Annotated in this window: 35 protein-coding genes and 1 pseudogene (2 of these 36 cut by a window edge); 31 read left to right on the plus strand and 5 right to left on the minus strand. The window is 51.6% G+C overall.

Annotation, left to right across the window (positions count from 1 at the left end; translation table 11 throughout):
- Window positions 1-355, minus strand: the 5' portion of a protein-coding gene (locus H7F31_RS11165) for a glycosyltransferase (protein WP_187104237.1). 293 nt of this gene lie to the left of the window's left edge; the window shows 355 of its 648 coding nt (coding positions 1-355); its start codon is at window positions 353-355; its stop codon lies off the left edge, out of view.
- Window positions 356-436: 81 nt separating this feature from the next.
- Window positions 437-676, minus strand: coding sequence for a translation initiation factor 2 (locus H7F31_RS11170; RefSeq protein ID WP_246608510.1), 240 nt, complete (start codon window positions 674-676; stop codon window positions 437-439).
- Between the two features lie 395 nt (window positions 677-1,071).
- On the opposite strand from H7F31_RS11170, the gene H7F31_RS11175 reads away from it, so the two are divergent.
- Window positions 1,072-2,175, plus strand: coding sequence for a hypothetical protein (locus tag H7F31_RS11175; protein WP_187104238.1), 1,104 nt, complete (start codon window positions 1,072-1,074; stop codon window positions 2,173-2,175).
- Here H7F31_RS11175 and H7F31_RS11180 read toward each other — a convergent pair.
- A complete protein-coding gene (locus tag H7F31_RS11180; RefSeq protein ID WP_187104239.1) occupies window positions 2,164-3,027 on the minus strand; it encodes an AraC family transcriptional regulator in 864 nt (287 codons plus the stop codon). The genes H7F31_RS11175 and H7F31_RS11180 overlap by 12 nt on opposite strands.
- Before the next feature lie 160 nt (window positions 3,028-3,187).
- On the opposite strand from H7F31_RS11180, the gene H7F31_RS11185 reads away from it, so the two are divergent.
- On the plus strand, window positions 3,188-5,656 hold the full coding sequence (locus H7F31_RS11185) for a glycosylhydrolase-like jelly roll fold domain-containing protein (RefSeq protein ID WP_187104240.1): 2,469 nt from the start codon (window positions 3,188-3,190) through the stop codon (window positions 5,654-5,656).
- A gap of 177 nt (window positions 5,657-5,833) precedes the next feature.
- Here the strand turns inward: H7F31_RS11185 and H7F31_RS11190 are convergent, their stop codons facing one another.
- Entirely contained in the window at window positions 5,834-6,703 is an 870-nt protein-coding gene (locus H7F31_RS11190; protein ID WP_187104241.1) for an AraC family transcriptional regulator, read from the minus strand.
- A gap of 200 nt (window positions 6,704-6,903) precedes the next feature.
- Here H7F31_RS11190 and H7F31_RS11195 point away from each other — a divergent pair, with 200 nt between their 5' ends.
- From H7F31_RS11195 to H7F31_RS11250, 12 genes are all read left to right on the plus strand, one after another.
- On the plus strand, window positions 6,904-8,061 hold the full coding sequence (locus tag H7F31_RS11195; protein ID WP_187104242.1) for a Gfo/Idh/MocA family protein: 1,158 nt from the start codon (window positions 6,904-6,906) through the stop codon (window positions 8,059-8,061).
- 251 nt (window positions 8,062-8,312) lie between these two features.
- Window positions 8,313-10,067, plus strand: a complete 1,755-nt coding sequence (locus tag H7F31_RS11200; RefSeq protein WP_187104243.1) for a sensor histidine kinase — start codon at window positions 8,313-8,315, stop codon at window positions 10,065-10,067.
- A 2-nt stretch (window positions 10,068-10,069) separates the two neighbouring features.
- Window positions 10,070-11,752 (plus strand): response regulator transcription factor, encoded by a 1,683-nt coding sequence (locus H7F31_RS11205; RefSeq protein ID WP_187104244.1) that lies wholly within the window; start codon window positions 10,070-10,072, stop codon window positions 11,750-11,752.
- 128 nt (window positions 11,753-11,880) lie between these two features.
- Window positions 11,881-13,650, plus strand: a complete 1,770-nt coding sequence (locus H7F31_RS11210) for an extracellular solute-binding protein (protein WP_187104245.1) — start codon at window positions 11,881-11,883, stop codon at window positions 13,648-13,650.
- A gap of 56 nt (window positions 13,651-13,706) precedes the next feature.
- The gene (locus H7F31_RS11215) at window positions 13,707-14,618 is read left to right on the plus strand and encodes an ABC transporter permease (RefSeq protein WP_261800379.1); all 912 of its coding nucleotides are present in this window, start codon (window positions 13,707-13,709) and stop codon (window positions 14,616-14,618) included.
- Window positions 14,619-14,637: 19 nt separating this feature from the next.
- Window positions 14,638-15,528, plus strand: coding sequence for a carbohydrate ABC transporter permease (locus H7F31_RS11220; RefSeq protein ID WP_187104246.1), 891 nt, complete (start codon window positions 14,638-14,640; stop codon window positions 15,526-15,528).
- Entirely contained in the window at window positions 15,525-17,201 is a 1,677-nt protein-coding gene (locus H7F31_RS11225) for a right-handed parallel beta-helix repeat-containing protein (protein ID WP_187104247.1), read from the plus strand. Before H7F31_RS11220 ends, H7F31_RS11225 begins: the two co-directional genes overlap by 4 nt.
- Window positions 17,198-18,376 carry an SGNH/GDSL hydrolase family protein gene (locus tag H7F31_RS11230; protein WP_187104248.1) on the plus strand — a complete coding sequence of 393 codons (1,179 nt, stop codon included), beginning with the start codon at window positions 17,198-17,200 and terminating at the stop codon, window positions 18,374-18,376. The genes H7F31_RS11225 and H7F31_RS11230 overlap by 4 nt, the downstream gene beginning before the upstream one ends.
- An 8-nt stretch (window positions 18,377-18,384) precedes the next feature.
- The gene (locus tag H7F31_RS11235; RefSeq protein WP_187104249.1) at window positions 18,385-20,805 is read left to right on the plus strand and encodes a GH116 family glycosyl hydrolase; all 2,421 of its coding nucleotides are present in this window, start codon (window positions 18,385-18,387) and stop codon (window positions 20,803-20,805) included.
- A 23-nt stretch (window positions 20,806-20,828) separates the two neighbouring features.
- Window positions 20,829-24,203, plus strand: coding sequence for an alpha-galactosidase (locus tag H7F31_RS11240; protein WP_187104250.1), 3,375 nt, complete (start codon window positions 20,829-20,831; stop codon window positions 24,201-24,203).
- A gap of 54 nt (window positions 24,204-24,257) precedes the next feature.
- Window positions 24,258-27,221 carry a discoidin domain-containing protein gene (locus H7F31_RS11245; protein WP_187104251.1) on the plus strand — a complete coding sequence of 988 codons (2,964 nt, stop codon included), beginning with the start codon at window positions 24,258-24,260 and terminating at the stop codon, window positions 27,219-27,221.
- A gap of 38 nt (window positions 27,222-27,259) precedes the next feature.
- Window positions 27,260-29,140, plus strand: a complete 1,881-nt coding sequence (locus tag H7F31_RS11250) for a glycoside hydrolase family 15 protein (protein ID WP_187104252.1) — start codon at window positions 27,260-27,262, stop codon at window positions 29,138-29,140.
- Between the two features lie 99 nt (window positions 29,141-29,239).
- Here the strand turns inward: H7F31_RS11250 and catA are convergent.
- Window positions 29,240-29,891: pseudogene (gene catA / locus H7F31_RS11255) on the minus strand (type A chloramphenicol O-acetyltransferase); the annotation flags it as partial.
- A 236-nt stretch (window positions 29,892-30,127) separates the two neighbouring features.
- Here catA and H7F31_RS11260 point away from each other — a divergent pair.
- From H7F31_RS11260 to H7F31_RS11340, 17 genes are all read left to right on the plus strand, one after another.
- Window positions 30,128-30,727: a TetR/AcrR family transcriptional regulator gene (locus H7F31_RS11260; protein WP_108995982.1), complete on the plus strand. Its 600-nt coding sequence runs from the start codon at window positions 30,128-30,130 to the stop codon at window positions 30,725-30,727.
- A 71-nt stretch (window positions 30,728-30,798) separates the two neighbouring features.
- The gene (locus H7F31_RS11265) at window positions 30,799-32,016 is read left to right on the plus strand and encodes an MFS transporter (RefSeq protein WP_187104254.1); all 1,218 of its coding nucleotides are present in this window, start codon (window positions 30,799-30,801) and stop codon (window positions 32,014-32,016) included.
- 278 nt (window positions 32,017-32,294) lie between these two features.
- Window positions 32,295-32,660, plus strand: a complete 366-nt coding sequence (locus H7F31_RS11270; RefSeq protein ID WP_187104255.1) for a hypothetical protein — start codon at window positions 32,295-32,297, stop codon at window positions 32,658-32,660.
- Window positions 32,661-33,445: 785 nt separating this feature from the next.
- Window positions 33,446-34,429 (plus strand): ABC transporter permease, encoded by a 984-nt coding sequence (locus H7F31_RS11275; RefSeq protein ID WP_261800380.1) that lies wholly within the window; start codon window positions 33,446-33,448, stop codon window positions 34,427-34,429.
- Window positions 34,423-35,301 carry a carbohydrate ABC transporter permease gene (locus tag H7F31_RS11280; RefSeq protein WP_187104256.1) on the plus strand — a complete coding sequence of 293 codons (879 nt, stop codon included), beginning with the start codon at window positions 34,423-34,425 and terminating at the stop codon, window positions 35,299-35,301. The genes H7F31_RS11275 and H7F31_RS11280 overlap by 7 nt, the downstream gene beginning before the upstream one ends.
- A gap of 62 nt (window positions 35,302-35,363) precedes the next feature.
- Window positions 35,364-36,959: an extracellular solute-binding protein gene (locus H7F31_RS11285; RefSeq protein ID WP_187104257.1), complete on the plus strand. Its 1,596-nt coding sequence runs from the start codon at window positions 35,364-35,366 to the stop codon at window positions 36,957-36,959.
- Between the two features lie 85 nt (window positions 36,960-37,044).
- A complete protein-coding gene (locus tag H7F31_RS11290; RefSeq protein ID WP_187104258.1) occupies window positions 37,045-37,968 on the plus strand; it encodes a glycoside hydrolase family protein in 924 nt (307 codons plus the stop codon).
- Between the two features lie 6 nt (window positions 37,969-37,974).
- On the plus strand, window positions 37,975-42,408 hold the full coding sequence (locus H7F31_RS11295) for an S-layer homology domain-containing protein (protein ID WP_187104259.1): 4,434 nt from the start codon (window positions 37,975-37,977) through the stop codon (window positions 42,406-42,408).
- Window positions 42,409-42,449: 41 nt separating this feature from the next.
- Window positions 42,450-44,840: a helix-turn-helix domain-containing protein gene (locus tag H7F31_RS11300; RefSeq protein ID WP_187104260.1), complete on the plus strand. Its 2,391-nt coding sequence runs from the start codon at window positions 42,450-42,452 to the stop codon at window positions 44,838-44,840.
- 427 nt (window positions 44,841-45,267) lie between these two features.
- Window positions 45,268-46,146, plus strand: a complete 879-nt coding sequence (locus tag H7F31_RS11305) for an ABC transporter permease (protein WP_246608942.1) — start codon at window positions 45,268-45,270, stop codon at window positions 46,144-46,146.
- Window positions 46,146-47,015: a carbohydrate ABC transporter permease gene (locus tag H7F31_RS11310; protein ID WP_108995979.1), complete on the plus strand. Its 870-nt coding sequence runs from the start codon at window positions 46,146-46,148 to the stop codon at window positions 47,013-47,015. The genes H7F31_RS11305 and H7F31_RS11310 overlap by 1 nt, the downstream gene beginning before the upstream one ends.
- Window positions 47,016-47,060: 45 nt before the next feature.
- The gene (locus H7F31_RS11315; protein WP_187104262.1) at window positions 47,061-48,602 is read left to right on the plus strand and encodes an extracellular solute-binding protein; all 1,542 of its coding nucleotides are present in this window, start codon (window positions 47,061-47,063) and stop codon (window positions 48,600-48,602) included.
- Between the two features lie 102 nt (window positions 48,603-48,704).
- Window positions 48,705-50,036: a Gfo/Idh/MocA family protein gene (locus H7F31_RS11320; RefSeq protein WP_187104263.1), complete on the plus strand. Its 1,332-nt coding sequence runs from the start codon at window positions 48,705-48,707 to the stop codon at window positions 50,034-50,036.
- Entirely contained in the window at window positions 50,033-52,303 is a 2,271-nt protein-coding gene (locus H7F31_RS11325) for a glycoside hydrolase family 88/105 protein (RefSeq protein WP_187104264.1), read from the plus strand. The genes H7F31_RS11320 and H7F31_RS11325 overlap by 4 nt, the downstream gene beginning before the upstream one ends.
- 84 nt (window positions 52,304-52,387) lie before the next feature.
- A complete protein-coding gene (locus H7F31_RS11330; RefSeq protein ID WP_187104265.1) occupies window positions 52,388-54,670 on the plus strand; it encodes an AraC family transcriptional regulator in 2,283 nt (760 codons plus the stop codon).
- Window positions 54,671-54,738: 68 nt separating this feature from the next.
- On the plus strand, window positions 54,739-56,793 hold the full coding sequence (locus H7F31_RS11335; RefSeq protein WP_187105303.1) for a glycoside hydrolase family 65: 2,055 nt from the start codon (window positions 54,739-54,741) through the stop codon (window positions 56,791-56,793).
- A gap of 54 nt (window positions 56,794-56,847) precedes the next feature.
- Window positions 56,848-57,671 carry the 5' portion of an oligogalacturonate lyase family protein gene (locus H7F31_RS11340; protein WP_187104266.1) on the plus strand. It continues 334 nt past the right edge of the window, so 824 of the gene's 1,158 nt are visible here — the first part of the coding sequence; the start codon lies at window positions 56,848-56,850; the stop codon falls past the right edge of the window.

The following is a 57,671-nucleotide window of genomic DNA, read 5'->3' on the forward strand; positions in this document are numbered from 1 at the left end:
TAATTATTTTTCCGGCGATAAGAATATGTTCCCGGAGAAGCTCTGCCAATTTATTGCCAGCAGCGTTACCGTAATAAGGCTTAATAAGATCGCCTATGTCTTGTTGGTTCCGCAGGAGCCGTTCCAAAACATCCGCTTGATCTTTTAGACCGGATATTGCGCTGACAATATAACTTTTCGTCCAGATGGTATGATTGATCCATACTTTCTGCATATCGCTCTTCAGCTTCATGATCTCCGGGCTCATGCATTCCGCTTTCGTTTCCTCACTAGCATAAACAGAATGTACTACCGGCGTTATTGTTAAAACAAGCGCAGCGCTCAACACTAAAGCAACAATCCGTCTTAATATCATGATTATGGGCTCCTTTTACGTTTTTACTATTATGTGACTGGAAGCCCAATTTATACAGATGGATTTAGCGTTCTGATCCGCTTATCCCACTGTATTCCTGATTTTAATCAGCTCGTTAATAAAGTGATCAAGCTGTCGTTGCGTTGATCCGCCATCCAGAAGATTACGACTACGATTCTGGCCTTGTAAATCTTGCTCTAATGCATCTAACGCCAATCCGGCAGCAAGAGCTGCGATCCCATCGCCCAATGTGGCTATGGAGGCCCCTAAAAATGCAATTTTGGCAATTTCGATATCCCGGAGCGCCTTTTCGGTATCCAAATAGATCCCCTCCTCAGTTCACACATTATCAATGTATGTGCGCTAAGACTGAGGTGACACTTTGATGAGGGGGATTTAGGTAACAGACGCTCGTTGATGTTTACCTGTACAACTTACTTCGCTTATCCACTCTAACGATTGAGCAAACGTAGCATTTATGATTTTTCCCTTTAACCTGCTGCACATTTTCGCAATAGACGCATCTCATCACGGATTCACCTCCGAGGATATTGTATCCAGAGGAGGTGCCTGGCTATGCAATCGTGCAATGGGAGTACTATGCACAACATGCCCGTCGATGATGGGCTCAATAATGAAAGTGTTGAATAGCCATTTCATGTTGTCACCATACTAAAACCCAAGGTTCGATTTTTCTTCCATAAGGAGAATAAAACATGTGCTATAACAAGTTGTCCCAAAAAAAGCTCCCCTGTTTTCTTATCTTTGCTGTATCCGTATTGATTTTTACATATCAGCCCAGTATGGCGCATGCTGATAAACCGGAAATACAAATATCCGTTAAATCGTCACCTGATGCCCAATATTCGTCTAGTCGTAAGCTGTCTTGCGTTTTGCTAAATGGTACAAAGGACTACGAAGAAAAATATGCTTATCAGGCCACTGACGTTATTCTTCATGCGAGCTGCCATGGGGAAAGTACGGAATTCATCTTGGATACCTCCGGAAATCTCCATAGGAGCAACGGAAAAATGGTCGAGCTTAAACCAAAAGCTCGTACGGAACTGCTTAATCAAGCCCGGTTGCTTCGAAGCCAACATTATGGCGAGCCTCTCCACTGGAGTGAAGTAAATGAGCTGCTGCCTCGCCTGGCAACATTTACGATTATCGACCTTGAAACAGGGCTGAGGTTCCAAGGTCAACGGAGAGCGGGAAGTAGTCATGCCGATGTCCAACCTCTGACGAAATCAGATTCGGAAACGATGAAAAAAATCTATGGAGGAAAATGGAGTTGGAGTCGGAGGGCGATCCTCGTAGAATCGAATGGTCGATCATTTGCGGCGTCAATGAACGGGATGCCTCACGGAGGCGACGGTATTCCGGACAACGATTTCAAGGGCCATTTTTGCATTCATTTTATCGGAAGCACAACACATTCCAAAAACAATGTCGACTTGGGTCATCAAATAATGGCAACCAAGGCTTCAGGAACTTTAAGTGCATTGATGATGAGATTGACCCCTTATCAAATCATTGATGCGTATTTTCTTGCCGGCCATTATCGGGATCAAGGACTGATGTCTGCGCTCATGCTTGTCTCAAGCACTAATGCAACCCCTATTTTTTCGGGAGATAAAATAGTTAAACATCGTATCTTAGAGCCGGCCCCCGAACACGTATCTGAGCTTGCGGTAGATATTCCCGTCGAGAGTTGTGAAGTTCATTCGGGAACTTGCATAAATAAATCAACAAAAGTTTTCCACCTTAGAAGACTCACCTTTGTGGAAGCCTGGCAGATCGAAAGCATCTCACAACTGTAGTTCTTTCCGATACTCCCTCGGTGAAATGCCCGTTTTTTTTCGGAACAGCTTGTTGAAGAAAGTAATGTCCTGGTAGCCGACGGAAGAAGCGATGTCGGCTACTTTGCGATCGGTTGAACGGAGCAGGCGGCATGCTTCGTCGATACGGACCGATTGGACATAATCGATAAACGTCATGCCGGTTCGGCTCTTGAATTTTCGATGGAATTGTCGCTCTCCAAGTCCAGACAGCTCAGCCGCTTCTATTAATGTAAGGGGAGAATGGAAGCGGTTATGGATAAAATGGAGCGCCGCCTCCATAGTTGGTAAACCGGCTTGCTGCGTAGTTGCAAACTGCCCGTCCTGGTAACTATGCAGAAACATAAGCAGCTCGATGACGGCCAAGTGCAGTCCGGTGTTCCAGCCTGAACGCCTCGTTGCGTAGATATCATACAGCTTCAGAAACAACCTTCGGAATTCACCGAACGCATCGCGGTATTGTCTCCAATCGGGTTCATCGAGCAGTGTCGCAAGCGCAACTCCTCCCGGGAAGCTCTGCAGCAGCAGTCGAATCGATTCTTGCGCCATCACGCAGTTGTAGACGATGAGCGGACGGCTGCTTGATGTGGTAGCAGGACGAAATACATGGGAGACCCCGACTGGTATCAGGAATATATCTCCTTGATGGACTTGCAACGACTGATCACCGATATAATGAGTGCCGGAACCTTCGGCGACATAGCTGATTTCAATAAAGTCATGTCGATGTTCGATTTTGTAAAAAGATTCAACCGCCCTGTTCACAAATATGGGAACTTCGGGTCGAAAATAGTTGTCGCCTTGAGACAAGTCGATTGTACGTTGAATAGTCATCGTGATCACTCCATATTTCGAATGTAAAATGTCCGAAATGTCATGTATAAAAGTCAGTATAACCCGAAATTCCAAGTGCAACGTCATCTTATAATGAAAAAAACGGATAGGCAAGTGTCCATCAGTGTATATTTCGTAAATAAGGATCGGAGTGAGCCGTTTGCATCAGCTACATGTTTTGAAAAAGCAATTTGATAACCCGCCGACAGAATTTAGTCCGCTTCCGTTCTGGTTCTGGAATGACGAGCTGTCAGCAGAGGGGATCATCGGACAAATTCACGACTTTCATGCAAAGGAAGTGGACGGTTTCGTTATTCATCCACGGATGGGGCTGCCAAGTTCGATGCCTTATCTGTCGGAGCCTTATATGGAGCTTGTCGAATTGGCGGTGACCGAAGCGGATAAGCTGGGTATGAAGGTTATTCTTTATGACGAAGGCATGTATCCTTCCGGCTCTGCCTGCGGGATGGTCGTAAAAGAGAACTCGGATTACGCCAGCCGGGGTCTGCAAGTAACGGAATGTCCTTGCAAGGGGAGCGGAGAACCTGTTGTAGTCCCGATTGAACTGCTGCCGGAGCAAAATCTGGTTTCCGCGCTCGCGGTTCGCAAACTTTCCGGAGCGGAGATTGATGCGAGCAGCACGATTGTCCTTCATGCCGAACAGGACAACATCCGGTTTACCCCTCCTGCCGCAGGGAACTGGTCGGTTTTAATATTTATCGAGACCCCTTCCAAGGGAACCATTCGGGGCGTTCATCCTGGCCAGGATGACGGCGAGTCCGACGCTCCTTTGGCCGCTGACTTATTAAATCCCGATGCGATCCAGACCTTTATCAGGTTGACGCATGAAGCCTATTACAGGAGGTTGAGCCGCTATTTCGGAAACACGGTTATGGCCATGTTTACGGATGAGCCGAATTTACTCGGGCGCTGTCGTGTGAAGGGGATAAAGCCTTGGACTCGGGGTTTCCTGAATGAATATCTGGAGAGCGGGAGCCGGGAACAGGATCTGGCTGTGCTTTGGTTTGAAGCCGGAGAGACAACGACAGAGATCCGCGAAGCTTACGAGACGGTTATCCGGAATCGGCTGGCCCGGACGTATTATAAAGCATTGGCCGATTGGTGCGAAGCCCATGGCATAGGGTTGACCGGTCACCCGTCGGAGAGCAACGATATCGGGCTGTTGGAACATTTCCATATTCCCGGACAAGACGTGGTCTGGCGCTATATTGCGCCGGAAGCAGGCAAAGCAGTGACAGGCACGCATAGTACCATGGGCAAATGTTCGTCGGATTCGGCGCGCCACCGTGGCAAACGAAGAAATTTAAATGAAAGTTTCGGCGTCTGCGGCATTGAAGGCGGTTGGTCGCTCAGCGCCGACAATATGAAGTGGTATTTGGATTGGCTGTTCGTCAGAGGCGTCAATCTGATCGTTCCGCATGCGTTCTATTACTCCATTCGCGGGGAACGCAGGGATGAGCGGCCGCCGGATGTAGGACCAAATAATATATGGTGGCAGGATTATGCCCAATTCGCGAGATATATCAAGCGGATGAGCTGGCTGATGACCGATGGGCGAAACGGAGCGGAAACGGCAGTACTCGCCGGTTCTGCCGAGCTGCCTTGGAGAATCGTCAAGCCGCTGTACGAAGAGCAAGTCGAGTTTAATTATTTGGAAGAAAGCCTGCTAGGCAGCGCCACCAAATGTAAGGATGGGGTATTGTCGATTGCGGGTTATCGCTACAAGGCGGTTTTGGTGGAGGATGGCAAGCGGCTGTCGCCGGACAGTCGGCGGATTCTGCAAACCTTTGCCGAACAAGGCGGATTGGTCATTGAGCTTTCCGATGATGTTCAAACAACGAAGAGCATCGGTCAGGTTCGGGTAAAGCACGAGGATGAAATACCGGCGCTGCTGACACGCACGCTCGGTCAAGATGCCCGTCTTGAGCCTGCGTCTGCTTCTATTCGAATCAGTCGGATTACGAAAGACGGCATCCTGTTCTATGTTATCGTTAATGAAGGCGAAGCTGGGTACGAAGGAACGCTTGAGATAAGTCACTCCGGTTATACGGAATGTTGGTTGCCGTGGACAGGTGCAGTTCAACAGACAAAAGTCGAACAGGCTGCGGAAGGCCAGAAACTGCATGTAAGCATCGAGCGCCGGGAATGTCTGATTATCGCCGTAGATCCGAATATGGAGCAGGGCGAAATGAAGGATGAACCTGGAGAAGTTGATGTTACCGAGTTGTCAGCCGATTGGCGAGTGGCGGAAGGTCCGGTGAGCGGGGAAATTCCGGCTCTCTCTTCTTGGACGGAATGGGATGGCTTAAAACATTACTCCGGCACGGTTACGTATGAGAGAAGCTTCGAGCTTGACGATCCATGCGCTTGGTCCGGTGCCAAACTTGATCTTGGCGCGGCTCATGAACTGGCACGGCTATGGGTCAACGGTCGGGAAGCGGGAGTGCGCATGTGGAATCCTTATGTGTTCGACATTGGAGCCTACCTAAAGCCAGGGACGAACGTGTTAAAGGTGGCGGTAACGAACAGCTTGGCCAACCTTTACGATGGCAAGTCATATACATCCGGGCTAATTGGGCCGGTGCGGCTTAACGGCGAGCGAAAGTAACGATATTTAACAAGGAGCATTTCATTCGGCACGAGCATCAAACAGTCCCCATCTTGAAAAACTAGATGAGGGCTGTTTGCCGTCCTTAACAACAGGGCAATATAATCACAACATAGAGATACAAATCGCAATATATCTTCATTGCTAGATAGGTTGTCCCTATTGCGCAAGGGGTTGTTAGTGTCGAGTCCATTTCTTGCGGTATTGATGCGGCGTAATCCCCATATGGGATTTGAACAATTTGCAGAAGTAAGAGCTATTCGTAAGTCCGATCTCCTCGGCGATGAGAGAGACGGGCTTATTAGTCGCGATCAGCAGCAGCACAGACTGATGGACTCTCCGGGTCGCCATGTATTCCGAGATGTTGATGCCCGTAGCCTCCTTAAACAAGTGGGACAGATAAAACGGAGACAGGTGCAGCGCCCGAGCCATGCGGTCCAGGGAATACGGTTCCGAATAATGGGTCTCGACCCAGTTCAGGATATGCTCCACCTGATGGTTTTTGCGGCGCGTCCGATAGGCCGGGGCATGCTCATTCCACTGCTCCCACTCTTGTTTAAGCCAGCGATATAAAGGGATCAGGAAAAGAGAGCTTTCTTCGTGCCTGTCCGTATCCCTCTGCGTGTGCAATTGATTATGCATGTTTCTGAACAGACCGTCGAGCAGATCGGCATCATGAAACTCGTATAAGCACGGGGAAGGCAGCTTCTCCAAATGAATATAGCGATAGAAGGAATGCAGCCGCGGCCATTTCTCGAAATAAGCTTCGAACATGGTCGGTTCGAAAATTGCCAACGACCGTTCGAAGCATTGGCCGTCCGTATAATCGAGCGTTAAATGATGGAGCTGGTTCGGCTGAAAGATACAGAGCATGCCCGACTTGATGTCGTAGCTGTTATTGTCAACGATCATCGTTCCTCTCCCCTGATGGATATACAATATCTCTACGCCCAGATGGGAATGGAAGGTTTCCAAATGCTCGTTATTCACGCTCTTGCGTTTGTAGGCAAAATATAACGGCTCCTCGCTAAAATTGCTTGTCGACATTGGCAAGAGACTCACCCTTTCCGTCCAAAAATAAACGATCAACTCTACCTTCAATATAGCAAGTCGTCCTATCAGGTTCAAGCCGGATCATGAGATAAAACCGCAATCTAGCGTCATTTTTCCAACTATGCCATATCACAATTGGGCGTCCGGCTACGTTAAGATACTCGTAGGATATCAATTCCCAGGAGGACAGAGCCATGATCAAAGTAGCCATTATCGGCGCAGGAGCAATATCGTCCGCTCATATCGAAGGATATCTGCAATTCAAGGAGCGTTGTCGGATCGTCGCCTTGTGCGACCTTTATCCCGAGAAAGCGGAAGCGAAGCGGGAGCAATACGGCTTGGATGCCAAAGTCGTAAAGGATTATAAGGAACTGCTTGGGGACGGGATCGAGCTGGTATCCGTATGCATGCCTCCGTTCGTGCACGCCCCCGTTACGATCGACTTCCTGAACGCGGGCAGCCATGTCATCGTGGAGAAACCGATGGCGGCTTCCCTCGAAGAATGCGACGCGATGATCGCGGCGGCCGAACGGAGCGGAAAAGTATTGTCCGTTATCGCACAGAACCGGTTCAGAAATCCCGTCATGAAGCTCAAGAGCGTGCTGGACAGCGGCTTGGCCGGAAACATTCTTCATGCCCAGGTCGACTCGTTCTGGTGGCGGGGTCACTGCTATTACGACTTATGGTGGCGCGGCACTTGGGAGAAGGAAGGCGGCGGACCTACGCTGAACCATGCGGTGCATCATATGGACGCCATGTTGTGGATGCTGGGGCAGCCAAGCGAGATTCAGGCCATTATGAGCAACGTCGCGCATGACAATGCGGAGGTGGAGGATCTCTCCATCGCGATGCTCCGGTATCCGAACGGATCGCTCGGTCAGATTACGAGCTCCGTCGTGCATCATGGCGAAGAACAGCAATTTATATTCCAGGGGCAGAACGCGCGGATCTCGGCGCCATGGAAGGTAACGGCGTCGGTATCGAGGCCGAACGGCTTCCCCGAACGGAACGCGGAGCTGGAGGAGCAGATCCAGGATCTATATAACAAGCTGCCGGACCTCCCCTATGAGGGGCATACCGCGCAGATTGACAACGTGCTTGGCGCAATCGAGACCGGAACGCCGGTATTGATAGACGGAGTTAGCGGCCGCAGTACGCTCGAGCTCATCATGAGCATCTACAAATCGGCGAGCACGGGCATGAAGGTTCAGCTCCCCCTGCAGCCGGACGATCCCTTTTACACGCAGGAAGGCGTCAAGGCGAACGTGCCTTACTTCTACCAAAAGGGCGAGAGCGTCGAGAACTTCTCGGATCAAAACATTACGACGGGCAGCTTTGCCAACAAAAAATAAAGCGGGGGTTAAGCTCAGGAGCAAGCGATACGAATTACGAGAAGTCTGCAAGCGATTTATCCATATAATTAAAGATTATCCATAAAAAGAGAGTCGCTCACTTTTGCGGCTCTTTTTATATTCCATGCAAGATATGAAACGTAAATCAATTATCATGGTGTCAATAAAATATAAGAGATTATCCAGGGTACTTTCGCTATAATGGAAAAAAAGTAAGCATACATCTGTGTGCAGCAAAGGGAGTCCCGAAAATGAAAAGCGCTTTCATTCTTTGGAGGAAATCGATTTTTACCCGGCTTATCGTTACCTTCCTTTTAATTGTCTCGCCTATATATCTTGTTGCTTTTCTTATCTACAATTGGGGCATTAACAGCGTTAAGGAAGAACTGGAAGGCACGATGAAGTCTCAGCTAAGTTTTTACTCCAGCAATCTCGACACGGAAATACAGCGTGTCAACTCCCTCCTTTTTAATACTCTATATGACAGCAACCTTACAGACCTCGCAAATTTGATTTCCAAATTGTCGGATTACGACACTTACCAATCGATCAACAATTTGCAACAACGGCTGCTTGTGCTGCAAAACAGCAATATATATGTGAGTAACGTGACCGCGCACATTCCGTCGGCGGATATGATCGTCACCTCCAATGATGGACGTGGCCCGCTTGAACAGGAACCGCTGCACTACTTTAATAGTGCAAAATCAAATTCTAAATCCCAACTCCTTCTTTACAAGGGAGACATTTATTTACGCGCATTGCTTCCCCTGGACATAAATTACAGGATTGAGAAAAAGGTTCATCTGTTGACAGTGAAGCTTTCAATAGAGCGAATCCGTGCTGCGCTTGGACAATTGGAAACCCGCAGGGATAGCGGCGCGGTTTTGCTGCTGCCTGACAATAAGATGATCTTGAGCGATGCAGTGGATATTGAGTTTGCAAGCAGTCTCAAAAATGTCTTAATCTCGCGGCTGAAAGAAGCTCCCAGCGGAACCATCGTACTAGAAAACGATAAGCTGCAATATTTTGCGGTTTATATGAAATCGGACTATCTTAATACGGCATTAGTCCAATATGTTCCAATGGAGGCGCTGACGGAGAAGGCGGAACAATTCAAAACCTTGTTTTTATTTTTCTCGTTGTCTGCCGTACTGGTCATCGCTTTGTACATGCTATCCGCCTTTAAGTTTATCCAGCAACCGATGCTTAAGCTGATAAGGGTGCTCAGACAAATGGAGATGGGGAATTTGAACGTAGAGATCACTCACCGGCGTACAGATGAATTCGGGTTCCTGTTTCAGCGATTTAACGGGATGATGAAAAATCTTAATCAATTGATCGATCAAGTATACAAGCAGCAAATATTAACTCAGCAGGCCGAGCTCAGACAGCTTCAATCGCAGATTAATCCGCATTTTCTCTACAACACCTACTTTGTACTGTATAACATGGCCATGAGCGAGGATTATGATAATGTCAAACTGTTTACACACCAGCTTGGTTCGTACCTTAAATACATTACTCGGAACGCCGCAGAAGATGTTCCGCTGCATATTGAAGTCGATCACGCTCGAACTTATTGCGATATTCAAAGCTTGCGATTCTACAATCGCATTGAAGTCGAATTTGGACATATCCCTCCAAGCTGCCGGGATAAGCTAGTGCCGCGGTTAATTTTGCAGCCGGTTATCGAGAATGCATTCGAGCACGGAATATCCGATATGAAGAGCGGAGGTTGGCTTGTTGTCCGATTCGAGAAGGAGAATGACGGATTCGTAATTATTGTAGAGGACAATGGGCCGTCCATATCGGAAGCAAGAGTGCATGAGCTGAACAGGTTGCTCACTCCTGGAAGGGACGACGTCAGTGAAATTACGGCGATTGTGAATATACATCGAAGATTAAGGCTCAAATTCGGAGAGGAAAGCGGTCTTAGTTTCGAGGTTGGCGATAAGGGTGGGCTCAGAGTTAACATTTTCGTACGAGAGCAGGGGGCAAATTGAAAATGAAAAGATTGCTGATCGTTGATGACGAGCCTTTTATCGTGAATGGAATGTATGAGTTTATGCTGCTCGGATCCGGTTTGGAGCTGGATGTTTACAAGGCGTTTTCCGGAGACGAAGCTTTGGAGTGGCTGCAGCGGACGAAGATGGATATCGTTATATCGGATATCCGCATGCCGTCGATGAGCGGACTGCAGCTGCTCGAAGTCATTCGGAAACGCTGGCCGTATTGTAAGGTTATTTTGCTGACCGGCTACAATGAATTCGATTATGTGTATCAAGCTATTAAACATGATGGCGTTCGCTATTTATTGAAAACGGAAGGCTACGATAAAATATTGGAGCTTGTTCGCGTTGCAATAGCAGAAATTGACGAAGCTCGTAAATCCGAGGACTTGATTGCTACAGCAAATCGCCAAATGAAGATGGCGCTCCCGATTTTGCAAAAGGATCTATTTACGGGGCTATTGCGTGGAGAGCGTCACACAACGGAGCAGCGAAACTATTTATTTCGACAGCTGGCGCTTTTGCTGGATGCGGAAAGCGAAGTGTTTTTGATTATCGGCAGGCTGGAAAATACAAATCGAGCAGAAAGTACGATTCGGGTCAAGATGGCCTTTGAGCGGTATATCGGAAATGAATACAAGTCAGTTTTCTTTACGATGGAAGACAATTTGCTCGTTTGGTTTGTTCAGCCGATGGAGAACGTGAGAGTAGAAAGTGCGCAAGAAGATCGTTTGGAAATAAAAGGTTCGGAAATCGGTCAAGGAATCGTGCCGCAGCTTAAAGGCATGCTCGAGCTCGTTTTAGAGATGTGTGAGGCTACGTTCGGCTTTACGGTTCATTTTATTATCGATGGTCAATCCGCACCTTGGGAACAAGTGGCTGATCGTTTTGCGATCCTTAGAGCAGGAAGCGGCAGCTTGCCGGCAATCGGAGGCGGAGGAAGTATTGTGGAATATCCTTACCCGAAGCCGAACACCTCCATCGCCATTGAGAACGAAACGCTTGACTTAGCTATGCGGCAAATGAAAAGGATGGATTTGCTCGCGAATTTTCTTGAATCGGGTCGCAGGGAGGAATTTCTCGAGCTGCTGAAGGAGCTTCTGTACAGCGCAGAAATCGCTATAGACCGCAAGATGGTTCATGCAGCTCTCGGTATTTATTACCCGCTGTCTTTGCTGCTTCTTTCCCATATCCATACATGGCAAATGGAGCAGCGTTTTAATGAAGTGAATGGGTTCGTCCCGCAAGTCATACTAGATCCGTCTGCATCTGTAAATCAGGCGGCTGAGGCGTTTCGCCATATTGCTCCGCTGCTTTTCGAATGGCGGCAGAACGCGCAGAACAGTCATGCCCATACTGCCATTTCCCACGTTCAAGATTATTTGCTGGCTAATCTTGACAAGGATTTGTCGCTCGTTCGCCTTGCGGAAGTAAGCCGATTGAATCCTTCTTATTTGTCGAGGCTGTTCAAGCAGGTGACAGGGGTCAATCTGAACGTCTTTATCCAAGAGGCGCGCTTGAATAAAGCGATGGAGCTGCTGCGCGACTCGGACTACAAGGTATACGAAATCGCCAGACTGGCAGGTTACGAGTACGCTCCTTATTTCACGAAAATTTTCAAAAAAAACGTTGGTGTGAGCCCCCAGGAATACCGCGATCATTTGAACAAAAGTCAATAAACTATAAGCGGGTAAAAAAGTTATGCGTTTTCAAAAGGAAACGCTTTCGTTTAAGATTCTGAGCAAGGAGCTAGTGCTTACGATCACGGTTTAACTAGCTTCAAACTAAAAGATTTGGGGGACTGAAGTTGAAAAATGTAAATTGGAAAAAGGCAGCAGGTATCATACTAGCAGTAATAATGCTAACGATATCGGCATGCAGCAGCGACAATAAGCCAAACGAAGGGGATTCCGGAACTGAGAGTCCATCTGCAAGCTCTGGTGCAGATACGACGCATGCGTCCGAGAAACCAGTAGAGAAAGCGGACCCGCTTGGCAAATTCGATCCGATGATCGAGGTAACCACGGTCAAGTCGCTAGATGATGGCTCCATGAATTTTCCGGAAGGCGAGTCTATTGACAATAACTTATGGACACAGGGCTTCGAGAAGGAGCTTGGCATAAAGCTTAAGGTAGAATGGCTTGTACCGGACAATCAGTATGATCAAAAGCTGAATGTAATGATCGCGTCCGACGATCTTCCAGATATCATGATGGTGAACGCCGTACAGCTCAAGCAATTGGTCGATAATGATATGGTTGCGGACTTGACCGAAGTATACGCTCAATACAAGTCCGAGCTTACGGATCAAATCATGACGTCTGATGGAGGAATTGGACTTAAGCAGGCCACGTTCGACGGCAAGCTGATGGCGCTTCCACAGATGAACGGGGCAGCGGATTCCGCGCCGATTTTATGGATTCGCAAAGACTGGCTCGATCATTTGGGTTTAGCTGTCCCAACCACGATGGAGGAGCTTATCAATGTCGCCAAAGCTTTCACGGAGAACGACCCTGACCAGAACGGCCAGAAGGATACTTATGGACTAGCGCTGGAAAAAGGATTGTTCGGCGGCGAATTCGTACTTAACGGCTTTTTCAATGGCTATCATGCGCTTACTGGTTCTCCGGGCAATCTGCTATGGAATAAAGGCAGTGATGGCAACCTTATCATGGGATATGTTCAGCCAGAGGCAAAAACGGCCTTGGGCAAGCTGGCGGGAATGTATAAAGCAGGGTATATCGAAAAAGATTTTGCCGTTAAAGATGTCGGCAAAGTTGGTGAGTCTGTTGTTTCAGAGAAGATCGGGATGTTCTATGGACTGCACTGGAACGTCTTCACTCCGCTGCCGAGCGCCGTGCAAAAAAATCCGGCAGCAGATTGGCGGCCTTATCCGATTCCGACAGTGGACGGTACCATTACAGCCGAAAATCTGCTGGGTGTATCCAATTTCTTTGTCGTAAAGAAAGGGGCAGTTAATCCCGAAGCTGCGGTCAAAATACTGAATTACTTCTTATTGAAGCAAAATCCGCTCAGTCCGGAGTTTGATGCGAGATTCCATAATGGTCCGCAATATCCGGATGCATCGCATAGCGAATACAAATATTCACCTATTTTCGTGTTCCACCCGCAGCAAAATATTTTAATCCATAGAGGTTTCGTCGAATATGGCAAGGCTCGCGATACCAATGTGCTAAGCGCCTGGAACCAAGGCAATCAAGCAGATATCGATTTATTGGAGAACGGGTATAACGGTACGGATGGGGAAGGCAAAGCAGCCGGCGTCAAAACGGAAGTATGGGCAGGCTGGATGTGGTCGGGGCCGATCGGTGCGTATAGCGTCGTAAATAGCTACTTGGAAAATAAGCAAATCGTAGAGCCTGTATTTTATGGAGCGCCTACTCCAACGATGACGGCGAAGCAGTCCACCTTAGAAAAGCTAATCTTGGAAAATTACACCAAATTTATAATGGGCGTACGTCCGATCGAAGAGTTCGATAAATTCGTGCAGGATTGGGATTCACTCGGCGGTGCGGATATTACGAAGGAAGTTAATGATTGGGCTATGTCAAAATAAGCTAACGAAGCAGGGGCGGATGTTAGTCCGCCCCGGCATGGAAAAGGATGTTGGTGATGAAAAAGCACAATTTCGGCAAAGGTTTGATGCGCGAGTGGCCCATGCATCTAATGATGCTTCCGGCTGTCCTTCTTGTCATACTGTTCAGCTATATTCCTTACGCGGGACTCGCGATTGCATTCGAACGATTTAACCCGAGTAAAGGCTTTTTCGGATCTCCGTTCGTAGGCTGGGATAATTTCGAATACATGATCAAGATGCCGGGAATAAGTCAGGTAATTTGGAACACGGTTTATATCGCTTGCATGAAAATGGTTGGCGGTCTTATCGTTCCGATCGTATTCGCACTCTTGCTGAATGAAGTCATTCACACAAAATTTAAACGAGCGGTACAGACGCTTATTTACCTGCCTCATTTTTTGTCTTGGGTTATTCTTGGCGGGGTGCTGACCGATATTTTATCTCCGTCAGGCGGGCTTGTGAACATCTTAATCGGCTGGTTCGGAGCAGAGCCTGTCTTTTTCCTCGGCAATGAAAAGTTGTTTCCTTACGTGCTAGTTGCTTCGGATATATGGAAGGAATTTGGATTTGGCACAATTATTTATTTAGCGGCAATTACATCGATAAATCCGGTCCTGTACGAGGCGGCGATCTGCGATGGTGCTAATCGCTGGCGTCAGGTTTGGCATATTACTCTTCCTGGAATGACGCCGATTATTGTACTGATGATGACGCTTAGCCTAGGCAATGTGCTGAACGCAGGCTTCGATCAAGTATTTAATCTGTACAGTCCGGTTGTTTATCGGACTGGCGACATTTTGGATACTTTAGTGTACCGGCTAGGACTTATTGACGCCCAATACGGTGTCGCAACCGCAGTCGGCTTATTCAAATCCGTCGTATCAACCATGTTTATCGTCATATCCTACATTTGCGCGTTTCGATTCGCGAATTACCGCATTTTCTAGAGAAAGGAAGTAGAACCGAATGATTCGAGCCGGCACGGGAAGAACTGTGTTTCAGCTTTTTAATTACTTGCTGCTTGCTTTTTTCGCCTTCATTTGCGTGGCGCCGCTTATAAACGTTCTATCCGTTTCTCTAAGTGAAAGCGCCTATGCAGCTGCCGGAAGCGTAAAGCTGTGGCCCGTTCATTTTACGATTGAATCTTATGTATTTGCTTTCAAAGACAAGCTGCTGCTCTCTTCCTATGGGGTATCAATCCAGCGTGTTATTATCGGGGTCGCAATCAATATGTTTCTTACCATTCTTGTAGCGTATCCGTTGTCGAAGGAAGTTCGAGAATTTCGTTTTCGTACCTTGTATGCATGGTTTTTGTTCATAACGATATTGTTTCATGGAGGTCTGATTCCTTGGTATGTAACGATTCGCCAATTGAATTTGATGGACTCGATATGGGCGCTTGTCCTACCGTCGGCAGTGCCGGTATTCAACTGTATACTGCTGCTGAATTTCTTCCGCCAGCTCCCGAAGGAGCTGCAGGAATCGGCTCATATGGACGGAGCGGGTCATTGGACGATTCTGTGGCGGATCATGGTTCCGTTGTCTAAGCCGGCACTGGCGACACTAGTCTTGTTTGCCTGTGTCAACCATTGGAATTCTTGGTTTGATGGACTAATTCTAATGAAGCGGCCGGAGCATTATCCACTGCAGACTTATTTGCAAACCAAGGTTATTAGTTTTGATGCAAGCGCGCTCGCAGGAGCCACGAAGCAAGAGCTGGAATCGCTGATGGCGGTATCCGACCGTACCCTTAAGGCGGCACAGATTTTTCTGTCTGCGCTGCCGATCATGTGCCTGTATCCGTTTCTGCAGAAGTATTTCGTGAAAGGAATTGTGATGGGGAGCGTGAAAGAATGAGCAATGGGGAGCTTATAACGTATTTACCTGGTGATAAAGGAGATTCCGGTAACGCGAAGCAGTTCTTTTATGTTAAGGATTTCGGTGCGAAGGCAGACGGCGTCTCCGACGCGGGCCCTGCCATACGCGCCGCAATCGCAGCCGCGATCTCATCAGGAAAAGATGCGGAGGTTAGATTTGAACGCGGACGTTATCGCGTGGAAGGCGGTCAAAATAATGAAGCGGCAGTCCGTATCGTCGGCGCTAGCAAGCTCGTACTGAAAGGTGAAGGCAGTGATACCGTTATTGTTGCGGGGAATCCGCTGGCGAGCGGCATAGAGGTGGTGGACTGTGATGATGTATTAATCCAAGCGCTCGCTGTTGATTACGATCCGCTTCCTTATACACAGGGTACAGTAGCAGAAGCAAGACCAGCCGAAGGTTGGTTTACGTTTCGAATTGACGATTCTTATCGACAGTTGGACGAAAGCTATTTCAAAGAAGTGGAAGCGCGTTGGGGCTTGGTCGTTCGAGGAGCAGGCGGACCAGAGCCGCGTTACGGTCCGCATCCTTTATTGGATCTAACCTGGGAGAAATCAGGGGATTCCGAATGGCGCGTGAAGGTTTCCAATCCAGAGATGCTCCAAGCCTCAGGCATGCAGCCTGGGGATCGGTATGTCCATATGGCGAGAAGGCATTACGAAAGTGCAATCATATTCTGGCGCACGAATCAGGCTGCTTTGCGCGACGTAACTGTATACGCTGGTCCTGCGCTCGCAACTATTTGGGGTCAGAACAAAAATGTGGAAATCGACGGCTTGCGTGTTGAAGTTCTTCCGGGCTCGAATCGGCTGCTGTCCGCCAACGGTGATGGCATTCACAATTTGAATACGCGGGGCAATCTGATCATTCAAAATTGTTCGTTCTCCGGTATGGCCGATGATGCGATAAATATTCACGTACGTGCAGGAACGATTTGCCGGGTTTTGTCCCCGGATATTCTGCATGTGCGAGGTGGCTTGTTCGAAGCACTTGCAGGAGACACGCTGCAAATCTATAGTCCGCAATTAGGACAGATCCGAGCCGAGGCACAGGTGCTGCATGCCGCCAAACTGCCGGATGAAACCTTGGAGATTAAGCTGGATCGCGAGATTTCTAACGCTCTCGCGGGCAATGGTTTGCACGATTCCGATCATGTCTACAATTTGTCTGCCTGCGGCAGAGGATTTGTCGTGAGAGGCAATCATTTCGGCAGACACCGGGGAAGAGGTATTCTCGTCCGCAGTCTGGACGGGACAATAGAGGGTAATACATTCACGAACGCGGAAGGCTGGGGAGTTGCCGTTCAGCATGAACCTGATTGGGAGGAAGGGCCGCTTACGAGGAATCTTTCAATCGTGAATAATACGTTCAAAGGAGATGAAGTGAACGTCATGGCGTCCATTCATATTGCCGCTGGAATTCCGGCAGGAGTTCAGGCTGCGGATTGGGGTCAGCCGATAACGGGAATTTCCATCAAGGATAACCAATTCCTTAATCCGCAGTACCCGCTTATTCATATACAATCCGCTGCGAATATCGTCATTTGCGATAATCATGTAAAGGAATTGCTGCCGGGAACAGGATCGGACATTAAAGCGATTGAGACCGAGAACGCTCAAGGAGTAGAGGCCGAGGAGGCGTGGAGCGGATGAATGATCGCGTATGGAGGCATCGCACACCGCTTGCAAGGCTTAAGCGGAAGCTGAGGCAGGGAGCGGCGACTATCGGTTTCCTCGGAGGCTCCATAACGGAAGCCGCCCCGGGACATAATTGGCCGGAGAAGGTGTTGTCCTGGCTGACGGAAAGTTACCCGGAGGTACGCTTCACGGTCGAAAATGCCGCAATCGGCGCGACGGGCAGCGATTTGGGCTGCTTTCGTGCTCGCAGGGACATCCTCGACCGGGGCTGCGATATCGTATTCATCGAGTATGCCGTTAACGATTATTACGGCGATAAGGAAATCCGCAAGCGCTCGCGCGAAGGATTAATTCGTCAATTGCTCGCAGGAGGCGCGACAGACGTCGTGCTTGTATACACCTTTTTGCAGGCGATGTACAAGGAAATGTACGAAGGCCGAATGCCGGATTCGATTGAAGAGCTGGAGACGTTGGCCGTTCATTACGGCATTGGTTCCGTCTGGGCGGGGCTGCATGCATTTGAAGAAGTTCGTCTCGGCCGCATGGATTGGGATGAATGGCTGCCCGACGGCTTGCATCCGACTCATCGGGGCAGCCTCAGCTATGCCCAAGCGGTAATTGCCTTTCTTGAGAAAGAGCTTCGGGCGGTAGAAGGGGAGGCTGGAGATTCTCCGGGAGCTTCTGGAGAACATGCGGCAGGTGAGGAAGCTGCTGGCCATCCGGGAGCTACCGGCGAGCACGCGGCAGCCAGCGTTTTGCCGGAGCCGTTGAACGTCTCTCATTGGGGCAGTGTTTCACGTCTCCCTTTTACAGAGGTTACGATGGAAGGACCTTGGCTCATCCGGCGAAGCAGCCGCCTTGTTTGGATTGATCAGATGCTCACGACGTCCGCAATCGGAGCAAAACTGGCCTTTTCATTCGAAGGCGCGGGGCTGGCGCTCGCCTTTGACTTCGGAAAGCGTTCGGCGAATTTCATTTATCGGATCGATGGGGGAGAGCAGGTCGAGCACGTCTTCGATCGTCAGGATTGGTGTCCGGAGGAAGGCATGTTCCAGCTTGCTCTCGTGGGACGCGACCTTCCACCCGGCCAACACCGGATGGAGTTGGAAGTCATACACGGTGACGGTCCGGGGTGTACTGGAACCCGGTTCAAACTGGCATTTATAGGTGTCATACATGAAACGAGGTGAGAGAAGGTTTGAAGTACGAAGGAAAGGTTTACGGTGAAGGTTTAAACGATAGAATTGCCTATCCGCTTGGCGGGCTAGGTGCGGGAATGATTGCACTCGAAGGAACTGGGGGGCTTTCCCACTTCTCTCTTCGGCATAAGCCGGAGCTGCTTAACAAGCCGATGTGTTTCTCCGCAGTTACGGTCTGCGGTGAAAATGCTATTGCTAAAGTGCTTGAAGGTCCAATGCCATCACGCTCGATCTACGATCTTCGGCACGGTCCTCATGGCGGTGCCGCAGGCGGCAACAACGGCAGAAATTACGGTCTGCCACGGATGGAAGAGAGCTCCTTCACTGCGAGTTTCCCATTTGCGGAAGTATCGATGAAGCACTCGCAATTGCCGGTGAATGTTGTATTGACAGGCTGGAGTCCATTCGTGCCTGGTCATGCCGATGATTCCTCATTACCGGTGGCAGGACTTGAATACAGGTTTCATAATCATTCGAGCGATCCTGTCCAGCTTGTCTATTCCTTTCACAGTACAAATTTTATGTCGTGCGGGGATGGCGAAGCGTCAGCCAAGCCCATTGTCGGGGGTTTTGTTCTTTCGCAGGAAGGTACCCCTGATATGCCTTGGACGGCAGGACAATTTTGTGCGGCGACCGATTACCCAGGAGCTGTGACGGATACGTCGTGGTTCCGCGGCGACTACTGGTTTGATACTCTTACGATGCTGTGGCGGAAGATCGAAGGAGCGAGTGCGGGCAGTCTGCCCCAAAATTATAATTCAGGAGAGAAGGGAGGCAGCTTGTACGTTCCAATGTCGCTGAAGCCGGGAGAAACCGCGACCGTGCGGCTCCGGTTAAGCTGGTTCGTTCCGGAATCCGATCAGCGTCATGGTTTTTTCGCCAATCCGGACGAATACGGCTATTACAAGCCATGGTATGCGGCAGCGTTCGAGAGCGGAGCAGATCTCGAAAGCTATTGGCGAAAGGAATATTTCCGTTTGCGGGATTTAACGGTGAAGTTCTCGGATCATCTGCATGCAAGCAATCTTCCCGAAGAAGTGATGGAAGCGGTTTCATATAATCTTGCTATTCTGAAATCGCCGACGATTATGCGTCAGCACGACGGCAGGCTGTGGGCGTGGGAAGGCTGCTTCGACGAAGAGGGAAGCTGCTACGGAACCTGTACCCACGTTTGGAATTACGCACAAGCATTAGCTCATCTGTTTCCTGGACTGGAGCGGGAAATTCGACGTACTGAATTTACGGAGGGGCAGGACGAGGAAGGGCATCAAAGCTTTCGTGTCCCGCTGCCGATTGCGCCATCAGCCCATCTTGAGCAAGCGGCGGCAGACGGGCAATTAGGCGGCATTATGAAAGTTTACCGGGAATGGAGAATTAGCGGCGATACCGGGTGGATGCTTTCTTTATGGCCCAAAGTGAAACAAAGCTTATCATTCGCGATTCGAACATGGGATCCCCGTCATACAGGAGTGCTGGAGGAGCCGCATCACAATACTTACGATATCGAGCTGTGGGGACCGAACGGGATGAGCGCAACGCTTTATTTGGGCGCTCTAAAAGCAGCGGCGATCATGGCGGAAGCGGCGGGAGAATCGTCAGAGCAATACGAAACCTTGTATGCAAAAGGAAGAGCGTATGCGGAATCGGATTTGTTCAACGGGGAATATTTTGTGCAGCATGTACGGTGGAAGGATCTTGACGCGCCGCTGCCTCAAAACGGACACAAGGCGAACAATGTCGATTATTCCGAGGATGCATACGCCTTGTTTCTGCAGGAAGGCCCCAAGTATCAATATGGCACTGGCTGCCTCGCGGATGGCGTGTTCGGCTGCTGGCTTGCCGCTGTGTGCGGACTTGGTGACATTCTCGATCCGAGCAAGGTTGCTAGTCATTTGCTTAGCGTATACCGCTACAATTTCAAAACCGATTTGTCTGAGCACGTAAATCCACAGCGTTCGGGCTTTGCGATTGGCAAGGAAAGCGGTCTGCTGCTTTGTACTTGGCCAAGAGGCGGAGAACCGACATTGCCGCTTCAGTACAGTAGAGAAGTATGGCCGGGGCTCGAGTACCAGGTTGCTTCTCATCTGATTTATATGGGATTCGAGCAAGAGGGGCTAACTATTGTAAGAGCATGCCGCGACCGGTTCGACGGACGAGTGCGCAATCCATTCTCTGAATACGAATGCGGCGAATGGTATGGCCGTTCACTGTCCTCTTACGCGCTTTTATGGGCATACGGGGGAATTCGCTACGACGCTCTCGATCAAACGTTATACGTGAAACGTACTGCAGCCAATCATGACTTTACTACTTTCATATCAGCAGCCACAGGTTATGGAATGGCTGGCGTGAAGGACGGAATGCCGTTCGTTAAGTGTCAATCAGGGGAAATTCAGGTGAATCAGATCGAATGGTATTAATTCAAACAGGGATGTGATAAAGAATGATAGCACGGAGTAACATCATAAATAAAAATAGGATAATCCTGCTGCTGTTTACTATACCATTCATGCTTTATCTGATTATGTATGAAGCCAAAACGGCCTATGCATCGATTTCGGGAGATGCTTATGTAACCTATGATTCAGGTACGAGAACATGGACGCTCGGTACGGATGATGTGGAAAAAAAAGTTCGCCTGAATGATCTCGGTCAATTTATGCAAACCAGCTTCAAGAATAAGCTGACAAACCGCGAGTATGTGCAGGGAACGCAGCAATCAGACGAGTTTCAAGTTAAGATCGGAAGCACGGTCTATAATGGTTCATCTACGAGCTGGATCTATGATACGCACGATGTAACGACGCTTTCTCAGGGGGAGCTGCAGCTTAAAATCACATTTCATAATAGTGTCGTGAAGGTGCATCGCTATTATGTTGTTTTCCCTGATACCGGTGCCATTCGCGAATGGTCGGAATTTCAGAACGTGTCGGGCAGCCCGCAAAGCTTCTCATCGCCCTATATGTTCAAGCAGCGGCTGATGCAAAATGACAGAGCCGATATCGATCTTCAATATATGACCGGAGGAGGCAACTTTACCGGCTCGGGCGTGCTCAAGACGGTATCTATGACCGGAAGCTATAATCGCACCTTCGACTCTTATGATGCTCCCGAGGTTATGATGGTTGACGGACACTACCAGAATGCGATAGGCACTTATGAGCAGGGAACTTCTGTATACGACGCTTTTTTCGTGCTTCGCAACCGATCCTTGTCCGAAGGCATCTGGCTGTCTTTTGATTTTAACGGGCATTGGCTGGCCCAAGTGAGTGAAACCGGTACCCCGATCAACTTAAGCGGCTATGTCAGCATGTCTGATTACGTGGTGGCAGACAACGCGTCGATTACGGGTGCCAAGAGCATCATCGGCGTCTTCAGCGGTGATTTGGATGATATGGGTAATACGATTTTAGATTACTCATACCGCTATCTATGGGATTATACCCGCGGCTCGGGTGGCGGCACATGGCAAAACCGGATCAGTCCGCAAATGCCGAGTGCTTGGGAGTCAACGAATTATGCACGATACGCCGGAGGCACGGTCGTTCATGTTGATGATAATTGGTATGACCGAAAAGGCGACTGGAATGAAGCGCTTGCGGACGAAAGCTTTGCCGATTTGAATGAATACGTGCAGAAAAGCGGAATCAAGATGAGGGTGTGGTCCCCTTTCTGGCATGTAGACTATGGATCCGAGGTAGCGAAGAGTCACCCTGAGTGGCTGGTAGAGGATGACGAAATGACTTTTTATGGTCTGCATCTGAATTTGGCGAATGAAGATGCTTATGACTGGATTGTGGACAAAGCTACTTCAAAACAGACGGAGTGGGGTGCTTATGATTGGCGCTATGACGGAGCGCCCGCGTGGAAATCAGGAGGAAGCGACAATGATATGCTTGCGCAGTCCCATAACTTCTTCCGGCTTCTGAAGGAGTTCAAGGATGCGAATCCGTATGCGACCATTCAAGGGTGCGCATCCGGCGGTGAGATTTTGTCGATGGAGGCATTGCGGTATGTTGACGCGCAGCAGTTGACGGATGGACTCGCCTATCATTACGCCGGCTACTATCAATCATTGAAAATTCCATTAGTGAAGCTTGGACACGGCTTTTACTCCGAGCCGGACATCGATGCGGATTTCACTACTCTGGAGCCTAAAAGCGCTGCAACTAAAGAGAAATATCGAGAATTTGTGGAGATGCAGCGATACATTGGCACTCAGGGAGTAAATGGCAGATGGAGTAAAGTATTTCGTCCGACAATGGCCTCTGGCGACGAGACGTACATGCTGCAAACGACAAATGGGGATCAGACCAAAGCTATGATCATGTTCAATGGATCAGCTCCGTATTTTAACACGAATATTACGGTATATCCGAAGGGTTTGCTTGATGCGACCGATTATACATTAAGCTGTCCTAAAGGGAGCTGCACATCGCAAACGCGTACGGGAGCTTACTGGAAATCGAACGGAGTAACGCTGACAAACCTGCAGGCCGGGGAAATGATCTTTTTTAACATGACCGATTACCCTGGTTCGGGTTTAGATACGATTAATCCGTCCGCTCCAAGCCATGCGACCGTCCAGAAAGCGGAATACATGGGGCATTACGGTGCGGAATTAAACTGGAGCCCGGCGAGTGACGACCGCTTATTGTCTTATTACGAAATTGAACGTAACGGCACAGTCATCGACAAAGTATCGATCGGTACCTTTTACTTTTTGGAAAATGCTGATTCCGGTGATGTTTACCGAATTAGAAGCGTCGATGGCGACGGCAATGCTTCCACATTCGTGACGGCAGCGTTACTGTCTGGAGGCCCTACGCCGCCCGCCCCGCCAATTATTGCGAGCCGCTATGAATTTGCGGCGGATTTCAGCTCATCTCAAGGAGCTAATCAATGGGCGTATCAGCAGCAATACAATCCATTTCCTGGTTATAATTATTTAACGAATCTATTCTGGGACGCTTCGAACAACCGTTGGAAAGGAAATGATGATTATCCAATGGCAGCGCCAGGCTGGGTCCACCCTGGTAATGAATACAACCCCGTTATTAAGTGGATCGCTCCTAAGGACGGTACCGTCCGAGTTAGCGGTACGGTGTCTTTAAGTCAGGCGGGACAAGGAGGAGACGGGATCACAGCGCGTATTCAAGGGCCGACTAACTCGCCGTACACGAACGGTGATATTTGGGGACCGCATACGCTAGGCGGTAATGATACCGTTGGCATTAGTCACGATCTTATTATAGAAGTGAAAAGAGGGCAGGTACTCTTCTTTATTGTTAATAAAAACGGTAACGAATATTTTGACGGCACGCATTGGAATCCGGTAGTAACCTATGGTTCCTTCCATTCTGCTTCGGCTGGTTTTTCCTCAACACAGGGAGATGGAGGCTGGTATTACCAGCAGTGGGATGGAAGCACCTACTATGATTTATCTACCTACAATGCCGGATTGGCAGCTTGGCAGCAAAGCGGTACGGATTTAATAATCGGAGCTGCATTTCAGCATCCGGATACAAATGAGTCGGTGCGCAAATGGGTCGCTCCCTCAAGCGGCACAATCGATGTGACCGGAACCGTAAAGATGTATCAGACTGGCGGAGATGGAGTAGTCGTCACGATCAAGAAGAATGGCACGACGCTATGGGGCCCGCATTTAATCGATGGAAACGATACGACGACAGGCGTTAGTCATCACATAACTACAACAGTTACGGCGGGCGATGCGATCTACTTCATCGTGAACAAGAACGGCAGCAAATATTTCGATTCAACATTATGGGATCCCATGATTAGTCTCTATTCGTAGAGGGATAAATACTGAACGCCTATTCGTTACGCCAAAAAGAGAGGTGTCCGAACCGTGAATAGATCGGTTTTTTTCAGGAAGAAAAGCTGTGTTCTAGCACTATGTATTTTTGTATGGTTTGGTACGATTCATTGGGCCCCTTCATATACAAAAGCAACTCCTATCGGGGCTTGGCAGTTCTCGACAGAATTCGGCAGTCTTCAAGGAGAAAAACAATGGTACTATCGCTATTGGAACGGAACCTCTTATATGGACATGAGCTATGATACGGCAGGCGGGTTCGGAAAATGGAAGGGGAACGAGGACAGGCTGCTCTTATGGAAAAAAGGCTTCAGCCCCGGATTGAATTCGGATGCGGCGTTAGGCTGGAAAGCACCGGGTGATATGACAATAAGTATTACTGGCAATATGATACGCTCTACACTGGAGCCTCAGTTAAACGGGGACGGAAATAGAGTGAAAATCATGAAAGTCAGCGGAAGCACAATAACCCAAATTTGGCCCAGCAGCGGATGGCAAGTGCTGTATCCTGGACAATTCGCTACACATGCGCTTGTAGCGTCAGTACTAGAAGATGACTTTATTTATTTTCAAGTCAATAAAGACGGCGCTAATAGTAACGACATTGTGTATTGGGATCCGGTGATCCGACAAGACGAGATTCCATTGTTTACGATTGACAAGACTGAAATGGTGATGAGTCCAAACGATTATGACCGTATGCAAATGTCCTATACGGATACGCCTGTACTGCCGATATATCAAGCTGCCGGCGATCCGTATTGGATTCATTCCGATCCGTTTCATGGATTTACGAAGATGCGCGGTCCCGCGGATCATCCAAGCCAAACGTTCGTCTGGTCAAAAACACAATCAGAGCTGTTTGAGAATCCTAACGGACATGATGGCTATTGGTGGTTGTTGAATATTGTAAGACAAACGGACGGAAGTCTCTTAGCTGTTTGTCAGGTCGGTTCTGCAGGTCCGAGCCAGGATCGTTATCGAATCGGGCTGGCGAGAAGTACAGACGAAGGGGATTCATGGACCTACTTAGGCAATATTGTAACTCAGTTTGGCGATCCTGCTAATGTAAACATAGGAGGAGGAGTCTTATTTATTAAAGACGGCTATTACTATACTTATTTCTTAGAGTACGGATCACAGGGAATCCAAGCTGCCGTTGCGAGAGCGCCTATAAGTGAAGTGATGGTCGCTGCAGCTAATGATACTGTGTCGAATTGGTATAAATATTATGATGGCAATTGGACGGAAGCCGGCCTGGGCGGCAATTATACTCCGCTTAACGCAACTTCGGTCGGTGCTAATGTTACAGGTGCCTATAACACTTACAATAATAAATATTACGTCATATCAGGAAGTGCCTTCTCTTCAACTGATCTCATTCATTGGACGGATGAAGGTGAAATCGTCTCGTATTTCGGAGTTGTGCCGGATGCACGCGGACCTTTTCCATTTTACACCTCCTATCTTGACGGCGACGGTACGGCGACCGATTTGCAAGTCGGGCAAAGCTTCTATATTTATTTCATGCAAGCACATAAGTGGGATGTGAACAACCCGTTAACCGAAGAAACAAAGGAGCTGTATCGAACAAAAGTAACTAAGACCTCTAGTTCAATGGATACTTTCCTAGCGAGTGAAGCATTTGGCAGCACTCAAGGAGAACAAGGCTGGCATTATCAAGAATGGGACGGCTCTAATTACACGGATATGACATGGGATGCGGTTAACGGTCGGTGGACAGGTTCCTATTCCAATAATCTGATCATGTCAAACGTTCAGCATCCCGATGTTGCGGATTCGGTAAGAAAGTGGATAGCTCCAATGGATGGAACGGTAAATATTCGAGCGCATAATGGAAGGATCGCGACTTCAAGCTCTGCTGGCGGAGATGGGGTCCAAGTGAGAGTCTTATACGAAAATAGTCCCTTGTGGCCTTCGTCAGGTTGGCAATACGTAGGTGGGAATGACACCATCAGCATGCCGGAGAGAACGATTCGAGTAGCTGCTGGCGATGCGATCTATTTTATTGTAAACCAATACGGAAACAACATCAGCGATGCTACAGAATGGAATCCTGTCATTGAATATGTGAAGCAGGTACCATGGACTAGAGATGATTTACAGCCTGTAAAATATCAAGCATCTGCAGATTACGGGATTACTCAACAGAAAGGGGCTTGGAGCTACCAGCAGTCATTTTGGAATAGTCACTCGTATGATGACATGAATTGGGACTATTCGATGAGCATGTGGAAAGGCAGCGAGCCGGACTTGCTTATTTGGGATAACGGGATGCATCCCGATGTTACTGATGCTGTACGGAAATGGGTTGCTCCATTCAATGGGACCGTAGAAATTACGATGAACGACGGACATATTACTTTGGCGGACACAAGGGGAGATGGGGTGCAAGCAAAGGTATTAAAAGGGACTGACAATGTTTGGCCATCCATTGGGTATACCTATATTGCGCCAGGAACTGCTATTCCTTTTCCAAAACAAACTGTAAACGTTCAAGCAGGGGATCCGATCTATTTTATCGTGTCGAGAAGCGGAAACCATTATTTTGATTCAACATCGATGGATCCTGTCATCACCTACGTTCCTTTTTCTCAGAACAAAACCGTTACAGCTTCCTCTGGATCGGTTAATGCAGCTCTAGCGGTAGACGGAAACGATGCTACAAACTGGATGGCGTCCGATGGAGCAATGCCACAGTGGCTGAAGGTTGACCTCGGCCAATTGCATTCCATCAAACGAATAGACACTAAGTTCAATACCGCAGAGCGGTGGAAGTATCGAATCGAAGGTTCGATCGACAATGTCAATTGGAGCGTTGTTACGGATGAATCTACGGTCGGAACGAATAGTCAAGATGCAACTATCGGCGTATATAGCTTTTACGGCAGTCTTGGCAGCTATAGGTATGTAAAAATTACGATATTAGACACCGAAACGACTTGGGCTTCTATAAAGGAATTTAAAATTTATTAATTGTTGAATCGGATCAGGTATGAGCAGGGGGATTCCCAATGAGGAAATGGAGCAGCCACGCAGTAGATGATGGAACTTTGCACGCCTTAGGGAATGGAAGATTAGCCGTATATGAACAAGGGCCGAATATCAATCAAGTGTTTGGACCTCCTTACAGCTCGCCCTCATTTCTCAAACTCGTCATCAATGAGTCCGAGAATGTTGGGACGCATTCCTATAGAGAGACAGGAACAGCGATCTGGACACATCGGATTTACCGGAATCAAGAATACATTGGAGAAATAACTGATTTTGTTGATTGGCATTATCCCTGCTTGATTAGAAAAATTGTTTTGAAGCAATCTTTGAAGTTCAAGCTTGTCGTGGATGAGGATGTTGAGCTTTTGGATAATGGACATCGGTATGCTTCATTTAGCAGTACTGTCGGCCTATTGGCCGTTGCCAAAGCCGGCCGTTTTATTTACGGACGATATCCGACGACGAACGACAGTGTTCTTCAGGTGATCGGTACTGGCAGTCTTCATCATCATGGAAGCAGGGAAGGAAATATCCGAGAATGGTGGTGCGGGCCTGGCGAAAGCCTGATGTATCTCGCTGGAGGCCGCTCTTATCCGGAATGTGTGCTTACTGCAGAAGAGGTTCTAAGCAGTGATTATAATACGAGACTGTCCAGCAGCAGGGATTATTGGAAAAAGTACAGTTCGGGGAGGATTAGCCTAGAGAGCAAGCTTCGAAAAGATATTCCTTTACAATCCCTCATGGAGGCGATAGATGATTATTCAGTTCTTGTAAAAGCTCAACAGGGGAGCGAAGGTGGGATATTGGCCGGCCATAATTACCATCTCGGTTACATTAGGGACCAATACGGCGCGTTCCGATGTCTTTTAAAGCTCGGGCATTATGATGAAGCAAAAGAAGTTCTGCGTTTCTACTGGAACACCTGGCGTAAATCCGGTTTCCTGAAAAATGCCCAAGGAATTGGAAGGGATGGATTATTCCATGTCCATGAAAACGATGATGTAGAAATCACGGGTTACCTGATTATTCAGGCTTTCGACTATCTTAAACAAACGAATGATGAAGCTCTGATCAAAGAAATCTGCCCGATGCTGGAATGGGCCTGGACCGTTCAAACCGAGCATCTTGCCTGCGAAATGCTTCCGTTTAATGGGGATGAAACATACATTGCCTGTGGGATCCTGCCACGAGATATCATCTATGATGGATCGGCGGAAGCGACAATGCTCTTTATTATTGCGGGAGAGGTTTTTCTGGAGTGGCTGAAGCAAAATCAGATTTGGGAACATGTGAAATGGAAGGAACAGCATAAGATATGGCATAAAACGATGAAAAGCTACCGAATTAACTTTTGGAATGACAATAAAATTATGACAAACAACCCGAACCGCAAAAAGGGCTTGCAGCTTCCAAGATTCAGACATGGCGTGTGCGAGAGTTGTTCTTACTTTGGCTGGACTGAGAATTATGGAAATAACCGTTACGTCTGTGCTTCCTGCATGTCAGGCAGTGCTGTTCTCGAAGAGAAAAAGGATACGATTTATTACTTGCAATCTGTAAGTCTAATGCATTTGTATATGGGCAGCACTTTATTTTCTAGGGAGGAGCTGGCCAGGATTTTGGACGACATTATTATCCAATATGAAAGAGACGGAAGCTTGCCTTCCAAACCCAATAGCACAATTACGTTAGGCTACGATTATGGATTATTCCTTTATGGATTGACGGTTCTGCAGCATCCTTTGTCGAATGAGATCTTCGAAAAGATACTATCAATCCGCGACTCTGTAGGGGCGTGGACGGAATATTACATCAATGAGACGCCGCAGGGTACTCGTTATCGGCCTTGGGAAGGTGGGATGAACCTCGAATCGGCTATCCATTATGCAATGAATAATTAAGAAGCAGACTGGCAAGACGATTTTTTTATCATTTAATAAAACACGGGGCGGATCAGAAATCAGTTTTCACTGACTTTCTGGACAGCCCCTTTGTCTGCTATTATATAAGCCAACCATCTGGCTTATCTGCCAAATCTTGAACTGAGTTCATAAACAATCCGGCATGATAACCATCACAAACAGAGTGATGGACTTGAAGAGATAGAGGTAAATATATTGAATTACCTTTATTTATGAATTTCCCCGCAGTAATAATGGGCAGAAGATACTTGCTGTTATTATTAATATTTAGGTTAAATCCAGTAAACGAAGTCCATGGGATAATAGAAATAGAAAAAGTGTTTTCAGGTATAGGTGTCTTGGGAAACAATTTGCCGGAACCATTATAAATTCCGACATCCTCAAAGTAAGAGTCATAAAATTTTTTAAAGTCATTAGTTCCAGTAGTCCAAATACCAGAAAATGTTTCAGATGCACGATCAAAAATCGTATATAGCGGGTCTAACTTATCCCAAAAACCTAAATCTCCATCACGATTATAACCAGTCCTAAAAGCCGTATTTGAGTTTATCACACTTGTCACTAAAAAAATAAATGCAGGATAAAATTTATATTCTTTTTGTTTTAAATTTTGGTATAGGACACTAATATCAATTTCGGTGGTAATGCTAAAAGTCGTATGTTGGTTCAAATAATGATTAAATATCTCTTTTCTCTTCCAATTGTTTAAATCAATTTTATTAAACTTCATTTGATTGGCCTCCTAAATTTTTGTCTAAAGCGGATTTAGGAGGCCAACTTGTCTGCTTTCTTCATTAGAATCAATCCTTTTTAAAGAGTCGAATATTATTGTATCATATAAAACAATTTTAAAAACAATCCACTGCTGACCATTAAAACAAAACACTTGGCAAATGCATTCGATTTCGTTATAATACTGAATATATTTTCAGTGTTATTTGTCAATCGGGGAAAGGCGGTTCGCCTATGAATAAGAAAAAGCAGCAAACCGAACAGACCAAGAAAAGGATCGCCGATGCGTCAAAAGCGTTATTCGCGCAAAAGGGCTTTAAGGCCACGTCGATAGAGGATATCGTAAAAGCGACCGGATGCAGCGCGGGCAATATTTATTATCATTTTAAGAGTAAGGAAGGTCTCTTCTTTCATTTGCTGGATGATTGGAACAGGGAGTGGGAAGACAATTGGCTTGCTCGGGAATCGATGTATGCGTCCACGATCGATAAGTTGTATGGGATAGCTGAGCATTCGGCTCTTGATCATTTAAACCATCCGCTTAGCAAAGCGGTCGATGAATTTTTTTTCAACGCGGATAATGATCCGGTGATCGAGGAGCGCATTAATGACATGGTTGGAGGTTATATTGAATTTAACCGGCAGCTGCTTCAGCAGGGAATCGACAACGGCGAGCTGGAGATGGCTGACGTAACGGGGATCGCCACGATTTTGGATATTCTCATGTACGGATTAAATCAACATACCCGAAAGATGGGACATGAGGAAGCGCTGGCGGCATACCGGCTGGCTATGGACGTATTTTTGCATGGCATTGCCAAGCGGCCGCGCTAGGCTCTTTTTTTGAATTAATTTAGAATAAATATTCAGTAATATTAGCAACATGACAACTGGAGGAAACTGCGATGGCATTACTGGTCAAAAAACGGGGAGCTATGCTCATCCTTATGCTTAATCTATTTCTAGCTTTCACTGGTATCGGTCTCGTCATACCGATCATGCCTAAATTTATGGAGAGCTTGGGCATTACCGGCGGAATCGTCGGTCTGCTGGTGGCCGCTTTCTCGCTAACGCAACTGCTCTTTTCGCCGCTGGCCGGACGATTTGCCGATAAATTCGGCAGGAAACGCATGATCGTTATTGGCATGGTAGTTTTTGCATTGTCGGAGGTGTTGTTCGGATTGGCGCATTCTCCCGTCCTGCTGTTTGTTTCCAGGCTGCTTGGGGGAATTAGCGCCGCCATGATCATGCCAGCCGTCATTGCGTATGCGGCTGACATTACGACCAAAGAAGAACGCGCGACGGGGATGGGGTATATAAACGCGGCGATTACGACCGGATTTATTATTGGACCAGGTATTGGTGGTTACATTGCGGAGTTTGGTATACGCGTTCCTTTCTATTCAGCGGGGGTGGCCGGAATTATAGCTGCGATTCTCACCTATTTTGTCTTGCAGGAATCGGTGCCTGTCGCGGCGGAAGAAGAGGAGAATTCCGGCGCTTCGGCCCCGGGCAAGTCGCATGGGAGTCTGCTGACCCAACTTCGGTATTCCTACCGTGAACCGTACTTTTTAAGCTTGATTATCGTATTTGTTATGTCCTTTGGACTAGCCAATTTCGAGACCGTGTTCGGCTTGTTCGTCGACCATAAGTTTGGTTTCGAACCAAGCGACATCGCGTTTATTATTACGTTCGGCTCCATCGCCGGCGCCGTCGTGCAGGTAACGGCCTTCGGCTGGATTCTCAGAAGGTTCGGCGAACAAAACGTCATCTCGGTTTGCCTGCTCTTCGCCGGGGTCTTTATTTTCCTGACGCTGTTCGTTCATCGCTTCTGGATGATCTTTGCCGTCACGTTTATTATCTTTTTGGCGATCGATATCCTGCGGCCGGCCATCAGCACGCAGATGTCCATGGTGGCTAAGGATCAGCAAGGATACGTGGCCGGTCTTAATTCGGCTTTTACGAGTCTCGGCAACATTGTCGGACCCATCGTGGCGGGATTTTTGTTCGATCTGGACATCAACTTTCCGTACGCAATGGCTTGCTTGATCCTGTTGGTCTGTTTCGGAATGACGCTGAGCGCGAGAAAGCGCGGATTGCAAAAGGCGAATTCGGCTTCGTAAGACAGATGCTGGGGAGTCGTAGGGCAGGGGGCATGTCGATTGCGACAAGCCTCCTGCCTTTTGAGTTTTATCCTGACGTAGCGTCAACTCATGTTCAATTTCCCGACTCACATTATTGAGAAACCTTAAAGCTCGCATTATAAGTTTTTTTTCGAATGATACAGTATTGTCAAAGGATCAGAAGGGCTGACATTAGAACTTGCGCTAATGTTGTACAATTACTATAGAAGAGTTAAAGAGGACTTATCTTTGATTAATGAAGGAGGATCGTGCCCGGCATGGAAAGCGTTACGAACGAAGAAAAGTCGGATTCCATTAAATCGTTGCAATCAACGATAAGAAAACTCGAGAGCGCCTTGTCCCAGATGACGCAAAGCGGGGCGAAAACGACCTTGGTCCAAAAGCGACTCCGCGCAGTTAGCGTCGGTCTCGCAATGCTTGAAAGCCTCTGGCATCAAAAACCTCATTCTTACACCCCCAATGAATTGAATGAAGCTCGTGAAGTGCTCGTCGTTCTAACCCCGTCTGTCGAAAACAGCTACGCAAAGTCTAAGGCAGGCAGTCCGCAGAAGACGCTGCTGGCAAGAAGACTTAAAGCGCTGGAACTCGCGGTTCAAGCGATGGACGACCTTTCGGCTAAGTAACTTCCGCTAAAAACGCGACATGGCAATGTACATAAGGCGTCGCGAATCGCCGATGCGCGTCTAACCGCGATACGCCATCGCTTTCTATTGGTTCTTGATCGTTCAGCAATGCTGAACGATCAAGAACTTTTTTAGTTGGAGGGGACGATGGCCGGCTTCGGCAATGGAACATATGGCAGCATGCGGAGACGAAAACCGACGGACAGCCGCAACCTCAACCGCAACCGCATCCGCAAACGTAGCCCTAACCGAAACCGTACCTGTAACGGACCTCAGAGACTTTATTTGCCCTAATTAAGACACATCCCAATTGTAACGGACACAGAAAACACTATTTGCCCAAAATGATGGGGCGGACGGCCATTTAGATGCGAATAGAGGCGAGTATGTCCGTTAGAATCCTAAAACACGATAAATAAGCGCAATAGTGCTTCCCAAGTCCGTTAGGAGGGAGTTGGAGGGCGGAAAGCTAGCGGGAGACGAGTGGCGATCCGAGTTGCGGGAGGCGAGTGGGAGAGAGGTGTCGAGAGGCTTTACTGGGGAGCCGTACAGTGAAACAGCAACACTTGTTAGCCCCGATTCGCGCTCTTATATCTGCAACAAACCAAACCGCTTATCGTTATCCATTCCGCTGATTCAGCGGAAAAAGCCCGAAAAAGCGCTTTCAACCCTGGTGCGAAGCCGGATGTCCATGGGATTATACAGGGGCAAAGCGAAGGCGGCAGCTGAAATCGCTTTCGGACATATCAGACAGACAATACCAGACATAAAGGAGAGGAACGACATTGAAATCACTGGCAAGCCCGGACTCGCTCAAGTATTCAGACGCTGGCGATTCCAACAGGAAGCTGCGTCCAAAAGGAAAGCGCTTCCGCGATGTCATGAAGCGGTATGGAGCGCTGTATCTGCTGTTTATCCCCGTCGTCGCTTATTATGCCATCTTTCATTATGCCCCGATGGCCGGGGTCGTTATCGCGTTTAAAAACTACAACTTCCTGGACGGCATATACGGCAGCCCTTGGGTGGGGCTGGCCCACTTTAAACGTTTTATCGACAACGGGGACTTTTGGATCGTGTTCAGCAATACGTTGGTGCTCGCCTTCTACCGGATCCTGTTCGGATTTCCGGCCCCCATCTTGTTCGCGGTGCTGCTGCATGAGATGAGGTTCGTCAAGTGGCGGCGCGTGTTTCAGACGGTTTCTTATTTGCCGCATTTCGTCTCCTGGGTCGTGGTGTACGGGCTTATGTACAACTTCTTCTCGGAGAGCGGCTTCATCAATACGCTGATGAAATCCTGGTCGGGCGAGAGTATTCCCTTCCTGTCTTCGACGGAATATTTCCGAACGATGTTCGTCGGAAGCGCCATGTGGAAGGAAATGGGCTGGAGCGCAATCATCTTCCTGGCCGCGCTGACCCGCGTGGATCCCAACTTGTACGAAGCGGCTTCGATCGACGGAGCAAATCGCTGGCAGAGGCTGTGGCATATTACGCTCCCGGGCATTCGCAGCGTCATCAGCATCATGTTTATTCTGAGTCTTGGCGGATTGCTCAGCGTCAGCTTCGAGCAAATTCTGGTCATGATCAATCCTCAAGTATCTTCGATCGCGGAAGTTCTGGATTACTATATTTATCGCGTCGGCTTGCTAAATACGAATAACTTCAGCTATGCGACCGCCGTTGGTTTGTTCCGATCCGTCATTGCGGTGGCGCTGGTGCTGCTGGCAAATTTCCTGGCGAAGAAAATGGATGAGGAGGGCGGCATATGGTAAAGCCGGCATCGAGCCCACAACTGGGCAAAAGCAGCATCGTCGATTACGTCATCTGGTTTATTCTCGTGTTGTTCAGCATATCGACGTTGTTCCCGTTCGTAAACGTTCTGTTCGTGTCGTTCGCCAACATGAAGGATATCGTGGAGAGCGGCGGCGTGCTGCTCTTCCCGAAGTCGATCCACTTGGACAGCTACCGCTACGTGCTTCAATATTCGGGTTTGCTTAACGCTTACGGCGTTACGATCTTTATCACCGTGGTGGGGACCATAATCAACCTGATTATGACGGCTCTTGGAGCCTACGTACTGTCCAACCGGGATCTGCCCGGCCGCAACGCGATGATGACGATGGTGTTGATCGCCATGTTGTTTAGCGGCGGTCTCATCCCGACTTACCTGGTCGTGCGTTCCCTTCAGCTAGTCGACACGGTGTGGGCGCTTATGCTCCCTTCGGCGATCAGCGCCTGGCTGCTGATCCTGATGCGAAACTTCTTCCAGGGGATTCCCGCTGAGCTTCGCGAATCGGCTCGTATCGATGGCTGCTCCGAGCTAGGCATACTGGTTCGCATCATATTGCCGCTGTCGATGCCGATCTTCGCCACGCTTGCGCTGTTCTACGGCGTAGGCCACTGGAATGAATATATCAACGTCGTTATCTATATCAACGACCCTGACTTGTCCACGCTTCAACTGATTCTGCGTAAAATGTATACCTTCGCCATCGACCAGTTGGACGGCGACAGTCTGCCGCCTCCGGTGGAGACCGTTCGCGCCGCTACGATTATGATGTCGACGTTGCCGATCGTCATGGTGTACCCGTTCTTGCAGCGTTACTTCGTGCAAGGCGTCATGGTCGGCTCGGTGAAAGGTTAGTACCCATGGTTGTAGGCCGCTTGGCTTATAATAGATAACATAAACAAGAAAGGGAGATCACAATGAAATCGATGACCAAATCCCGCTTCAAGGCAGCCGGCGCGTCCCTGCTGACCGTCGCGCTGATCGCAGGATGCAGCGGAGGCGGCAACGAGCCCGCCGAGACGAGCACGAGCAAACCGGAGGATGGAGGAACAAAGAAAGAACCAACCGCCATCTCTATTATTCAGCCGGATCTCGGCAGGGTCTGGAAGGCCGATAACCCGGGCACCAAGGAGCTGGAGGCTCGAACGAACGTCAAGCTCAACGTCTCGATGCATCCCAACAACGATTTTACCAGCAAATACAACGTACTGGCCGCTTCGGGAGACATTCCGGACATTAGCCGTCTCAGCGCGTTCGATTACCAGAACTTTGCGGATCAGGGACTGTTCCTCGATCTGACGGACTACATCGACGAATACGGTCCCAATCTTAAAAAGGCGATTCCGGCAGAGCTGTGGGAGCTGACGAAGTACAAAGGCAAACAATTCGTCATCCCGTACGAAAACACGGCAGGCAAAGAAGTGCCGGTCGTGCGCCAGGACTGGCTCGAGACGCTGGGACTAAACATGCCGACGAACCTCGACGAGTTCGAGGCCATGCTCAGGGCGTTCACCTTTGACGATCCGGACAAAAACGGAAACAACGACACGTATGGCCTTGGCGTGACGAACACGTACAGCGAATCCTTTATGCCGATCTTCGGCGCCTACGGCATTGCGCCGGGCTTTATCGGCGGCAGCACGCCGATGCCGAGCTATCTGAAGGAAGACGGCAGCACGATCGTCCCGGTCGCGGTTTCGCCGGAATACAAGGAAGCGATTACTTACATCAAGCGGTTATGGGATGCCAAGGTCATCGATCCGGAGATCTTTACGATCAAGGCGGATCAGGCGCAGCAGAAGGCTGCGCAAGGCAAGATTGGTTACTTTAACGCTTGGTGGTCAATAGCGCCTCAACAGCTCGTCATGCAGCTCAAGATGAACGAGATCGTGCCGGAAGCGAAGTGGGAGCCGATTCTCCCGGCTTTGACGGGGCCGGAAGGCAAGAGCGGCATGTTCTCCTTCGGCAACATCGGCGCATCGGTAGCCATCTCCGCCAAGTCAAAAAATCCGGAGGAAGCGATCAAGTTCCTCGATTATTTGGCAACCGAAGAAGGCTGGGAATTGGCAAGGTTCGGGATCAAGGACACGCACTACACGTCCGCGACGGCGCCGAGAACGCCGGAAGGACAGAAGGCTTACGACGAGAAGTGGCTGGATCCGCTGAGCCAGATTGTATCTCGGGTGGATTTGGTGGATAAGGCGAGCAATGCGAGCGAGGATCCCGTGCAGATCGAAAACAACCGTTTTATCAATGCGGCTGCAGGCTATAAGCTGTATGCGGATATTTTCTACGGCATTCCGCATACCGACGAATACAAGATGTACGGCGCCGACGTGGCCAAGTTCGAAGAGGAAATGATCATTAAGTTTATAACAGGGGCCGAGTCGCTGGACAAGTGGGATAGTTATGTAGAGAGCTGGAAGAAAAAAGGCGGCCAGACCGTATTCGATGCCTCCATTAAGAAGTACAACGAGCTTAAGGGAACGCAAGTCGTATCGGGTATTAACTAAGCAGTAAAAGGCAGACATGGAAGCGGGGGCCGATGACGGTCCCCGGCCTTCTGCCATGCCCGCAAATAAGAAAGGTGGCACGTTTATGTTCGACGATTTGCCATCTCCCCGCTTGCTGAGCGGCAACGACAGGAGAGCCTATCGCGATCCTTGCGCCGTCTATCACGAGGGAATATGGTTCCTATACTACACGCTGGCGGAGACGGAAGCGGACGGCCAGGTTTATCTGTACACGGCCATGAGCGAAAGCGGAGATTTGCGACATTGGAGCAAGCCGCATATTTTGACGCCGAGAAATCGGGGGTTAAATTATTCGAGCCCCGGCAATATCGTCTTCCATAACAACAAGTGGCATATGTGCCTTCAGACGTATCCCAGGCCAAACGGGGAGAAATACGGTAATGCGGATTGCCGGCTCTGGATGATGGAGAGCGACGATCTGCGCCATTGGTCGCCGCCCGAGCTCCTTCTGGTCAAAGGCGGGGATACGGGCGTTCGCGAGATGGGCAGAATGATAGACCCTTATTTGGTGGAACATGCAGACAAGCCGGGCGAGTGGTATTGCTTCTACAAACAGAACGGCGTCAGCTACTCCCGTACGGACAACTTCCGCGAATGGATATACGGCGGCAGCAGAGAAGCGGGAGAGAACGTCTGCATCATTAGGCATGGCGGCGAATACGTGATGTTCCATTCCCCGGAAAACGGTATTGGCGTCATGCGCTCCTCCGATCTGACGGATTGGCGGGATGACGGAGAGCTCATCACGCTTGGCCAGAAGGACTGGGAGTGGGCCATGGGCCGGATTACGGCCGGCTTTGTCATCGACCTGCGCCATGTTGCCGGGATCGAGGCATTCGTTGTGTTTTACCATGGGAGCGGCCCAGAGGACGAAAGCGTGTTGTTCGATACGCATGCTTCGATCGGAGTGGCCTGGAGCAAGGATTTGACTGTTTGGGATTGGCCGGGGAAGTTCAAGCCGGTATGCACAAACATAGAGGAGGAGTAGATCGGGATGAAACGGATGTCGATCATGTGGTTCCTTGTTTTGACATTGGTTTTGCAAGCGTTTCCAGCCTATGCGAGCGAGGATATACAGCCGGAGCAGGATGCCGGCGTTATCGTCATTGAAGGAGAACACTACTCGACAGTGAACCAGACGCCCGTCGCGAAGGGAGAGCGGGACGCGCTGAGAGGAAGCAGCACGGAGCTCAGCGGCAACGACTTCCTGTTCTTTAAGAGCGCGGCGGGAGCGCCGCTTCCCGAGGCAGGCTATATCGCGGAATTCGAGGTAACTGCCCCGGTTCCAGGCACTTACGGCCTGACGATCGTCGCATCGCCGATTGCGGCCGGCCACGTGTCTCCGTATCAGATCCGGATTAACGACGGAGAGTATGTGGACGTGAATTCGTCGATCGCGACGAAGATTGGCGAGCTTCAATCGCCGACGAACCTGTTCCACCGCTATAGTCTGACTCCCGTCACGCTGGAGGAAGGAAGCAATACGATATCCTTTCGGGTGACGCAGGGGAGAAGCCTGGACGGACGCATTTATTTTTTCCTCGACATGCTTGAGCTGACCAAGCTGCCGTGGGGACTTACTTCCATACGCAGCAACGCGCAGAACAATTTGTTCGAGGAGCAGGACGAGGTTCGGCTCACGATTGCCTTTACGGATTCGGCGAGCAGCGGGCATTCCGTCTCGTATCGAATAGAGGATTACGAGGGGAATACGGTCGTGCAGGATGAGCTGACGCTGCAGGACAACGTGCCGAGCTACGCCTTGTCCTTGCCGCAGCTTGGGCGCGGACACTATACGGTGTATGCGGAGGCGGACGGGAACGGCCGCGAGGTCAGCGAATATTTCTCCATCGTCATGAACAGCGCCGAGCGCAGGTCCGGCATTACGCATCCGTTCGCGATCGACGTGGCCGGAGGCTCCTTGTTCCCGGCGGCGGATGCGCCAGGCTATGCCAGGGCGGTCCGGCTGACCGGCGTGGATTACGTGCGGGAGCGGATGCACTGGAATTCCGTCAGCAGCGCGCCCGGCACGTATGATTTCGCCAAATACGACCCTTACAACGATGCGTACGGCGACGAAGGCATACGCGTGCTGCAGTTGAACCATATCACGCCGCCATGGGCCAAGGATACGGGAAAGAATCTGCCAAGGAACCTGATGAACGCGTATGATTTGGCCAAGACATCCGCCCTTCATTACGGCGCGCAAGCGGACTGGGAATTCTGGAACGAGCCGGACATCCAGTACACGGCGGACAGCGAGACGGCCGATCAATACGCGGCCTTCTTAAAGGCGACTACGATTGCGGCCAGAGATGCGGGTACGGGCACGCAAGTCGCGCTTGCGGGCATCGCTTATCCGCCAGGTGGCTATGTGGAGCTCCTCATGCAAAACAACATTACGGACTACATCGACATTTACAATTATCACGGTCATCGCAACGACAACGAAACGACGAAGCTGATGGAGACGCCGCCGACCTTCGCCGCCAATATGGAATTCCTTCACGACTACGGCGTCGACGGCAAGCCGATCTATGTCACGGAAGCGGGCATCATGTTGAAGTTCCAGGACAGCACGCAGACGTTGACGCAAGAGCAGCTTAGAACCCAGGCGCGTTATCTGGCCACCTCCACGATCGAATCCGTGGCGATGGGCGTGGACAAACATTTCTGGTTTGTGTTCCCTTATTATCTGGAGAACGGCATGTCGTGGGGCAGCTTTTCCTCCCGCGTTACGCCTTATGCGGCCGTCAACGCCCAAGCCGCCATGACTCATGCGTTGGGCGAAGCCGTCTACCTGGGGCAGCTCGGCAGCCTGCCCGCGGGAGTCGCGAGCTACGTGTTCCGCGACGGAGAGGACAGCGTTGCGGCGATCTGGAGCGAGAACGACACGCCGTTGACGCTTCCCGCCATAGCCGGGGATGCGCTGCTGACGGACATTATGGGACGCGAAAGCGTGCTGGCGGCAACGGGCGGAAGTTATGCGCTGACCGCCGGAGCCGACGTGCAATATGTTCGGGTGGCGGGGACGTTTCCGGGCTTGACGGAGCCGGCCCATGCGGAGCCCGCGCCGTTTGCGCCGCCGCTGTCTGCGGCGGACCGGGTGGTGCTGGTGCAGAAGTATCCCGAGGCAACGGCCGCCAAAGCAAAAGCGAAGGGGTATCTGCTCGACAAGACGGAGACGACATTGGTGCAAGTCGACGTCTACAATTTTAATGACGAGCCGATGACGGGCGACATAACAGGCACAACCTATGGCGGTTGGTCGTTTGCCAGCCCGACGGAGAACGTCGACATCGCGCCTTACGGCAAGGAGACGGTAACTTTCGAATTAACGGGCAGCGCCGCGGTTGCAGCGGACGTGAAGTTTCCGGTCGTATTCCAGGGAACATTTGGAGGTGAAGAAACGTCCAAGTCGGTCACGCAGATCGCCTCCAATGAGGATCTCCCGGTAACTCCAAGCTTGCTGGTACCGAATTACGACGATCCCGAGCGGTGGGAGACGAATATTTCTTCGGGCTCCACGAGTGAGGCAACGTCTCCCGGGCAAGGAGAAGTGCAATTCGACTTCGCTTTCGGCAACGGGGACAAGTGGTCGTATCCCAACTTTACGCTGGACAGCGCCACGAATTTTGCGGGAACGGAAGGAGTGACGTTCGAGATCTACTTCCCGGAGGCCGTCGAAGGCGTCACGATTCGCAGCTTTATGTACGAGAGCAACGGAGCGGGTTATTTGAATTCCGGGGGCGCCGCTCCGACGGGGGGATGGCAGTCGGTCAAGATGCCTTGGTCGGACTTCGGAGCATTCGGCTTGCCAGACGACAACTTCCACCTGGATCCCGATCAGATCCGGAGATTCAGCATCGGGATCAATTCCCGGACAGCCATGCAGGTTGGCTATAAAATCCGAAATGTCGGCGTGTACACGCAGCAGGATTCCGGCCTTTACAGCCGCATCGACAATTTGAGCCCCGCTCACAACGGGACGATCGTTGCGGGCAACGTCGCCATTACGGCCGAAGTGGCGCAAGGAGAAATCCCCGTGGAGCTGGATACGCTCCAGGTGCTGGTCAACGGAACGCAGGTGCCGCATACGCTGAACGGCCTAGGCATCCAGGCTGCCGCCGCGCTGCAGCCCGGCACCCATGCGCTAACGGTCAAAGGGTTCGACGCGAACGGTAGACTGGTGGCGGCGAAGGCCGGCGTGACCGTCATTGCCGGAAATCATGGAAATAATGGAGGCACCGGCGGCTCTGGAGAAACGGAGGGCGGCGGAGAACCGTCGTCTGTCATGAAGGCAACGGCTGCGGATTTGAAGCCTGTCGATCAAGGCGATGGCTGGAAGCTCCGCTTTGCGGCGAACGCCGCTTTTGCGGAACTCCGCGCCGAGTTGTTCGATACGCTTAGCGGCAAAGAGCTGCAGATCGAGGCGGAAGGACTGCGACTCTCGATTCCGGCGGCTACGTTGGAGGGATTCATGCACGGCGGTGACGGGAGCGTCAATACCCGTCTTGTCATCGGCATCGAAGCTTTGGAGGAGTATACTGACCGACAAACGTTGGAATTGGCGAAAGCGCGCGAGCTAAGGGGCGGCCGGTTGACTGCAGCCGGGAAGCCCGTGGAGCTGACGATGTACGCGGTCGACTCCGGCGGGAACAAAATCGCTCCGGCTGCCTTCGTCGAGCCGGTAACCGTGACGTTTTCCTTCGGGGATCAGGCTGAGCCGGAGCTGCTCGGCATCTACTATTGGGATGAGGAAACCGACATTCCCCGTTATGTGCGCAGTTATCTAAATCGCGCGCAAGGGACGATCGAAGCGCGTCTGGACCACTTTAGCGCCTACTCGTTGCTTGCCTACGAGAAAAGCTACGCGGATGTGCCGCCGCAGCACTGGCTGTATCCGGCGCTCAGAGGGCTGTCGGCCGCACATGCGGCGACTGGAGTTAGCGACGACCGGTTCGCTCCGGACCGTCAGGTAACGAGAGCCGAGTTCATCGCGTTGTGGATGCGTGCCCTGGGATGGGAAAAGCCGGAGGAAGAGTCGTCGGCGGATGGCAGCACCGGCTTCGATGACGTTCCAGCGGCGGCTTATTACGCCGCGGCGGTTGCCGCCGCCAAGCAAGCCGGCATCGTAAACGGAAGAGGGGACAGCCGCTTCGCTCCGAATGAGCTCATAACCCGCGAGGAGATGGCGGCGATGCTCGTAAGAGGGCTGGAGCAAGCTGGTCTGGATCAGGAAGCAGTCGGCGGAGACGTGTCCTTCGCGGATCGGGACGCCATCTCGGCGTGGGCCAGACCGGCCATGGAAACAGCGACATCTCTTGGTCTCATTGGCGGCTATGGGGATGGAACCGTAAGGCCTCAGAGATGGGCCGCGCGGGGAGAGGCGGCGCAGATGATCTGGCGTGCTTATCAGCTCCAGTAACGAAAAGAGCCGCCTTCAAATCGAAGGAGCGAACAAGTATAATGAACGAACAAGACAAGGCCAATCCGACGAGGCGGCAAAGTGGAGGCGAAGGGATGAACGCGAGGAAAAAATGGGGCTTCATGCAAAGCAGTCTATTCGAATACTTCTATTATTTCCTCGCCCTGTCTCTGCTTATCTCCTTCATTACGGGAGCGGCCTTGTACTACTCGTCGTCCAATATTTTATGGCGGGACGCCGTCCAGTCCAGCAGCAATACGCTGCAGCTGCTCAAAAACGGCCAGGAGATTGTTTTGTCCGAGGTCGACAAAGCGATGGAAGCGGTGTTTCTGGACTCCTCCTTTATGAACTTTATGGAGTATTACGAAAGCTCGGATATCCTTATGCAGCGGCGGATTCAAGAGAGACTCGAGGGCGTCGTGCTGGCCACCGATTATATTCATTCCGTCTACATTCATTATCCGCGGGAGCAATTCGTTTTATCGTCCATACAGGGGGCCGTTCCTTTAACGGCCTTTAGCGACAAGACGTTTGCCGGGGCTCTGGCGGGAGAGAAGTTTGACGAGTCGCTTGTCCGCACCCGCTCGCTGCAGGAGATCTCTTCGATGGGGAACGAGAACGTGATCACCATTGTAAAGACGCTCCCTATCATTCATGCGGGTATGCCCTATGCTTACGTCGTCATCAATATTCGAAGCGATTATTTGGTCAACATCATGGATTCGCTCAATACGAACCGTGACGCCTTCTTGATCATTACCGACAGGGAAGGGCATGTGCTGTCCCGTAAGTCGTCGGAAGAGTCGCTGTCATCCGGAGATTCGGAAGACTTCGATTTCTCCATGCTGACGGGACAGTCGGGCAACCGGTTCGCCAAGATAAATGGAATCGACTCACTGGTCAGCTATATCTCGTCCGAGCCTAGCGGCTGGATGTACATCTACTCCATGCCCAAGTCGTCCATTACGGAGAGCGTGCAGTTGTGGAGCAGAGCGACGATCACGATCGTGGCCATCGCGCTGCTGCTGAGCCTCGCCGGCTCCTTCCTGCTCTCCAAACGCATCTTTAATCCGGTGGACCGGCTGTTATCCTTGACCCGCAGGGTCCATGCGGGAGGCTCGGGCTCTGAGAAGGGCAAGGAGATGACGCAGCTCGAGACGAGGGTGAACCGGCTGATCGACCATAACCGGGATTTGACGCTGCTGCTTAAGGATTACGAGACCCATCGCAAGGAACAATTTCTGCACAGGCTTGCGCGCGGGGAAGAGCCCGCCGACCTGCAGACGCTGGAGCGGCTCCGCTATTACGAGGTTCCGCTTCGCGCGGAAGGGTATTATGCGATGATCATGATCTCGTTGGACGGGTTCGCGAAGCTCGGCCAGGAGGAGTCCGTTCGCAACGAGCTGGTACTGCGAATGTCCGAGCTCATTCGCGAGGAAGCGTTCGCGAAGCAGCGGTACCAAGGTTATCTGCTGGAGCACGAATCGAATGAGCTGCTGCTGGTGCTTGGGCTCCAGTCTCCGGACGATGACTCGGAGTCCATGTTATCCCAGCTGCATCGCTGGATTCGGCATCTTCACGAGCTGTTGCAGACCGCATCCAGCATGACGGCGACGTTCGGAGTGAGCGCGCTGCACGAAGGGCTGGAGGAGCTGGGCGAATGTTACCTGGAGGCGGAGTCCGCGATCAGCCAGAAGCTGGTCTACGGATACAACAACGTGATCTTCTACAATGGCGCCAAGTCGGAGCCGAGCATTGCCCTGTACCCGCTCAAGATCGAGAAACAGCTGCTGACGCACTTCAAGACGGGCAATCGCGAAGGCGTCGCCCAAAGTTTGCTGGAGTTCGAAGCGTATATGCTGGAGCATCATTCCGGTCAAATCGAGGTCGTCCGGCAATATTTTCTGCAGCTGTTTTCGTCCTCGCTCCGATGTATCTATGAGATTGACGCCAATCTCGGGTTCCAGCCGATCATCCAGCAATTTCGTTATACGGACCTGCTGGAGTCGGACACGATGCAGAGCATGGTCAGCTACATCCAGTCGCTCTACGACTTGATCCTGGGCCAGCTGGAGCAGAAGCGCAGCATGAAGAACAAGGAGCTGGCCTTGGACGTGACGGCTTATATCGACGATCATCTCGACGGCGACTTGTCGATCGAGCGGTTAAGCGATTTGTTCGCCATCAGCATGTCGCATCTGCGAAAGATCTACAAGGAGGAGACGGGCGTTACCATCAAGGACACGATCAGCGAGAAACGGATCTCGCGGGCCAGGCAGCTGCTCGGCGATCCCCGGCACAAGATCCAGGACATCGCCCATATGGTGGGATATCTTACGGTGCAGTCATTTGCCAAGGCATTTAAGATGGATACGGGTCAAACGCCGGGCGAATATCGGGAGCAGTTGCTTCGGAGATCGCCGGGCGATTAAGGTGCGGATCTGAATGATATGAAAAAGTACGGAAGCGTTACTGCGAACCTCCTCCGAATGATTCCATTCGAGGAGGTTTTTGCAGTACGCCCAGCATGTGCGTTTTTACCGGAACGGAGCTTTCGAGTTTGGTTCCTCGCCGTTGTTCAAGTGATATACCCATCCTCCAAACGACTAACCAATGCGACAGGAAGCCTTGTCCCATATAGCAATTTCCCAGTATTGGCGCGGCGCGAGGAATTGTTCATGCGCTAGAGAAACCAACGATTGTGGAATCGCTGTCAGCAGGGGTACGATAGCCGTACTTAAGCAAAGGAGGGTCGCAAATATGGCAGAATGGGTTGGCCCCACGCAGTCAGGCTCCTCAGACGCAACCCCTCGTCATGCAGGGAAGCATGCAGCTCCGAAGAACCGAATTCTCGGTAATATGAGGAAGCACTGGATTCTGTATCTGATGATCCTGCCGGGCATCTTGTATTACGTCGTGTTCAAGTATGTGCCGCTTGCGGGAAGCGTCATCGCGTTTCAGGACTTTCAAATCTTTAAGGGCATCGGAGGCAGCGAGTGGGTCGGACTTAAGAACTTTAAGTATATCTTCTCGTATCAGGACTTCTACACCGTGCTCCGCAATACGGCGGTCATCGCGCTCTACCAGCTGCTCTTCGGCTTCCCGGCGCCTATCATTCTCGCCTTGTTGTTCAACGAAGTGAGGCTGATGATGGCCAAAAGGTTCGTGCAAAGCCTGTTTTATTTGCCCCACTTTCTGTCGTGGGTCGTTGTCGGCGGCATCGTGTTCGAGCTTCTGTCGAGCCAAGGCGTCATTAACGCGCTGAGGGAATGGCTCGGCCTTGAGCCCATTCTATTCATGCAGGAGCAGAAATACTTCCGTTCCATCGTCGTTCTATCCGCCATCTGGAAGGATGTCGGTTGGGGAACGATCGTGTATTTGGCTGCAATCGCGGGGATCAATCCGAATCTATATGAGGCGGCCGTTATGGACGGCGCGAATCGCTGGAAGCAGACGATACACATTACATTGCCAACCATGTTCCCGACGATCCTGGTTTTGTTCCTGCTCAATATCGGCAATTTTCTTGAGCTTGGCTTCGACCAAATCTACAATTTACTTACGCCGATGACGTATTCGGTCGGGGATATCATCGAAACGTACGTATACCGGGCAGGGGTCTTGCAAGGCCAATATAGCGTAACGACCACGATCGGTTTATTCCAGTCGATCATCGGCTTTATTTTGTTATGGATCTTTAATCGGATGGCTCGAAAAACGGAACAGGGGTTGTGGTGATGAAGCTAACCAGAGGCGACAAAACATTTCAGTTGTTCAACTACTTATTTCTGTTTGCCGCTGCGGCCACCATGCTCATGCCGCTATTGCAGCTGCTGGCGGTTTCCTTCAGCTCTCCGATCGCTGCGGATTCCAAGCAAGTATTTCTGCTGCCGGTCGAATTTACGACGGCGTCCTGGAAGCATGTCCTGCAGAACGCGGGGTTATGGAAGTCCTTCGGCATCACCGTGTATATTACGATCGTGGGCACCGTACTTAGCATGTTATTCTCCGTGCTGACGGCTTATCCGCTGGCGCATAAGGATTTTCTGCTGAAAAGGCCGATTATGCTGGGCATTATCATTACGATGATCTTTAACGCGCCGATGATTCCGTTCTTTTTGACCGTGCGCGAGCTCGGCATGATGAATTCCTTGTGGGCGCTCATCTTGCCGGGCATTATCGGGACGTTCAACATGATCATTATTCGCACTTTTTTTATGGGGCTCCCCAAGGAGCTGGACGATTCGGCCCGAATTGACGGGTGCAGCGACGCGGGCATCTTATTCCGAATCTATCTGCCTCTGTCAAAGCCCGTGCTGGCTACGGTAAGCTTGTTTTATGCGGTAGGCTACTGGAATACGTTCTCGCGGGCCGTATTGTTCATACGGGATCCCGAGAAGTGGCCGCTTCAGATGAAGCTCAGAGCTTATCTGACTTCGCCGGAGGAACTTGCCGCCGTCAATATGTTTTTGGGAGACTACGATTTCAACACGACGACGCTTAAAGCGGCTACCATTCTGTTCGCAACGATTCCGATCGTATTGGTCTACCCGTATTTGCAGAAGTATTTCGTCAAAGGCGCCATGTTAGGCTCATTGAAGGAATAAGAGCGTAATTCTTGTTTTTCACCAAAAAAGGGAGGTATGACAAAGATGAACAGAAGGTTTGGAAAGTCGACGAAAACGGCGGCTATGGCGGCCGTGCTCGCCGTATCGCTAGTGGCTGGCTGTTCGAACGCCGGCAATGCGCCGAAGAACGCGGGAACAAACGGCGATGGAGAAAAGGCGGTTACGGTTAAGGTGTTTAAAAGTCATATGGGAGTCGGGACGATCCCGGACGCGAACAACGAGCATGTGAAGTACGTGCAGGAAAAGACGGGCGTCATCTACGAGATGATGACGACTCCGCCGGGCTCCGAGCCGACCGAATACTTGAATCTGATGATCGCGTCCGACGAGTTGCCCGACATTCTGCGTCCGATCGGAGGCATCGAGCAGACGTTGATCAAGCAGGGCGGCGCGCTGCCGCTGGAGGAGCTATTGCCCGAATATGCGCCTAACGTATGGAAGAACATTCCTCAGGAAGCCTGGGACGTCGTACGTTCGGCATCGCCGGACGGACATATCTACTACGTGCCCAAAGTGTTTCTCGTCCCCGAGCGCGCGCCGATGATCCGTCAGGATTGGCTGGATAAGGTGGGGCTGTCGATGCCGACCACGCTGGATGAATATAAGGATGTGCTGCGGGCCTTCCGAGATAATGATCCGAACGGCAACGGCAAGGCCGATGAATTGCCGACCTCCGGCCGGGAGTTCGGCAAGTGGATGGACCACCTGTTCGGCATGTTCGGCGTTGCCATGTGGGAAGGCGTGCCCGAATGGGACATCTACGAAGGGGAGATCGGCTACGCTGGCGTATCCGACAACATGAAGGCCGCCATTACTTTTATCCGCGAATTGTACGAAGAGAAGCTGCTGGACAACGAGACGTTCCTGAACAAAGGCGATGTATGGACGGCCAAAATCAACAATAACCTGGTCGGCAGCTGGTATCACTTGCCCGCCAACCTGAGGGATCGCTACACGGCGATGCTGCAAGGTGCGCCCGATGCGTATGTCAAGGGCATGCCGATGCCGGAAGTCGAAGGCTACGAAGGTTTCGTTACGATGAAGAGCATGGGAGAGCCGGAGTGGGTTATTCCCGCCGCAGCCGAAGCGAAGGCTCCCGATGCGCTCAAGCTGCTGGACTTTTTCTATGACAATAACAACGACGAGTTTGTTCGTTTCGGCATCGAAGGGATGCAGCATGAGGTCGTCGACGGCAAGAAGACGCTTCTGCCGCCGGAGGACAGCCGCCCGATCGCGCTTGGCATGCGCAACCTGACGACGGAAGAGGATATGGCGACGCGAATCAAGGAAACGATCCCGGAGGATATGCAGCAGATGGTGACGGACGTCTTCGAGGTGAGCAAGGCCGACGCGCGCCGCATTGCCGGAGACGGATTGCCGAACACCGTATACGAAGGCTATCCGGATATTCAGTCGCACAAGCTGTTCCAGGAGTATCTGACCAAGATCGTGATCGGGGAGTGGCCGGTCGATAAGTTCGACGAGTTCGTCGAACGCTGGAACAAGGCTGGCGGCGACAAGGTTACGGAGCGCGTACGGGAATGGTACGCGAAGCTGGCCGGGTAAAATCATAAGCGACGGGGCCGGCGTCAAAGCCGGTCCTGTCGGCTAATCGGACAAACACACAGGCTGCGAGGCGGTCAATTACGGCAGGAGAGGATGGACCTCATGAAAAAAAGATACGCGATTTGCGGAGTAAGCGGCAGAGCGCTCGGCATGTTCGCCAAGCCGATTCTGACCTTGTTCTCGGGAACTTGCGAGCTGGTCGGTCTGCTCGATCCGGATCCCGCCCGCTTCGAATTGTTCCGCGAGCGATATCCGGAACAAGCCGATATCGCCACGTACGGCGAAGCGGAATTCGAACGGATGGTCGCCGAGACGAAACCGGATGTCATCATTACCGCGGGCAGAGATGATACGCATGCCCGCTATATCATCGCGGCGCTTCGGCATGACCTGGATGTCATTACGGAGAAACCGATGGTGACGACCGGCAAGGACAGCCGCGGCGTGCTGGACGCCGAACGCGCCAGCAAAGGCAAGGTAACGGTGACCTTTAATTATCGTTATGCCCCGATTCATACCAAGATCAAGGAGATGGTGATGGAGGGCAAGCTGGGGCGCATTACATCCATCGATTTGAACTGGTATTTGGACACCTATCACGGCTCCAGCTATTTCAAGCGTTGGAACAGGGAACGCGAGCTGTCCGGCGGGCTTTCCATCCACAAGTGCACCCATCACTTCGATCTCGTCAATTGGTGGATCGACCAGAAGCCGCTGGAGGTGTTCGCGTACGGAGCTTTGAATTATTACGGCTCCGAAGGGGAAGGCAATCCCAGCCGGATCGATGGACGCCACTGCACGACCTGCGACGAGAGAGAAGCATGCGACTATTATTCGCGGTGGAACGCCAGAAGCAAGCATATGCGCGTACCGGATGATCACTTAGACTCGCTGGATGCGGGAAAGCAGGCTTCGTTTCCTTACTCCGGTTATCGGCCGGATCGCTGCATATTCGACTCGGATATCGAGATTGAGGATACGTATGCGGCTGCAGTAAAATACGACCGCGGCGCGCTGCTTAGTTATTCGGTCAATTTCTCGCTCCCATATGAGGGTTATCGTCTGGCGATCAACGGAACGAAAGGGCGAATAGAGACGCTGGAGTACCATATGCCGGGACGGACGCCGTTCCCGACGCCCGTGCAGACGATCGATTATTTCCCTTTGTTCGGCTCCAAGGAGACGATACACGTCGTGCATCGCGAAGGCGGGCATGGAGGGGGAGATCCGCTGCTGCTGGAGGATCTGTTCATGGGCGAGAGCGCTCGGAGACCTTACCGGATCTTATCCGGGGCGGAGGACGGCGCTTATTCGGTAGCGACGGGCGAGGCGGTATGGCGCTCGGTCAAGGAGCATCGCAAGGTCGAGATCGCGGAAGTATTGGGATATAAGCAGGCAGTCGGCGCGGGCCATTCGGAAGGAGGGAGTCGATGAGGAGCTATTCGGGCGCTTACTTCGACCGTCATGAAAGCATGGCGTCGGTTGCGGGATTCCACGACGTGCCGCATGTGCTGGAGACGATTGCGCAGCGGTACGTGGGCCAGCATCCTGCGCATGGCCCCGTGTACAGAGTGACAAGAGAAAGCGCGATACGCAAGCTGCCCAATCATCTGTACGACATGTCGGCAAGCAGCCTGTTCTCCGGCATGCGGCAAGGGCAATTTGTTTATGCTTGGGCGAAGCTATGGGCAGATGAAGCGCATGAGTTTATTTTCCATCTGCGATGTCTGGGACCCGTGCGTCTGTATCATAACGGCAGCAAGCAATTCGGCTCGGCGGCGGAAGAGACAGGCGGCGAAGATGCTCCGGCGGGAGAGGCTCAGCCTATTAAACGAAAGATAAAGCTCGCGCAAGGCTGGAATCACTTTGTTCTGGAGCTGGGAATGGATGCCGAAGGACGCTTCGGCGCGCAATTCGGTACCGGCAGCCGCAAAAACAAGCCCCTTCACTTCCTTGCTCCTTCCGAGGAGAGGGATGGCGAAGAAGGCTGGCTGTTTACCTCTCCGCTGGAAGAGAGGTTAGAGAGCATCCCTGCCGATCGCCGGTCGGAGCGCGCCACCGGCGTACGTTGGCTGCCCGAAACAGGCGACGCAGGCAGAGAGGGCGAGTTGGCCGTTCTGTACGAATCCGGATACGAGGCGTCGCCGGGCCACTTCGCGTTCGCGTGGACATCGGTGGACAATGGTTCCGCAGGTTATGCGCGCGTAAGGTTATCCGGAACCGCGCATGGGCCGGTATACGTTAAGTGGCAAGGCGAGGAGCGGGTCGCGGCGGATGGAGCAGGCGCTTTCGTCATCGAGCTCGATGCCGCCCCGGGGAGAAGCGATCTCATCCTCCGTTGCGTCTGCGGTCCGCAAGGCTGGGGCTTTGCGATCGAAACGTTCGAGGCTGTCGGCGCAGGTATAGAAGCAAGCGGGACCGCTTATACGCAAGGGGCGGAAGCAAGGCTCTATGCGCCTATACGCGTAGCGGGCTTGAACGGGAGCTGGCTCTATCTGGGCCCGTTCGGTCCCGATGCCGAGGGGGATGCGCGACCTTATCTGGCCATGGATACGGTAGCCGTAGATGGCGACAGAAGCTTCTATTGGACGACCGGCGAGCCGGGTGCCTATGTCAGGCCTTTCCTGGAGAACGAGTTGTTCGGACGTTGGAATTATCCGCTGGGCGTAACGATGTTCGGGCTGCTGGAAACTAGCAGTCTGCTAGGGCGAAGCGATCTGGCCGATTATGTGGCTCGACATGCGGAATTCGCGACTTCGATGTACGATTATTCGCTATGGGATCGGAGGCGCTTCGGTGCGGCAGGCCTGAACAATCAGCTGTCGGATATCGACAGTCTGGACGATTGCGGCTCCTTCGGCGCGCTTGCGATTCTGGCCGCGGAACGCGTTCGGCCGCTCAAAGGATTGCGGCAAGCGTCGGATGACATCGCCGGCTATATCATGGATGAACAGGATCGCATGGAGGACGGCGCCCTGTATCGCCGAATCGGCGTCTCGCCAAGCATGCACAACACGATGTGGTGCGATGACATGTACATGAGCGTGCCGTTCCTGTGTCGATATGCAGCCCTGGCCAACGATTGTCGTTATGTGGATGAAGCGGCGAGACAGCTGCTGTTATACCGGGACTACCTTTATATGCCGGAGCAGCGGATCATGTCGCATGTGTACGATGTGAGCCGCGGCGAACCTTCGCGTACCGCTTGGGGCAGAGGCAACGGCTGGGTTTTCTTCTCTTTGGCGACGCTGCTGGATGTTCTGCCGAAGGAGCATATCGATTATGCGCCGATTCTGGCGTTCTTCCGCGAGCTCGCCGAAGGGTATCTCCGGCTGCAAGGGGAGCATGGCCTGTGGCATCAAGTGCTGACCGACCCCGAGTCGTACGAGGAGGCGTCGTGCACTTCGATGTTCATGTACGGCTTCGCCCTTGGCGTGCGGCTTGGATGGCTGGAGCAGCCGGAGACCTATGCGGCGGCGGCGAAGGCGGGCTGGCAAGGGTTGTGCGAAAGGGCGATCGACAAGCAAGGCAACTTGTACGGCGTTTGCAAGGGGTCCAGCTGGTCCTATCGGCACGCCTATTACAAACACGACCTTGGCTGGAAATTGAACGATACGCATGGCATCGGCATCGTCTTGCTTGCCGGCATCGAGACTTACCGCATGATGCAGCAGAAGCAATCCCGCCCTGCCCGCGGATGACGGCCCAGCTTGGAGCTGCGTATGTGTCCGGCGGAACGGATCGCGTTATAATGAAAGGATATTCGGCATAAGGTGGGAAGCTCCGTGTTGAAATCCATCAAAAAACGGCTCATGTTCAATTGGGCGCATTCGCAAATCAGGCTGGTGCTGATCTTGACAGTATCCGTGTGCCTCATCATCCTGGCAGTCGGCCTCACGTCCTTCTATACCTCGAAGTCGGTGCTGCAGGAGGAGTTGGGGGAGCTTCAGCAGCAAATGCTGCGGCTTAACATGGACGTCATCGACGAAGCGATCAAAGAAACCGATCAGGTCGCCATACAAGTCGCGCTCAGCGACCATATCTATTGGTTCCTGACCAGCGACAATCAGAATTCGTATCGGGATATTTCGCAATCCTATCAATTTTTGACCACGTTAATCAATAATTCGGCTTATATCAAAAGCATTTACGTCTACGACATCGAGAAGGACAGCTTTCTATCGATTCCGCAAGGCTTTGCTTCCAACAGCGCGACCTTCCTGGATTCGGCATGGACGGAGGTCGCCTCCGAGTTCGGCGACAAATCGATGCTGGTCAAGAAGCGGGAGCTGCCCCGGGGCGCTTCGGCCAACGGATCGGACATTACGTTGTTCCGCCAGGTTAAGATTCAAGGCAAGGTCCAGGGTATCGTGGCGATCAACCTCATGGACGAGGCTTTGTTCGCGAAGCTCAATCCTCCGGTCATGAACGACTTGAACCGAATGCGGTATATCGTCGACGAAGAGGATCAAATTTTGTATTCGGTTGCGAACCATGAATTCGACGAGGAAGCGGTGGAATTGGCGATCGCGGAGATGCAGGAGGACGGGAAGGGAGATATGTCGTACCAGAACCGTCAGCTGCTCATTAACCAGATGGAGTCCAAGGTCGCAGGCTGGCGCTTCATCTCGATCGTCGAACAAGACAGCTTGCTTGCCCAGTCGAAGCGCATCGCGCAGGTCGTCTTCCTCGTATCGCTTGCCGCGCTAGCGCTCGGCAGTGCCGTCATTTATTACATCAATACCCAAGCACTGCGGCCGGTGCGCAGGCTGAGACAGCTGTTCGGCGCCGTCGACGGCAAGACCGGGGAAGACGGCGGAATCGATCTGGAGAAGATCGCCGGAGAATTGCTCGGCAAGCATGCTCATCTGTCGCATTTGGTAAGGGATACGTTGTCGGAGGCCTCCTCCAAGCTGATGCTCGACCTCTATAACGGGAATGTGAGCGGCAAACGCGATATGGAGGAGAAATGGCAACGATATTTCTCCGAGTGGACGTCTGCTCCGATGACGGCGGCGATGTTGTCCATCGACCGTTACGGGGAGTGGTCGCGGGCTATGTCGGGAAGCGATCATTCGCTGTTGAAATTCGCCATGGCCAATATCGCGACCGAGCTGCTCGGGACGCAGTGGCGCATTGCCTGCGCCGACTTCGGCAAAGACAAGATGGCCATTCTATTGCAGGCTAGATCCGAAGGACAGGTAGCCGAGCGCAAGCTGCTAGAGGTTGCCGAACAAATACCCCGATATTTGAAGTTTTCCGTATCGGCCGGCGTCAGCCATCCATTCGCCGACGTGACGCGGGTCAAGCAAGCGCTGCTTGAGGCGGACAACGCGCTGATGTATCGCTTATACCGGGGATATGGCCAAGTCATTTCTTTCCATGAGGTGTCGCAGCACGAAGTGGACGAGACGCAGGAGGAAGGCTTGACGGTCGAACGAGTCATTCAGGCGATCGAGGCCGGCAACGAGCAGGATGCGCTGGAATCGATTGCGGAAATGATGGAGCGGATTCGTTGCCGCAACGGGTATCCTTCGGAAGCGCTGACCGGACTGCAGGACGCAGCCGGGCGGATCGACGAGCTTGCGCCTGCGGAGGAACAAGGGAGCGAAGCCTTTTGTGAGAGATTCGGCACGCTTCATCTAGCCGATATTGAGCGGGAGTTCGCCGAACGGGTCAAACCCGTGGCCGAACGTTACGGCCGACTAATCGAAAGCAAGGATTACGTCACCTGCCATCGCATGATCGAATACATGAAGCAGCATCTGGGCGAGCCGATCGGCATACCGGAAATTTCGGAGTTCGTGGGCATCAGCAGCAGCTTGGCAAGTCAAGTGTTTAAACAGGAGACGGGCGAGACGATCTACAACTATCTGACGAACCTGCGAATGGAGCGCGCGGCGGAGCTTCTCGCAAGAACGGACGACCGTCTGTCCGATATCGCGCAGATGGTCGGCTATCAGCACGAGAACAGCTTCATCCGCACTTTCCGCAAGTGCAAAGAAATAACGCCCGGCAAGTACCGGGATATGATGAGAACCCGGATGGATGCCGCTTCGAAGGAATAACGTCGGGCTTGGCATCCTCCGTGGGCAACGTTGAGGAGGGACAAGCGGTGAACAGACAACAGATCGTAATGCGGCATCAGCCCGAATTGACCAAGTGGGACCCGCTATCCCCTTTTTCGGTGGGGAATGGCGAATTTTCGTTTAGCGTCGACGTGACGGGTTTGCAGAGCTTTCCCGAGCAATACGAGGTGCCTTTGGGCACCCAGTCGAATTGGGGCTGGCATTTCACGCATGGACGCGAGAAGTTTAGCGGGGAGGATGCGGCTCTCCAAACCTTCGACACGCACGGGCGGGAGGTTGGTTACCCAATGAAGCCGGGGGATCGTCCGGAGGCGTACCATTGGCTTAGGCAAAATCCGCATCGGCTGCAGCTGGGACGACTCTCCTTCAGGCTGTTCAAGGAAGACGGGCAGGAGGCCGAAGCGGGGGACATAACGGGTATTCATCAAACGATGAATCTATGGACAGGTATTCTCTCGAGCGAATTCGCGCTCCAAGGAGAGAAGGTTCTAGTCGAGACGGCTTGCCATGCCGCCATGGATACGATTGGCGTACGCGTGCGGTCGAACTTGATTGCGCAGGGCAGGTTACAGGTATTCGTCCGCTTCCCTGCTCCGGACATGACGCATGCCTCCTGGGATAAGACGGTATTCCCGGACTTCGGCCATGATGACAGGCATCGCACGGAGCTGCTGGAATCGACGGCGGATGGGGCGTCGATAGGCAGGAGCATGGATGAGGACGATTATCGCGTGGCCTGGTCCTGGTCGGCCGGCAAGCTGCAACAGACCGGTGTACATGAATGGACGCTGCAGCCGGAGAAGACGGCGGGGGAGCTAACGTTTGCGGTAGGGTTCGCGCCCGAGCATGCCCAAACAGCCGATTTCGGTTCCATTATCGAGGCTAGCGAGCGGCATTGGGCTTCGTTCTGGCAGAACGGCGCCGCGATCGACTTCGCCGGAAGCGCGGATCCGCGCGCGCACGAGCTGGAACGGCGAGTCGTCTTGTCCCAGTTCTTGTGCGCCATGCACAGCGGAGGGTCTATTCCCCCGCAGGAGACCGGGCTGATGTATAACAGCTGGTTCGGCAAAGCCCATCTGGAGATGCACTGGTGGCATGCGTCGCACTTCCCGCTGTGGGGCCGAGAGCGCTTGCTGCTTAACAGCATGGATTGGTACACGGACATTCTGCCGATTGCCGAAGAGCTGGCAAGATCTCAAGGCTATGAGGGCGCGCGTTGGCCCAAGATGGTCGGGTTCGACGGCAAGCCGTGCCCGTCCCCGGTCGCGCCGGGCTTGATCTGGCAGCAGCCGCATCCCATCGCGCTGGCGGAGATGCTGTATCTCGCCGACCCGACGCCGGATACGCTGGCGCGGTTCCGCTCCGTCGTGTTCGAAACGGCGACATTCATGGCGTCGTTCGCCCATTGGAACGAGGACACGAAGGCGTATGACTTGGGACCGCCGCTCATCCCGGCGCAGGAATGCCACCGTCTGCAGGATAGCAAGAATCCGCCGTATGAAGTGGAGTATTGGAAATACGGGCTGGAGACGGCGGTCCGCTGGGCGGAGCGGCTGAACGAAACGCCGGATCCTTCGTGGGCGAAGGTAGCCGGCGCGATGGCGCCACTGCCGGAGAAGGACGGCCTGTATTTGGCTCATGAGAATTGCCCGGACACCTTCGAGGCGAAAAATCATGATCACCCTTCGATGCTTGGCGCGATGGGGCTGCTTCCCGGCACGCTGGTCGACCGGGAGACGATGCTTGGCACGCTGCTGAAGGTCAAGGAGTGCTGGCAATGGGATACGGCCTGGGGCTGGGACTTCCCGATGTGCGCCATGACGGCCGCTCGCCTGGGCGAGCCTGAACTGGCGGTCGACTTCTTGCTGCTGGACGCGACCAAAAATACGTATTTGACGAACGGGCACAATTATCAACGTCCAGGCTTATCCGCCTACTTGCCGGGCAATGGAGGGCTGTTGACGGCTGTCGCGATGATGGCGGCAGGCTGGCAAGGGGAACACGGGGAAGGTAAACGCGCGGAAGCGCTGCCGGAGAACCCGGGGTTTCCGCAGGACGGAAGCTGGTCGGTGAAGTGGGAAGGGCTGAAGCCCTGGCTATAAGGAATAGCTGAACACGCAACTATAGTGCCATTCGGAAGAGGAGGAGATCGAACGATGACAGGGAGCGAAACAACCGGCAAAGGGAAACGGTGGCCATCGGAGCGCAAGACGTCCGTGGATCGCCTGACGGGGCTTGAAGTGACGCAGCTGACGGATTATAAGGCGCATAGCCATCATTTATATTTTACGGAGAATGGCTGGTATGATCGGGAACGTCGGCTGCTCTTCGTCTCCGACAGAGGGAATAGCACGAATCTGTACAGCATGGACGTAGAGAGCGGCGAGATCACGCAGTTGACCGAATATGAGAAGAATGACGCGCTGGATGCTTGTCTGCTGCCTGACGGAAGCGCCGCGTTCGTGAAGTTGGGGAGCAGGCTGATCCGCCTCGACCTGTCCACTTTGGAGGAACGGGTGGTGTACGAGGCGCCGGCAGGCTACCATCTGGGCAACGCGAGCGCGACCTCGGACAGCAGGCATGTGCTGACTTGCGTGCAGGAGGACTTGTCGCATCGGATTCGTCTTGATCTCGGCAACGGATACGTAGGCCACCGGGAGCTGATGGAAGCGGCGCCTCACAGCATGATCGTACGAATCGATGCCGACAGCGGCGAGGCCGAGAAGGTGTACGAGGCGAACAAGTTTATTACGCATATTAATGCTTCGACTACGGAGCCATGGCTCATGACGTTTTGTCATGAAGGGCCGTGGCATCTGGTGGACCACCGGATTTGGGGGCTGGATCTGCGGACCGGCGAAGCTTGGCGAATTCGGGAGAGACTGGAAACAGGCGAGAAAGTAGGGCATGAATTTTTTTATCCCGACGGGACAACGATCGGCTATCATGGCTTTCGCGCCGACGGAACCAACTTCTTCGG

The organism is Paenibacillus sp. PAMC21692, from assembly GCF_014303795.1.
In the GTDB taxonomy this organism is placed as follows: Bacteria; Bacillota; Bacilli; order Paenibacillales; family Paenibacillaceae; genus Pristimantibacillus; species Pristimantibacillus agaridevorans.

Coding starts and splice junctions, on each gene's coding strand:
- H7F31_RS11175 (WP_187104238.1), top strand. CDS start 1,072: ATGTGCTATAACAAGTTGTCCCAAAAAAAGCTCCCCTGTTTTCTTATC.
- H7F31_RS11180 (WP_187104239.1), bottom strand. CDS start 3,027: ATGACTATTCAACGTACAATCGACTTGTCTCAAGGCGACAACTATTTT.
- H7F31_RS11190 (WP_187104241.1), bottom strand. CDS start 6,703: ATGTCGACAAGCAATTTTAGCGAGGAGCCGTTATATTTTGCCTACAAA.
- H7F31_RS11195 (WP_187104242.1), top strand. CDS start 6,904: ATGATCAAAGTAGCCATTATCGGCGCAGGAGCAATATCGTCCGCTCAT.
- H7F31_RS11200 (WP_187104243.1), top strand. CDS start 8,313: ATGAAAAGCGCTTTCATTCTTTGGAGGAAATCGATTTTTACCCGGCTT.
- H7F31_RS11205 (WP_187104244.1), top strand. CDS start 10,070: ATGAAAAGATTGCTGATCGTTGATGACGAGCCTTTTATCGTGAATGGA.
- H7F31_RS11215 (WP_261800379.1), top strand. CDS start 13,707: ATGAAAAAGCACAATTTCGGCAAAGGTTTGATGCGCGAGTGGCCCATG.
- H7F31_RS11220 (WP_187104246.1), top strand. CDS start 14,638: ATGATTCGAGCCGGCACGGGAAGAACTGTGTTTCAGCTTTTTAATTAC.
- H7F31_RS11225 (WP_187104247.1), top strand. CDS start 15,525: ATGAGCAATGGGGAGCTTATAACGTATTTACCTGGTGATAAAGGAGAT.
- H7F31_RS11230 (WP_187104248.1), top strand. CDS start 17,198: ATGAATGATCGCGTATGGAGGCATCGCACACCGCTTGCAAGGCTTAAG.
- H7F31_RS11240 (WP_187104250.1), top strand. CDS start 20,829: ATGATAGCACGGAGTAACATCATAAATAAAAATAGGATAATCCTGCTG.
- H7F31_RS11250 (WP_187104252.1), top strand. CDS start 27,260: ATGAGGAAATGGAGCAGCCACGCAGTAGATGATGGAACTTTGCACGCC.
- H7F31_RS11260 (WP_108995982.1), top strand. CDS start 30,128: ATGAATAAGAAAAAGCAGCAAACCGAACAGACCAAGAAAAGGATCGCC.
- H7F31_RS11265 (WP_187104254.1), top strand. CDS start 30,799: ATGGCATTACTGGTCAAAAAACGGGGAGCTATGCTCATCCTTATGCTT.
- H7F31_RS11270 (WP_187104255.1), top strand. CDS start 32,295: ATGGAAAGCGTTACGAACGAAGAAAAGTCGGATTCCATTAAATCGTTG.
- H7F31_RS11280 (WP_187104256.1), top strand. CDS start 34,423: ATGGTAAAGCCGGCATCGAGCCCACAACTGGGCAAAAGCAGCATCGTC.
- H7F31_RS11285 (WP_187104257.1), top strand. CDS start 35,364: ATGAAATCGATGACCAAATCCCGCTTCAAGGCAGCCGGCGCGTCCCTG.
- H7F31_RS11290 (WP_187104258.1), top strand. CDS start 37,045: ATGTTCGACGATTTGCCATCTCCCCGCTTGCTGAGCGGCAACGACAGG.
- H7F31_RS11295 (WP_187104259.1), top strand. CDS start 37,975: ATGAAACGGATGTCGATCATGTGGTTCCTTGTTTTGACATTGGTTTTG.
- H7F31_RS11300 (WP_187104260.1), top strand. CDS start 42,450: ATGAACGAACAAGACAAGGCCAATCCGACGAGGCGGCAAAGTGGAGGC.
- H7F31_RS11305 (WP_246608942.1), top strand. CDS start 45,268: ATGAGGAAGCACTGGATTCTGTATCTGATGATCCTGCCGGGCATCTTG.
- H7F31_RS11310 (WP_108995979.1), top strand. CDS start 46,146: ATGAAGCTAACCAGAGGCGACAAAACATTTCAGTTGTTCAACTACTTA.
- H7F31_RS11315 (WP_187104262.1), top strand. CDS start 47,061: ATGAACAGAAGGTTTGGAAAGTCGACGAAAACGGCGGCTATGGCGGCC.
- H7F31_RS11320 (WP_187104263.1), top strand. CDS start 48,705: ATGAAAAAAAGATACGCGATTTGCGGAGTAAGCGGCAGAGCGCTCGGC.
- H7F31_RS11325 (WP_187104264.1), top strand. CDS start 50,033: ATGAGGAGCTATTCGGGCGCTTACTTCGACCGTCATGAAAGCATGGCG.
- H7F31_RS11335 (WP_187105303.1), top strand. CDS start 54,739: ATGCGGCATCAGCCCGAATTGACCAAGTGGGACCCGCTATCCCCTTTT.